This window comes from Arthrobacter sp. E70, from assembly GCF_058266945.1.
The window spans coordinates 114,483-170,483 of sequence record NZ_JBYQFR010000010.1; the positions used below are offsets into that span (position 1 = coordinate 114,483).

Here is a 56,001-nt window from a genome sequence, read left to right on the forward strand (position 1 = left end):
CACCTTCATGGTGGTCACCAACGCGCAGGTCGGTGCAGGCCACGCCTCCGTTGCAAACCTGTTCGCGGCCGAAGGCGGGATGTTCCCCAAGGGCGCCCTGGTGATGGTCCTCGTCCTCAACGCCGTGATCTTCGCCTACAACGGCATCGAGCTCGTCGGCATCACCGCCGGCGAGATGCAGAACCCGGAACGCGAAGTGCCCAAGGCGATCCGCGCCGTCGTCCTGCGCATCGTGGTGTTCTACGTCGGTTCCGTGACCCTGCTCGCCATGCTGCTGCCGTCCGACCAGTACAAGGCCGGCACCTCGCCGTTCGTCACCGTCTTTGGCCAGATGGGCCTGAGCTGGGTGGGCGACGTGATGAACATGATCGTCATCACCGCGGCACTGTCCTCCTGCAACTCCGGCCTGTACTCGATCGGCCGCGTCTTCCGCACCATGGCCAACAACGGCCATGCCCCGCAGTGGCTCACCAAGATGTCCAAGCGGCACGTCCCGTATGCGGCCATCCTGGCGATCGCAGCCTTCTACCTGGTGGGCATCCTGCTGAACATCTGGCTGGGCGGCTCGCACGCCTTCGACCTGGCCCTGAACACCGCCTCCATCGGCGTGATCTTCTGCTGGGGCTCCATCTTCGCCAGCCAGATCATGCTGCGGAAGAAGGTTGGCAACGCCTCCACCCTGCCCATGCCCGGCTCGCCGTGGACCAGCTGGGCGGGCTTGGTGGGCCTGCTGGCCATCACCGTGCTCATCGGCTTCGACACCATGACCAGCAAGGACGGGGAAGTGTTCTACCTGGGCCTCTGGACCCTGGGTACCGTCCCGTTCTTCGCCGTGCTCCTGTGGCTGGGCTGGCAGAAGGTCAAGAACAACGAGCCCAAGAGCGCGCTGTACACCTGATTGACGCGCTCTCCGGAGCAAACATACGACGGCGGGACGCCCCTTGGGGAGGGCGGGCCCGCCGTCGGCGTTTCCTGCGTGCGTTCCTGCCCGCGTGCCCGCGACGGCGCGCCGGGGAGTGCGGCGTGTCCCCGTCTGGGGCGTTGTTCCGCTCAAGTAACCGGGCGGGAGCACTCACGTGTTTGCTTGGCGACGGGCCGTCCGCGGGGCAGACTATGGCTGTGGGCGAACCATGGGTGCTGCACGTGGACCTTGACCAGTTCATCGCAGCCGTCGAAGTGCTCCGCCGGCCCGAGCTCGCGGGCAAGGCGGTGATCGTCGGCGGCCGCGGCGACCCCACCGAGCGGGCGGTCGTGTCGACGGCGTCCTATGAAGCCAGGGCCTACGGCGTCGGCTCCGGCATGCCGCTGCGCATCGCGGCGCGGAAGGTTCCCGACGCCGTCATCCTCCCCGTGGACCACGAGGCCTACCTCGAAGCTTCCGAAAAAGTCATGGCGGTGCTGCGCTCCCAGCCCGGCGCCACGGTCCAGGTGCTCGGCTGGGACGAGGCGTTCGTTGGCGTGCAGACAGCGGACCCTGAGGTCTACGCCCGGCAGCTGCAGCAGGCGGTCCTTGGCGAAACCCGGCTGCACTGCAGCGTCGGCATCGGAGACACCCTGCTCCGGGCCAAAGTAGCGACGACGTTCGGCAAGCCGGCCGGCGTCTTTCGGCTCACCGCCGACAACTGGCTGGATGTCATGGGGAGCCGGCCGACGGTCGAACTCTGGGGCGTGGGAACCAGGGTGTCGGCCCGCCTCGCCAAGCTCGGCATCACGACCGTTGCAGGGCTTGCGGCGTGCAACCCCGATGACCTGGTTCCGGAGTTCGGCCCGAAGATGGGGCCCTGGTATGCGCAGCTCGGGCGCGGCGACGGGTCGCGGACCGTCGACGACACGCCCTGGGTGGCCCGGGGGCACAGCCGCGAAACCACCTTCCAGCGCGACCTGACCGACCCGCTGCAGATCGAGGACGCGGTGCGGGAGCTGGCCGCGCACGTCATGGAGGACGTCGCGGCGGAAGGGAGGCCGGTGATCGGCCTGACGCTCAAGGTCCGCTACGCCCCGTTCCTCACCAGGACCTACGCCCGGAAGATCCCGGAAACGTCGGACCCCGCCGAAGTACTGGCCCGCGCCCTGGACCTGGTGGCGAAAATCGAGCCCGCCCGCCCTGTCCGGCTCCTTGGGCTGCGGGCGGAAATGACGATGCCCAAGGACTCCCGGCAGGGGCACACCCCCACCCGGAGCGGATGGTGACACGCACTGCCCGGACATTGGGTCCCGGACAGCGGAACGGCGGCGGATCCCGCAGGAGTCCGCCGCCGTTCAGGCTGCTGCAGTACGCCGTTCGCTGCGGCTGCAACAGCCAAGGACCTAGTCGCGCTTGAACTCGTCCTTGACGCTTTCGCCTACCTTCTTGGCGTCGGCCTTGACCTGGTCCGCCTGGCCCTCCGCCTTCAGGCGGTCATTGTCCGTGGCGTTGCCCGTGGCTTCCTTGGCCTTGCCGCCCAGGTCTTCTGCAGCGTTACTGATCTTGTCTCCGAGGCCCATGGTGTGGCCTCCTTTCGTTTCCGTTGATCAACAGTGCTTTTTCACCCTAACACGAAGCATGCTTACTATTTCAAGCCCTGCTGTCACCGTACATTTGGCCCGGTGCACATCTTCCGCGGGGCATGTACTATTTACAGAACGAACGGTCGGTAAGTGGATCCAGTCTGCGATGCCGGGCGCCGATGACAGTGCTTTTTTCGCGTGAAGGGTGTTTCCATGGCTGCAGTTGCAGGTCCGCAGGCTTTCCTTGTTGGCGGGGTCCGAACGCCGGTGGGCAGGTACGGGGGTGCGTTGTCCTCCGTTCGGCCGGACGATCTGGCTGCCCTCGTGCTCAGGGAGGCTGTGGAACGCGCAGGCCTCGACCCGGAGAGCATCGACGAGGTGATCCTGGGCAACGCGAACGGTGCCGGCGAGGAGAACCGGAACGTTGCCCGGATGGCCACCCTGCTGGCCGGGCTGCCGCTCCACATCCCCGGAATCACCGTCAACAGGCTGTGCGCCTCAGGCCTAAGCGCGATCATCCAGGCCAGCCACATGATCAAGGCAGGGGCCGCGGACATCGTCATCGCCGGCGGCGTCGAATCGATGAGCCGCGCACCCTGGGTGCAGGAGAAGCCCACCAGCGCTTTCGCCAAGCCCGGCCAGATCTTCGATACCTCCATCGGCTGGCGCTTCACAAACCCGCACTTCCAGCACGGCGGCTTGTCCCGTGACGGCAAAATGACCTACTCCATGCCGGAAACGGCGGAGGAAGTGGCGCGGGTTGACGGCATCTCCCGCGAGGACGCTGACGCCTTCGCCGTCCGTTCCCACCAGCTGGCCCTGGACGCCATCGAGGCGGGCCGGTTCAAGGACGAGATCGTCCCCGTCACCGTCAAGACCCGCAAGTCCGAGACCGTGGTGGACACGGACGAAGGCCCGCGCCCCGGCACCACCCTCGACGTCCTGGCCGGCCTGAAGCCGGTGGCGCACGGCGGCTCCGTCGTCACCGCCGGGAACTCCTCGTCCCTCAACGACGGCGCCTCGGCCATCATCATCGCCTCCGAGGCCGCCATTGAGCGGCTCGGCCTCACGCCCCGCGCCCGGATCATCGACGGCGCCTCCGCCGGCTGCGAGCCCGAGATCATGGGCATCGGCCCGGTCCCGGCCACGCAGAAGGTGCTCAAGCGCAGCGGCCTGAGCGTCGGCGACCTGTCCGCCGTCGAACTTAACGAAGCCTTTGCCACCCAGTCCCTGGCGTGCATCCGCCGCCTCGGCCTGGAGCCGGAGATCGTGAACCGCGACGGCGGGGCCATCGCTCTGGGCCACCCGCTCGGTTCCAGCGGATCACGGATCGCCATCACGCTGCTGGGACGCATGGAACGCGAAGACGCGAAGATCGGCCTCGCCACCATGTGCGTTGGCGTCGGCCAGGGCACGGCGATGCTGCTGGAGAAGATCTGATGGCGGCCCCGGTGGATTTGGCGGCGGAGAAGTTCACCGCCCTCCTGGTCGAGGAGCGGGATGACCGCGTGGTGGTGCTGCTCAACCGTCCAGAGGTGAAGAACGCCATCGACCAACAGATGGTGGATGAACTGCACACCGTCTGCGCCGCGCTGGAACAGAATCCCAAAATCCTGGTCATTGCCGGCGTTGACGGGGTGTTCGCCTCGGGTGCCGACATCGCCCAGCTCCGGGAACGGCGCCGGGACGATGCCCTGCAGGGCATCAACTCCACCATCTTCGTCCGCATCGCCAAGCTGCCCATGCCGGTCATCGCCGCCCTGGACGGCTACTGCCTGGGCGGCGGGGCGGAACTTGCCTACGCCGCCGACTTCCGGATCGGCACCCCCAACGTGCGGATCGGCAACCCGGAAACAGGGCTGGGAATCGTCGCGGCCGCCGGTGCCAGCTGGCGGCTCAAGGAGCTCGTGGGCGAACCGGTGGCCAAACAGATCCTCCTTGCCGGGCAGGTGCTCGGCGCCGACGAGGCCCGAGCCATCAACCTCATCACCGAGATCCACGACCCCGCGGACCTGCTGGAGGCAGCCCACAGCCTGGCGAACCGGATTGGGCGCCAGGACCCTCTCGCAGTCCGGATCACCAAATCCGTATTCCATGCACCAGCGGAAGCGCATCCGCTCATCGACCAGCTGGCCCAGGGCATCCTCTTCGAATCCCAGGCCAAATTCGACCGGATGCAGGCCTTCCTCGACCGCAACGCGGCGAAGAAGGCCGCCTCCGCCAACCCCGCCGACGGAAAGTAGACCATGAGCGAGTCATCAGTAAACCCCAACCTGCCGGCCTTCATGGGGGTCCTGGGCGGCGGCCGCATGGGTGCCGGGATTGCCCACGCCTTCCTGATCAAGGGCGCCAACGTCCTGGTGGTGGAGCGCGACGACGTCTCCGCCGAGGCCGCGCGGGAACGGGTGGAGTCGGCCGCGCTCAAGAGCATCGAGCGCGGCGCTGTGGACGCCAACTTCGAGGAACTCGCCTCCCGCTTGACCGTGAGCACCGACTACGACGACTTCACCGGCCGCCAATTGGTGGTGGAAGCGGTCCCGGAAGACTGGGACCTCAAGGTGACGGCGCTGCGGGGTATTGAAGAACGGCTGGCGGACGACGCGTTCATCGCCTCCAACACGTCTTCCCTGTCCGTCAACGGCCTGGCGCGCGAATTGAAACGGCCGGAAAACTTCCTCGGCCTGCACTTCTTCAACCCCGTGCCGGCATCGACCCTCATCGAGGTGGTGCTGGGCGAGCGCACGTCTCCCGGACTCGCCGCCGCGGCAAAATCCTGGGTGGAGGCACTCGGCAAGACCGCCGTCGTCGTCAACGATGCCCCGGGGTTCGCGTCCTCACGCCTGGGCGTGGCCATCGCCCTGGAAGCCATGCGGATGGTGGAGGAGGGCGTGGCGTCAGCGGAAGACATCGACAACGCCATGGTGCTGGGCTACAAACACCCCACCGGGCCGCTCAAAACCACCGACATCGTGGGCCTCGACGTGCGCCTGGGCATCGCGGAGTACCTGCACTCCACCCTGGGTGAGCGCTTTGCCCCGCCGCAGATCCTCAAGGACAAGGTGGCCCGGGGGGAACTTGGCCGCAAGACCGGGAAGGGCTTTTTCGACTGGCCCAGCTAGGAATTCCGCTTGTCGAAACCGGGCCTAGTCGAAGAAGCCCACGATGTAGCCGATGAAATACAGCAGGCACAACAGGACAACGACGCCGATAATGGCGATCCACAGGAACTGCGTCCCCTTCCGGGTGCCGTGTTCGTCGTGCCCCTGCGGACCTGCCGTCGATGCTTCGCCCGGCGGGGTCTCGCCCGGTGGAACGCCGCCGCCAGGTTCCAGGCCAGTGATTTTGTCGTCCTGCGGATCCGGGTTGGTGCCTGACACGATAACTCCCTCGGTTGCCGTCCTGGTGCTCTCCCAGCGTAACCGGCCCTGGTGGGCGGGCCGCCTAGGCTGGGTGCTGTGACTTTCCTTGAACCCCTTACCCTGACCGGCCGCCACGTAATCCTGGAGCCGCTCGCCGAGGAGCACCATGACGGCCTGGTGGAGGCGGCAACCGACGGCGAGCTCTGGAAACTCTGGTACACGTCGGTTTCGGCCCCCGAAGACATGGCTGCCGAAATCCGGCGCCGGCTGGCCCTGCAGGAGCAGGGGTCCATGCTGCCGTTCACCACGCGCCTGATCGATGCGGGGAGCGGCGGCCCCGGGCGCATCATCGGCATGACAACCTACATGAACATCGACGCGGCCACGCCCCGGGTGGAGATCGGCTCCACCTGGAACGCGGCCTCTGTGCAGGGGACAGGCACCAATCCCGACTCGAAGCTCCTGCTGCTCCGCCACGCCTTCGAAACCATCGGCTGTCCGGCCGTGGAGTTCCGCACCCACTGGCTCAACCACCAGTCGCGGGAGGCCATCGCCCGGCTGGGCGCCAAACAGGACGGGGTGCTCCGCAACCACTCGAGAACCAGCGACGGGAACCTGCGCGACACGGTGGTGTTCTCCATCCTGGAGCACGAGTGGCCGGCAGTCCGCGCCGGACTGGAATACCGGCTGGACCGGCGCGGCTAGGACGGACTATCGCCGGGCAAGGGCCGGCAGCGGCACCACGGCTTCCACTGCTGCGGCGTACTGCCGGTGCCCGGTGCTGTTCGGGTGGAAGTTCCGCGGGTCCGGCGTCAGGCTGCCATCAGGAGCCGGCACCGGAACAGGGCTGAAGTAGACCCATGGATCCAGGGAGTTTGCTGCATGTCCGGTGAACCGCGCCGTGACGTCCACGAACTTGACGTTGGCCCGGAACCTGTTGGTGGCGTCCGCGGCGGCCTCCGCCAGGGCCTGGTTGAGGGCGGTGGTGCCGTGGTTGACCAGCTGCTGGTTTTCGACCGGAATCACGGGGTAGCCGGCGGCGGGGTCGAAGAGCAGCGGGTACCCCTGCACGGCGATGGCTGCCCGGGGCGCCACCTCATGGATGGCGACGTATGCCTGGGTAAGTGCGGGTTTGAGGGCGTAAAGTGCCTCGGTGCTGGTCCGCACGGCGTCCTGGCAGGCCTGGTAGGTGCCGGTGCTGCACGCGAACAGCGTCGTACTGACGCCCACGTCATTGGCGCCCGCCGTGAGGGTGACCAGTTCCGTGCGCCCGGACAGCTCCTCGGAAACCGTCAGGGCATGCACCTGGTCCATGACGCTCGGGACGTTCCCCGGCTGGGCCGCAGAATCCAGCAGCGCTCCGTGGCAGGCCTGGTTCCGGGTCAATTCCACCAGCGGATCAGCGGCCAGCACATCCACATATCCGCCGTCCGTTTGGATGCAGGGGAAGGTCCAGGCCCAGCTGCCGGTGCCGGTGCCGGCTGTGTACGAATCGCCCAGCGCCACAACGTCAACGTGCGGTGACGGCGGGGCAGCTGCGGCAGGAACGGCGCCGATGCCTACGGTGATTGCCAGGGCTGCCGCGGCGGCTCCGGAAGCCGGCTGCCGCCGTCGTGCCAATGATGTCTTCATGAGTTCCCCTCAGTGCTCACTGTCCCGGGCCCGGGCACGTGGCAGCCACGGTACTCCCGTCCATCGCGGCTGTCACGGGTTCCCGCCGTGTGGTTAGCTGGGCGGATGAGGAATCGGCGCGGGCCCCTGGACTGGGAGGGCGCTGTCAATGCATGGCACGTTGCGGGCGGCGTCTACCGGATGGGGCGGCGCGAATGGCTGACGGAGGCAGGGTGGAAGCAGGCGTTCGACGACGGCGTCCGCACCGTCATCGATCTACGCAACGCTGCCGAGGCGCGGCGCCGGGACAAAGACCCGAAGATTACGGCCGCTGCGTGGGCCGGCATCAACGTGGTGTCTGCGCCCACCGAGGAGCCCGGCGACCCGCGGTTCACCGCCGTCACGGGTCCCTACCTGAACGATCCTGCCCATTACTCCGAGAACGCGCGGCTTTTCCCGGACAAACTGGTGGGCGTGTTCCGGGCGCTGGCCTTGGCCGCTCCTAAAGGGCGTGTGGTGCTGCACTGTGCCGCGGGCCGGGACCGCAGCGGGCTCGTCGCCGCCATGGTCCAGGACCTCGCGGGACACTCCGACGATGCCATCGCGGAGGGCTACCGGCAGGGCGCCCGCGGGATCAACGAACGGTACCGCACCCACGGGCCGCCGCATGACCGTGAGCGGTACCTGCCGGAGCCGGACCTTGCACCGCTGCTGGAGGAGCGCGGGCTGGCCGTCGTGGCGTTTGTCAGGGAATTGGATACGCGCAGGTTCCTACTGGCGCACGGGCTCGGGGAGTCGGAGCTGGAGGCCGTCCTGGCACTCTGTGCTGCCGACAAAGATACAATGGGGCTCATGTGACCTGTGTGACATGAGGTGCTGAAGTTCCTCAGTCACGTCGATCGGCAGAGAGACGAACATGAGCGGAACCACAGCACCACGGAACAGGATTCTTGCAGCAGGGGCGATGGCAGGTGTCTTTTTTACCCTGGGTGCCGGCGTTGGACCCACAGCGTTCGCCGAAACCACCGAGGCACGCCCCGCTCCCGCAGGCACTCCTTCTTCGCCTTCCCTCCCCGGCGGTGGACCGTCCAATGAGGGCCCGTCCGGTGATGGCCCGTCCGCCGTTGGCCTGTCCAGTGATGGCCTTTCCGAGGCGGTCCTCCGCGACCTGGGCATGAGCCTGGCCGAATTCAATGCCAGTGGCGAGCTTGGCCGGCAGGCGATGCAGGCCCTGGACTCCCTGCGGGGCACGGCGGGATACGTCGGCCTCAGCCTTGGAAATGGAAAGATCCAGGTCCAAGGCACGGGCCCTGCCCTCCAGGCCCGGGTGGAAGAACTGAACAAGTCCGGCGGGGCGGAGTTCGTGTTGGTGGCCCCGTCGGCTCCAGCGGATCCGGTTCCGGCACCGCAAGCACCGTCCGCCGCGCCGCAGCAGCCCCAGAGTTCTGCAACCGGTGCGGCGCCTCCCGCCCGCGAGATCGCAGTCAGCGCTGAGCAGCTCTTCCAGGCCTACCTCCGCGATGTCGGAACAACGGGCTTGCAGGCCGTGGTTTCAGACGCCGGAAAGTTCGTGATCCGCACGGGCGGAGTTGCCGCTGCCCAATCGGCACCTGACGGTCAGGCAACGGCAACGGCAACGGCACCCGCGACGGCAACGGCGACGGCACCCGCAACGGCAGGGGCCGGGGCCAGTCCCGGAAAAATAACACCGGCAGAGTTCGTCTCCAGATACGCCAACGTCGTGCTCGACGGCGCTGCCCCCCTCAAACCGGAAGCTGAGGTTCCGGGCGGTGTCGGCTACAGGTCCGATACCGGCTTCACGTGTTCCACCGGCTTCTCCGCCTTTGATCCCGCGGGGCTGCCTGCAGTCCTGACAGCCGGACACTGCTCAGAAGACGGGACAGCCACCACAGTCGACCTGCTTCTTGGGGGAGTCACGGCCGGCCGCCTGGGCAGTTTCCAGTTCAGCCAGTTTGGCGGTCCCGGAAACACCCCGGTGCTGCATCCAAACAGCCCCACCCCGGGCAATGTGGGAACGGACATTGCAGTCGTCGGAGACATCAGGCAGGACCTGGACCCACTGCCGGCCACCAGTACGTACCAAAGCCCGTCGGAGCCGGGCCCGGACGTCAAGATCATCGGAAGCGCTTCGCCGGTGGTGGGCATGCCGGTCTGCCGCTCAGGGTGGAGGACGGGATGGTCCTGCGGCCACATCAGCGCCGTGGGGATCTTCCTGGTGGGCGGCCCCACGTACGTCGATGACCCCAAGGATCCCCGCCACAATGACATCCGCGCGTTCAACGGATTCCTGTCCTACGACGTGCAGTCCGCCGGCGGCGACTCGGGCGGTCCGTGGATCAGCGGAAACTACGCGGTTGGCACCCATTCCGCGGGGGAGTCGGGCGGTGCCCAGAACATTGCCGTGGCGGCCACCCTCCAGGACTCCCTCAAGGTCCTGCCCGGCTACCAGCTGGAGCTCTTCCTGAACAAGCCCGCGCTGGCGGGCCCAGCCGACAATACGTTCAAGGCTGGCACCGGTATCACCGGCCGTGTCCCGGCCGCCCCCGCTTCCGCCGTGGCCGCCGGATCGCAGGTCCGCATCACCTACGCCGGCCGGCAGCCTTTTGACGTACCCGTGGATGCCGGCGGCAACTGGTCTTTCACGGCGCCGGAAGCACCGGGCCCGTTCACTTTCGAGGCCGAGACGGTTAACGGTCTGAGCCGTTCCGGTGCGGTGCCAATGAGCGTCAACATTTCCCCCTCGTTCCTTCCCGCTCCGACCATCACCGTGCCGGCAGAGCCGCTGCCAGCCTTGGAAACGGTCGATGGCACCGGGACGCCCGGAGCCACGGTGACCCTGTCCGGTGACGTCGCAGGCTCGGCATTGGTCGGCGCAGACGGACGCTGGTCGATCAGGCTGGCCACCCCCGCCCCTTACGGGAAGGTGAATGTATCCGCAATACAGTCCTACCCCGGACTTCCGGACAGCCCTGCAGCACCGGCGAGCTTTGCCGTCATGCCGCCGCCCCCGGCGGTGTCAAGCATTTCCGAGGGGCAGCACCTAATCCAGGACGCCCTGCCGGCAACGGTCTCGGGGACCGGAGTGGACGGCGCAGACGTGACGGTAGCCATCGACGGGAAGCCTGTCGATGGCGCGGTAGTTGCCGGGACTGCGGGAGCACGCTCTGCCGGGAACGCCCTGTCGCCGCTGGTGCTGGTGGCCGGCGGTGACTGGTCCGCGCCGTTTCCCGCAGGACTTGCCGTCGGCAGCCACACCATGCTGGTGACGCAAGCGGTGGACGGTGTTTCTTCCGCTCCGGCCCGCGTCATGTTTTCCGTTGATGCCCCGGCTGCCGCTGCACCCGCCGCCCTTGCCGGCACGGGCGGAGGGATCGGCCGTTCCGCCGCCGGCCTGGCATACACTGGCTCCTCCGCGCTGGTCCCGGCCGCGATTGCCGCAGTGGCCGCCATCATCGCCGGGGCCGTGCTGACGGTGGTGGTCCGGCGCCGGAAGCGTTCCGCCCGGTAGCCGCTACTTATGGCGCCGCATCAGCAGGTTGGTGATGCGCAAGGTGCAAAGCCGCTGGCCGGCGTCGTTGGTGATCAGTACCTCATGCGTGGTGAGCGTGCCGCCCAGGTGGATCGGCGTGGCCGTGATGGTCACCTGGCCCTCGCGCGCGGAACGGTGGTGCGTGGCGGAGACGTCCACGCCCACCGCCGTCTTGCCCATGGTGCTGGCGTGGATGACAGCGGCCCAGGACCCCACGGCCTCGCCCACGGCCAAGGAGGCGCCGCCATGCAGCAGCCCGAAGGACTGCCGGTTACCCTCCACGGGCATGGTGGCCACCACGCGTTCCACCGATTCCTCCAGGATCTTCACGCCCATCTTCTCGTCAAGCTCGCCGAGCGTGATCTTCCACAATTCGTGCTGGGTGGGGGAGTGGTCGGGGGTGGGGGCGCTCATGTGCTCTCCTTCGGATGGCGGTTTATGCACCGGCTTCTAGTGTGCACCGGGGCACATTCCTGTATGGTAAATATATTACCGAACGGACGGTCAGTAATGATCTGCCCGTTTCCTGCCCCCTTGTTGGAAGGACCCGTCAACGATGACCACCACCGCCACAGCTCCCCAGGCCACGGTCGACACCGTGGAGACAGTGCCCAGCTTCGTCAGGGATGCCTGGTGGACGCCCGACGCCGGCTCGTCGGCTTCCGCCGTCCCTGTCCGCGACGCGAGCACGGGGGAGATCCTGGCCAAGGTCAGCACGGAGGGCCTGGACCTTGGCGCAGTGGTTGAGTATGGCCGCACCACCGGCCAGTCCGAACTGGGCAAGCTGACCTTCCACCAGCGTGCCCTCAAGCTCAAAGAGCTGGCCCAGTACCTGAACGCCCGCAGGGAGCACTTCTACGGCTTCTCCTACCAGACCGGCGCCACGAAGATCGATTCGATGGTGGACATCGACGGCGGCATCGGCGTGCTGTTTACGTTCGGCTCCAAGGGCCGGCGCGAGCTGCCCAACGCGCAGGTGGTGGTGGACGGGCCCATGGAGGTGCTGTCCAAGGACGGTTCCTTCGCCGGCGAGCACATCTACACCCGCATTCCGGGTGTCGCCGTGCAGATCAACGCGTTCAACTTCCCGGTCTGGGGCATGCTGGAAAAATTTGCGCCCGCCTTCATCGCCGGCGTCCCCACCATCGTCAAGCCCGCCACCCCCACCGGCTACGTTGCTGCCGCCGTGGTCAAGGCGATCGTCGAATCGAACATCCTGCCCAAGGGATCGCTCCAGCTGGTTTCCGGGTCCGTCCGGGGGCTGCTGGACGTGCTGGACTACCGTGACCTGGTGGCGTTCACCGGCTCCGCGTCCACCGCCAAGTCGCTGAAGTCCCACCCCAACGTGGTGGAGGGCGGCGTTCGGTTCACCTCCGAAACGGACTCCCTCAACGCCGCCATCCTGGGTCCCGACGCCGTGGAGGGCACCCCCGAATTCGATGCCTTCGTCAAATCGGTGGTCACTGAGATGACCGTCAAGGCCGGCCAGAAGTGCACCGCCATCCGCCGCGCCATCGTGCCGCAGGAACTGGTCTCCGCCGTGTCCGCCGCCATCGGCAAGCGCATCACCGAACGCGTCGTCCTGGGAGACCCCCGCGGCGAGGGCGTCACCATGGGCGCTCTGGCGTCCGTGGAGCAGCTGGAGGACGTCCGCGCCGCCGTGCAGTCCATGCTCGACGCCGGCGGTGAGCTTGCGTACGGAACGCTCGATTCGCCGTCGGTCACCTCTGCCGACGGAACCACCGGCGTGGTGGACGGCGGTGCGTTCATGGCACCGGTGGTCCTGAACTGGCAGAACCCCGAAGCCGACGCCATCCACTCGCTTGAGGCGTTTGGACCGGTTTCGTCCGTGGTTGGCTACAAAGACCTGGCCGATGCCGTCCGCCTCGCCGCCCGCGGGGGCGGCTCCCTGGTGGCCTCCGTCTGCACCAACGATCCTGACGTGGCGCGGGAACTGGTGACCGGAATCGCCGCGCACCACGGCCGCGTCCTGATGCTGAACCGTGAGGACGCCCGCACGTCAACGGGCCACGGCTCGCCGGTTCCCCACCTGGTCCACGGCGGACCCGGCCGCGCCGGCGGCGGCGAGGAACTGGGCGGCATCCGGTCCGTACTGCACCACATGCAGCGGACCGCCATCCAGGGCTCGCCCAACATGCTGACCGCCGTGACCGGCGTCTGGCATACGGGGTCCGACCGCAACTTCACGCTGGAAACCGAAGGAACGCACCCGTTCCGGAAGTCGCTGGAGACGCTGCGGATCGGCGACGCCGTCCGCTCCGACCTGCGGCAGGTCACCCTGGAAGACATCACGGCCTTCGCCAACTCCACCGGGGATACGTTCTACGCGCACACCAACCAGGAAGCGGCGGAAGCCAATCCGTTCTTCCCGGGCATCGTGGCGCACGGCTACCTGCTGCTCAGCTGGGGTGCCGGCCTGTTCGTGGAGCCGGCCCCGGGTCCCGTGCTGGCCAACTACGGCCTGGAGAACCTGCGCTTCATCACCCCAGTGGCAGCCGGCGACTCCATCCGGGTGACGCTGACCGCCAAGAAGATCACCCCGCGTGAAACCGACGAGTACGGCGAGGTGGCCTGGGACGCCGTCCTCACCAACCAGAACGACGAGATCGTGGCCACCTACGACGTCCTCACCCTGGTCGAGAAGTAACAAACCTCCAGTTGCTCTATCACTTTTGGTCCCTAAACCCCGGTTTTAGGGACCAAAAGTGATAGAGCATCGGGGGAAGAGGGCGGGTTCCTTTTGGGTTTCGCGGGCGTAAGATTCTGCTCACAAGGAGGTGCGCCATGCATCTGACAATGAATTCGGCCACAACCATCCTGCCAGTCGATGACGCGGCCCGCGCCCGCCGTTTTTACACCGAGAAGCTCGGGTTGCCGCACCGCGGAGTGACGGACGACGGCAACGAACTGCTCGGTATCGACGGCGGCCCGTTGCTGGAGTTGATGCCGGTATCCGACGGGAAGCACTCGGAGCACACAGCCCTGAGTTTCGAGGTCACGGACATCGAGGCGACCGTCCGGGACATGGAAGCCCGGGGCGTCAGGTTCCAGGATTACGACCTGCCCACCCTGAAGACGGAAAACCACATCTGCACCACGGACTCGGAGAAGTGCGCCTGGTTCATGGACACCGAGCACAACATCCTGTGCGTCCATGAAAACCTCGGCGGCAGGCTCGAGTACCAGCTCTAACTGCGTCAGACAGCAGGGGCGCCCCGGTCGGATCGGGACGCCCCTGCTGTCTGCACTGAACGGCTGCGCTCAGCTTTCGGCGCCGCCGTGCAGGCTGTCGTCGCTGCTGTCATCCTCCGGGCCGGTGCCGCGGCCGGACTCGCTGCGGTCGGAGAGGTCCATGTTGCCGCGGGCCTCGTCCATGGTGGGCCCTCCCGAGGGAACGCTGTAGGTTTCAGGCCGGATACCGTGTGACTGTTCCTCGATCAGGGCCTGCTCCTCGCTGAAGCGGATCACGTTTGCTTCGTCGCCGGCATCGCCGGGAATGTCCTCGCGGATCTTGGACGGATCCGGCACGATGAAGCCTGCGTCGGGTTCTTCCTTGTGGCTCATGTTCTTACCTTCCTATCGGGTGATGGTTGGACTATCGGTTGGTTCCGGCGGGCCGGTCGCTGAGGTCCACCTTGATATCCAGGCTCTGGTCACCGCGCTTGACCTTCAACCCCACGGTATCGCCGGGGTTGCGTTTGCGCAGTTCCGCCAGGAGTTGTTCGGGCGTGGTGAGTTTCGCCCCCTCGATGGACTCCAGGACGTCGCCCGGGCGGATTCCCGCACGCCCTGCCGGTCCGTCCGCGTCGGCGGCGAGCACCACCACGCCGGCCCCTTCGGGGATGCCGAGCTGATCGGCGATCTGCGCCGTCAACTCGCCCGGGGTCAGCCCCAGGTAGGCGTGCTTGGCGCTGCCGGTCGCCAGCAGTTCCTCGGCGACGTCCACGGCGGTGGCCGCGGGAATCGCGAAGCCCAGGGAGACCGCGCCGGACGACGGCGGGATGTAGGCCTCGCTGATGCCGATCACCTCGCCGCGCATATTGATGACAGCGCCGCCGGAGTTGCCGGGGCTGATGGGCGCATCAGTCTGGATGAGGTCCACCAGGGACAGGCTGTTGGAGGCTGAGCCGGGGATGGAGCGGTGCAGGCCGGAGATGATGCCGGCGGTGGCGGTGTTCTCGAAGCCCAGCGGCGAACCGAGGACCAGCGCGCCCTCACCCACCTTGGGCAGGTCGGCCTGGTAGGTGGGCTTGGGCAGCCCGGTCCGCTTGGCCTGGACCAGGGCCAGGTCCGTGACGGCGTCGCTGGCCTTGACTGTTCCTTCCACCCGCTGGCCGTCCGCGAATCCGACTTCCACTGTGGTGGCGCCGCGGATGACGTGTTCGTTGGTGAGGATCAGCCCGTCCGCGGAGTACACCACGCCGCTGCCCAGTCCGCCCTCGGTGAAGATGGTGACCACGGAGGGCGAGAGGTTTTCGACGAGCTGCGGCAGGTTCCCTGCCGCAGTGCCCGCATCGGCGCCGGTTGCCGGGGCCGCCCCGGAGGCGGACGCGGGGGCGGAGGGGGCCGGTGCGGAGCCGGCCGAAGCCGACGGCTGGCCCGTGGAGGATCCGGTGGGAGCCGGGGGAGCGGGCGAGCCGGTGCAGGCGGAAAGCACGACGGCGGCAGCACACAGCGCTGCTCCGGCTGCGGTCCGGTGCCGGGTACGGCGGGCCGGACTGGTGGCCAGTGCCATCTGGAACCTCCCTGCGGACGGTGGCTTTCTACCACCGTAGCCGGGGAGCGGGAAAAATACCAAGCACCCTTATTATTTGGTGCCGGGAAGGCCGCGGGATGCCTATGCGTCCGCGTGGAGGCCGTCGAACGCCATGGTGATGACGTCATCGGCCAGCCGTTGTGGCGACAACGCACCGCCGGGTTTGTACCACTCCACGATCGAGTTGATCATGCCGAACAGCAGCCGCGAGACGGTGCGGGGGTCGATGTCCGCGCGGAGCGACCCCTCGTCCCGGGCGGCCGAAATCAGGCCGGCCACCTTGTGATCGAAGGCGCGCCGGCGTTCCAGGGCGTCCCGTTCGATCTCGGTGTTGCCGCGCAGGCGCAGCAGCAGGGTCACGAAGGGCAGCCGGTCCACCAGGACCGCCACCGTTTGCCGGAGCACAAACTCCAGCCGTGCGTCCGCTGCGCCGGAGGTTGCCTCCGGCTGCTCCAAGATGGCTTCGAGGCCGCCCAGGGCGTGGTCCAGGGCGAGCTTGAGGAGGTCGCCCTTGGACGGGACGTGGTGGTAGATGGCGGACTTGGAAATGCCGAGGTTCTCAGCCAGGATGCCCATCGACGTGGCGTCATAGCCGTGCCGGTTGAAGACGTCCACGGCGATGCGCAGCACGGACTGCTGGTCGTAGCCGGGACGGCCCCGCTTGGCTGTGCCATTAACAGCAGTGCCGTTAAGGGCTGTGCCGTTGGAGCTGGAGGTTTCGGTGGTGCTGGCAGTTCTGCTGGCGCTGGGCATAATCGCTAGTTTCTCACGAACGGTCGGTAAGTCCGGGGACGGCGCAGCACCACCGAAACACTCAGGCCTTCGGGCGGAGGTCGTAGATGCGGCGCAGCTTGCCGTTGGACCGCTCCAGCGAGCCGGGCTCCACCACGTCCACGGTGCACGAAGAACCCACGTGGATCTTGATCTGCTCCTTCAAGGTGCGTCCCGCCGTCGCGCTCTGCTCCATGGTGACGGCGTCCCGGCGCTCGATCCGGACGGTCAGCTGGTCCATCCGCTGGCCCTCGGGCCGGGTGAGTTCGAGCTGGAAGTGCGGGCTCAGTTCGGGGATGCGCAGGGCGATCTCCTCGATCTGGGACGGGAACAGGTTCACGCCGCGCAGGATGATCATGTCGTCGCTGCGGCCGGTGATGCGGCCCATCCGGCGGTGTGCGGGGCGGGCGGTTCCGGGCAGGAGGCGCGTCAGGTCCTTGGTGCGGTAGCGGATGATCGGCAGGGCTTCCTTGGTGAGCGAGGTGAAGACCAGCTCGCCGTGTTCACCGTCGCGCAGGACGTTTTCCTTGCCCGGGGCAGGGTTGAAGGGGTCGATGATCTCCGGGCGGAAGTGGTCCTCCCAGATGTGGCTGCCGTCCTGGGTTTCCACGGCTTCGCCGGCCACGCCGGGGCCCATGACCTCGGACAGGCCGTAGATGTCGCAGGCCTTGATGTCCATCATGACCTCGAGCTCGTGCCGCATCTCCTGGGTCCACGGCTCCGCGCCCAGCACCGCGAACTTCAGCGAGGTGGAGGCGGGGTCGATGCCCATGTGCGCCATGGCGTCGGCGATGGTCAGCAGGTAGGTGGGGGTGGCCAGGATGGCGTCCGGCTGGAAGTCCTGGATCAGCTGGATCTGGCGTTCGGTCTGGCCGCCGGACATGGGAATGACGGTGCAGCCCAGGGCTTCGGCGCCGGCGTGCGCGCCCAGGCCGCCGGTGAAGAGGCCGTAGCCGTAGGCGTTGTGGACCTTCATGCCCGGGCGGATGCCCGAGGCGCGGAAACTGCGGGCCACCAGCTTGGCCCAGTCCGCCAGGTCCTGCTTGGTGTACCCGACCACGGTGGGCCGGCCCGTGGTGCCGGAGCTGGCATGGATGCGGGCCACTTCGCTCTGCGGCACGGCGAACATGCCGAACGGGTATTCGGCGCGCAGGTCGTCCTTGGTGGTGAAGGGGAAGTTGCCCAGGTCCTCCAGCTCGCGCAGGTCGCTGGGGTGGATGCCGGCGTCGTCGAACTTGCGCTTGTAGAGCGGCACGCGTTCGTAGGCGTAGGCTACGGTGTCCTGCAGCCGCTTGAGCTGGAGGGCTTCGAGTTCGTCGCGGGAGATGGTTTCCTCGCGGTCCAGGACGGCGTCGGTGCCGGTTGCTGTGGTGTCCGCTGGGGCGGGAGCGGGGGTTTCGGGGGCATGCAGGGTCATGGTGTTCCTACTTCTTGGGGATGGTGCGGCTGCGTCCGCGGAACTCGGCAATGAGTTCGCCCGGGGCACCGGCGGCGGGCTGCTGGGTGGGGTCGGCGGCGAAGATCTGGATGTCGTACAGGCCGCTGCGGCCCACCGTTGAGCGCCGGTTGGCGATGGCGGTGACCACCTGGCCGCGGTAGGCGGGCTTGAGGAAATTGATGTCGACGCCGGCCGCCACGGTGATGTTGTTTTCCTCGCCGGGTGCCGGGGTGGCCGGGTTGCACGCCAGGGCAAAGGCGGAGTCCGCGAAGGCGAAGATCATTCCGCCGTGGGCCATACCGAAGCCGTTGAGCATTTCCTGCCGGAGGGTCATTCGGATGGTGGCGTGGCCGTCGCTGAGGGCGAGGACCTCGATTCCCATCCATTCGGAGGCATAGTCGTTTTCCAGGATGGGGTGGGTGGCCCCGGAGATTGTTGCTTCAGCCATGCGTCATTGCCTCCAGCTTTATTTACCGAATGTTCATTAGGTAATCCCATGAGGGGGTCCGGTGTCAAGGGGAGCCGTGCCTTCCTGCCCGCTTACTGCGGCGGCTCCACGGACCGCGGGCGGGGGACACGCCGTCATCCGCGGCGCCCCGCATGGTGGAGTGAAAAGCAACTGGGCTGGAACCCACGACGGGGAGGGAAGTGCAAGGATGGAACCGCAACCGGCACCAGCAACAAGCAAAGGGCGGACCATGGCCAAGGGCATCTACGTCAGCGCAACTACTCCCGGATCGGGCAAGTCCCTGGTGGCATTGGGACTGGCGGACACCCTGCACCGGCACGCGGACAGGATCGGCTTCTTCAAGCCGGTGGTCACCGGCCGCACAGCCTTCGACGACCCCATGGTGGCCCTGATGAAGTCGCGGTTCGGGCTGGAGGACGCGCTCTGCCGCGGCGGCCTGACCTTCGAGGAAGTCCGCACCCTGCTGGCAGAAGGTAACCGGGCCGAAATCGACGCGCGCTGCGTGGAAATCTACGCGGAGATCGCCCGGCACTGCGACGTGGTGATCGTGGAGGGGACGGACCTCACGGGCCAGGACGCCGCCGTCGAATTCGACCTCAACGCACGCCTGGCGAACAACCTCGCCACGCCGGTGGTGGCGGTGGTGGGCGCCAAGGGACGGACGGTCGCCGAGGCCGCTGCCGCCGTCGAGGTTGCCCGCAAGGAGCTGGCCGCGGAACGCTGCGCCCTGCTGGCCATCATGGTGAACCGCGCAGACCCGGAGGACCTGGACGGGATCGCTGCAGCGCTCAAGCCCGGCGCCTCGAACCGGCCCGTGTACATCTTCCCCGAACTGGAGGACATCGCCCGGCCTACCACGGGAGAAGTGGCCGCGGCGCTCGGTGTCCGGCAGATCGCCGGCCGGGCGGACATGGAGCGCGACGTCAAGGACGTCAAGGTGGCCGCCATGAACGTGGGCAACTTCCTCAACGTGCTGGACGAGGGCGCCCTGGTGATCGTTCCGGGCGACCGGGCGGACGTGATGGTCGCCTGCCTGGCGTCCTCGTTCTCGCCGGAATTTCCCGTTCCCTCGGCCCTGGTGCTCACCGGCGGCCTGGCGCCGGATGCCAACATCTACCCGCTGCTGGCCCAGGCCCCGTTCCCGGTGTTCGCCGCCAACGACGACACCTACACCACCGCGAAGCGCGTCTCGGAGGTCCGCAGCGAGATCTGGTCCGGGCACCGGCGCAAGGTGGCGTCCGCCCTGGGGCTGTGGTCGCGCCGGGTGGACGAGGCCGAGCTGGTGGAGCGGCTCCACCTGCCGCGGCCGGAGCGGATGACGCCGCTGCGCTTCCTGCACGACCTCATCGAGCGGGCGAGGGCGCAGCGCCGGCACGTGGTGCTGCCCGAGGGGACGGACGTTCGGATCCTGCGCGCGGCCGAAATCCTGCACCGCCGCGACGTCTGCGACCTCACGGTCCTCGGCCCCGAATCGGATGTCCGCGAGCTCGCGGCGGCCAGCGGCATCGACCTCACGGGCATCACCATCGTGGACCCGGCGACGTCGGCCCTGCGGCAGAAGTTCGCAGAGAAGTACGCCGAGCTTCGGGCGCACAAAGGCGTGGACCTGGCCAAGGCGCTGGAGATCATGCAGGATGTGAGCTACTTCGGCACCATGATGGTGCAGCTGGGTGTGGTGGACGGAATGGTGTCCGGCGCCGCGCACACCACGGCCCACACCATCCGGCCGGCCCTCGAGTTCGTGAAGACCCGCCCCGGAGTGAAGATCGTATCCTCGGTGTTCCTGATGCTGATGCCGGACCGGGTGCTGGTCTACGGGGACTGCGCCGTGAACCCGGACCCGAACGTGGAGCAGCTGGCGGACATAGCGCTGGCCTCGGCCGAGACCGCCGCACAGTTCGGAGTGGAGCCGCGGGTAGCCATGCTCTCCTACTCCACGGGCGGTTCAGGCGCGGGGGAAGCGGTGGACGAGGTGCGGCAGGCCACCGAACTGGTGCGCGAGCGCCGACCGGACCTCGCCGTGGAAGGCCCCATCCAGTACGACGCCGCCGTGGACGCCTCCATCGCTGCGTCGAAGATGCCCGGGTCATCGGTGGCCGGGCAGGCAACGGTGTTCATCTTCCCGGACCTGAACACCGGCAACAACACCTATAAGGCGGTCCAGCAGAGCTCCGGCGCGGTCGCCGTCGGGCCCGTCCTGCAGGGGCTGCGGAAGCCGGTGAACGACCTCTCGCGCGGCTGCACGGTGGAGGACATCGTGAACACGGTGGCCATCACGGCCATCCAGGCGCAGGTTCCAGCAGAGGTACCGGTCCCTTAGGTGACCCATGGAAAAAGTACGACGCCGGCACTTGGGAAAGTGCCGGCGTCGTACTTTTGCTTCGGCTAAGGGGAGGGCCTAAACGGCGGCCTTGACCTTCAGGGGTTCGATCCTGCCGATGACGAACAGGTAGTTCGCAGCGCCGATGAGGGAGATGGCGCCGATCACCGCCAGCGGTGCCACGAAGGAGCCGGTCTGGTCGACGAGCACGCCGATCAGGATGGGGGTGAAGATGCCGGCCAGGTTTGACGCGAAGTTCTGCAGGCCGCCGATGGAGCCAACGTGGCGGGAGCTGGGGGCGACGTCGGCCGGCAGCGACCAGATGCCTGTGGCCGCCACGGTCAGGCTTGAGTAGGCAACCGAGAGCAGGGCCAGGGCCATCCAGGCTTCCGGAACGAGCGCGGCGAACATGATCACCGAACCGCCCGCCAGGCCGCCGGCAATGGCGGTCTTGCGGACCTTGCTGACCGGTGCGCCGGCGCGGACGGCGCGGTCTGCCAGGTAGCCGCCGAGCCAGCCGAACAGGACGGCGCAGATGCCGGGGATGGCACCGAAGAAGCCCAGCTTGAGGAGGTCGAAACCGCGTTCCTTCACCAGGTAGCTGGGGAAGAACGTGATGAAGAAGTAGATGGCGCTGTTCAGGCAGAAGAAGCCGAACATCATGCTGAGGATGGTGCGGTACTTGAACAGGGCCCGCCACGGAAGCTTCGCTGCGCCTTCATCATCGCTTGCCGCGCCGCGGGCGCCGCCCTCCTGGATGTAGCTGACCTCTGCCTCGTTGGCGCCCGCGTGCTCTTCCGGGCTGCGGTAGTACTTCCACCACACGGCCGCCCAGATGATTCCGAGGACGCCGATGATGATGAAGACGGCGTGCCAGGACGTGAACGCGACGATGAGGGTGACGATGGGCAGGGCGATCACGGCGCCGACGCGGGACCCGGAGTCCCAGATGCTGGTGGCGAAGGCGCGCTCGCGGACGGGGAACCAGGTTGCCACCACCTTCGCCGCGGTGCTGGGTGCGGGGCTCTCGCCGACGCCCAGGAGGAAGCGGGCGGCGAAGAGGGTCCAGAAGTTCGAAGCCGCAGCGGTGACCATCGTGAAAACGGACCACCACACGGCGGCCAGTGAGAAGGACCGGCGCGGGCCGACCTTGTCCACGTACCAGCCGGCGGCGAGCTGGAAGAAGTCATAGGCCCAGAAGAAGGCCGCGAAGATCAGGCCCTGCTGCGTGGCGCTGAGTTCAAAGTCCTTGCCCATGAACGGCAGGGCGACGCTCAGGCTTGAGCGGTCGAGGTAGTTGATGCTGAGGCCTAGAAAGGCAAGCCAGATGATGACCCAGCGCTTGCGGGTCATCAGTCGCGGCGCTGCGGTGGAGGTGGCGGCACTGGGGTTGTTGCCGAGCGCAGTCATGCGGTCTCCTTCGACGTAAACATGGCTTTGGGTGCCTGGGGCACCGGAGGGGAGGGGGAGGAACGCCGAAGATCGCGGCGCCAAATCATATAGGAATCTGGTTAATCATATAGATTTTGTGATCTGGATCAAGCCCTGCCCCAAGAATGTTCCGCCGAGGGCCCGCGAAGCGGTGGTGGCTTATGATTCCCCACAGCAAGTTCCTTTCATTTTTCGAACCCAGAGGTCCACGCGTGCCCCCACGTCCATCGTCCGACACATCCCGAGGCAAAGCCGCGTCCGCAGACGTTTATGCCTCCATGCGCGCTGCCATCCTGGAAGGCGAGATTGCCCCGGGAACCCGCATCAACATCGACGGCGTGGCCCGCAGCCTCGGCGTGTCCCAGACGCCGGTGCGGGAGGTGCTCCAGCGGCTCGAAGGCGACAACCTCGTGGTCTACAACCCCGGCCGCGGCTACAGCACCACGCCGCTGCTCGGCCTGCCCGAGTTGCGCTCACTGTTCGAGTTCCGGCTCCTGGTGGAGCCCTGGGCGGCCCGCGCCGCCGCCGTCGACAGGCTGGCCAACCCCGCGGCCGCCCTGGAGAAGGAGTTGGCCGGGTTCAGGGACACCATGAAGTCCGCCGGCGACCTGCGGCAGGACCTGGTGGCGCACGATACGCGCTTCCACGACACCATCCTCGCGGCCTCCGGAAACCCGGTGGTCCGCCATGCGTTCGCCCAGACGCACTGCCACCTGCACACCTTCCGGCTGTATCCGGCGGACGTGGACGGAGCAATCACCGTGGCCGAGCATTCGGCGGTGCGGGACGCCATTGCGGCGTGCGATCCGGAGCGCGCGGAGGCCGCCATGACTACCCACATCCACAACTCCTTCGACAGGTTCGCCCAGGCGTTCCAGGGCGAGCTGGAGCCCCTGGGTGACAGTGGGCCGCCACGCAAGCGCATCATCACCTAGGGGGCAAACGCACCTTCTCGGCCCCGGCCGCGGCAACCGAACCGGTTTGCTGCGGCCGGGGCTTTTTGGCAAGCGGACCGGTGCCGGCGCTCGTGGAGGACGCGGAGGATTGACGTGCATCACAGTTCCTATATGATTATTGCAATTCATATAGGAATCCTGACTGACACCCTTCCACGAAAGAAGAACCCCATGCCATCCATCACCTCCATCAAGACCCAGGACGTACGCTTTCCCACGTCCCTGGAGCTCGACGGATCGGACGCGGTCAATGTTGACCCCGACTACTCCGCCGCCTACGTGGTGATCCGCACCGATGCTGGCGACGAGGGCCACGGTTTCGTCTTCAGCTGCGGCCGCGGCAACGAAATCCTGACCGCCGCGATCGATGCCTATGCGCGCCTGCTGGTGGGACGCGACATCGACGAACTGATCTCCGACCTCGGCGCTGCCTCCCGCCTCCTCATCCACGATTCCCAGCTCCGCTGGCTCGGACCCGAAAAGGGGGTCACCCAGATGGCCTGCGGTGCCCTGGTCAGCGCCCTGTGGGACGTCCGGGCCCGCCGGGAAAACAAGCCCCTCTGGCTGCTCCTCAGCGAAATGACGCCCGAGGAACTGGTCAGCGTGGTGGACTTCACCCACATCCGCGACGCCCTCAGCCCCGAGGAGGCACTGGAGATCCTCCGCGCCGGCCAGGAAGGCAAGGAGCAGCGCATCGCCGAGCTCAAGGCCGGCGGCTTCCCCGCCTACACCACCTCCCCGGGCTGGCTCGGCTACAGCGACGAGAAGCTCGTGCGGCTCAGCAAGGAAGCTGCCGCGGACGGGTTCTCCATGATCAAGCTCAAGGTGGGCGGGAGCATCGAGGATGACCGCCGCCGCATGGCCCTTGCCCGTGAAGCGGTGGGCAGCCTGCCCATCGCGATTGATGCCAACCAGCGCTGGGAAGTGTCCGAGGCCGTGGAGTGGGTCAACCAGCTGGCGGAGTTCAACCCCTACTGGATCGAAGAGCCCACCAGCACCGACGACGTCCTGGGCCACGCCGAAATCCGCAAGGGCGTCAGCCCGGTCCGCGTGGCCACCGGTGAAGCCGTGCAGAGCCGGATCATCTTCAAGCAGCTGCTGCAGGCCGGTTCCATCGACGTGCTGCAGCTTGACTCCACCCGGGTGGCCGGCGTCAACGAAAACATCGCCATCCTGCTCCTGGCCGCCAAATTCGGGGTGCCCGTCTGCCCGCACGCCGGAGGCGTCGGCCTGTGCGAACTGGTCCAGCACTTCTCCTTCTTCGACTACGCCGTGGTGGGCCGCAGCCAGGACAACAGGATGATCGAATTCGTGGACCACCTGCACGAGCACTTCGCCGAACCCGTCCGCATCGTCGATGGCCGCTACGCCGCACCGGAACTGCCCGGCACCGGGGCCGAGATGCTCAGTGCCTCCCGCAGCCACTGGGAGTTCCCGGGCGGCGCGGGCTGGCAGGAAGTGGGCAACCGCGCGGCAGTCACGGGCGGATCCCTCAGCACGGCCGGAGCCGGCCGATGAGCGCAGCGCCGGAAACCGCCGTTGCCGGCCCCAGCACCGTCGAAGAACTCGATGCCGCCGTCAAAGCCGCGCAGGTTGCCTTCGAGCAGGCCCGCCTCGCCGACCCCGGCACCCGGGCCGGCTGGCTTGAGGCTGTAGCCGCCGGGCTGGAACACGACGCGGCCGGACTCGTGGAGACCGCCGTCAAGGAGACCCACCTTGCGGCAGCCAGGCTGGAAGGGGAGCTGAAGCGCACGGTCTTCCAGCTGCGGCTCTTCGCGGAGGAGATCCGCCTCGGCGAGCACTTCGACGCCACCATCGACCACGCCGACCCTGAATGGGGAATGGGGCCCCGTCCCGACCTCCGCAGGTACAACGTGCCGCTGGGCGTGGTGGGCGTCTTCGGTGCCTCCAACTTCCCCTTCGCCTTCAGCGTGATGGGCGGCGACACTGCCTCGGCGCTCGCCGCGGGCTGCGCCGTGGTGCACAAGGCCCACGACGCACACCGCGAACTCGCCGCCCGGACGGCACGCGCCGTCCTGGACGCGCTGGAAGGTGCCGGCGCGCCGTCGGGCCTGTTCTCCCTGGTGACCGGCCGGCAGGCGGGCGAGGCCCTGGTGGACCACCCCTTGGTCAAGGCCGTGGGCTTCACCGGCTCCACGGCGGGGGGCCGCGCGCTGCTGGACCGCATCGCCGCACGTCCGGAACCCATCCCGTTCTTCGGCGAGTTGGGCGGCATCAACGCCGTGTTCGTGACGCCGAAGGCGTGGGCGGCCCGGCGCGCGGAGATCGTCAGCGGCTATGCGGGTTCCTTCACGCTGGGCATGGGCCAGTTCTGCACCAAGCCCGGGCTGCTGTTCATCCCCGCCGGCCACGCTGACGGGATCCGCAGTGAACTGACGGAGGCGCTGGGCGGGTTTACGCCGGCCCGGCTGCTCAGCCCCCGCCTGCACGCCGGCTACGCGGATGCCGTCGCCAGCCTGCGCGGCAGCGCCGGCGTCGATGTCCTGATGGAGGGGGACTTCGCCGAGGAGCCCGCTCCCACCGTCCTGTGCACCACCGCCGCGGCAGTGCGCAGCAACCCGGACCTGCTGCGGCAGGAAATGTTCGGCCCGGCAAGCCTGGTGGTGGAGTACGCGGACGAAGCCGAACTGCCGGCCCTGGCAGAACTGCTGGAGGGGCAGCTGACCACCACGCTGCAGGCTGAAGCGGACGACGACGTCACCGCCCTGGCTGCCCGGCTGGCGGACATTAGCGGCCGGGTCCTGTGGAACGGCTGGCCCACGGGCGTCACGGTCAGCTATGCCCAGCACCACGGCGGGCCGTACCCCGCCACGACCTCGAACACCACCTCGGTGGGAACGGCAGCCATCCGCCGGTTCCTGCGGCCGGTGGCGTTCCAGCAGTTCCCGGCGTCGCGGCTGCCCGAACCCCTGCGGGACAGCAACCCTTGGGGCGTACCGCAACGGGTGGACGGCGTGTGGCAGCATCCGGCCCGCGCCGCGAAGGAGGGACTGCAGTGAGCCTGTCCGAAGCCGTAGGTTCCGTCCTTCCCGCGGACGCCGACCAGGCGCTGCTCATCGGCCGCGTCTGGGACCCGGAGACCGGCGGCCCGCGCCCCGTGGCCTTCAGCGGAAACACGGTCTTCGACCTGCATCGCCTCGCCGGGACCGTCGCGGACCTGCTGGAACTGCCGGAGCCCGCTGCCACCGTCCGCTCGGCCCTGGCCAATCCCAGCCTGGCCGACCCCCGATGGGCGACGGCCGACGTCGTCAGCGCTTCCCTGGCAGGGGACGCCACCAGGGCCCGGCTGCTGGCCCCTGTTGACCTGCAGGTGATCAAGGCCTGCGGGGTGACCTTTGTGGACAGCATGGTGGAACGGGTCATCGAGGAACGCTGCGCGGGCGACGCCGCACGGGCCGCGGAGGTGCGCGACCTGGTGGGCCGCGCCCTGGGCGGCAGCCTGGCGGACCTGCGCCCGGGTTCGGCCGAGGCCGCGGAAGCCAAGCGGGTCCTGGTTGCCGAGGGCCTGTGGTCGCAGTACCTCGAGGTGGGGATCGGCCCGGACCCGGAGGTCTTCACCAAGGCGCCCGTGCTGTCCTCGGTGGGTCTCGGCGCGGACATCGGCATCCCGGCTTTCTCCTCCTGGAACAACCCTGAGCCGGAGCTGGTGCTCATCGCCACGTCCCGTGGCCAGGTGGTGGGGGCGACGCTGGGCAACGACGTCAACCTCCGCGACGTGGAGGGCCGCAGCGCCCTGCTGCTGGGCAAGGCCAAGGACAACAACGCCTCCAGCGCGCTCGGCCCGTTGATCCGGCTCTTCGAGGGATCCTTCACCCTGGAGACCCTGCGCGATGAGGAGATCCTGCTGCGGGTGGAAGGCCGGGACGGGTACGTGCTGGAAGGCCGCAACAGCGTGGCCCGGATCAGCCGGCCCTTCGAGGAACTGGTGGCGGCGACGCACGGCCGCCATCACCAGTACCCGGACGGGTTCGCGCTGTACACGGGCACGCTGTTCGCCCCCACGCAGGACCGGGACGTCCCGGGGCAGGGCTTCACGCACAAGCACGGCGACGTCGTGACCATCCGCAGCCGCCACCTGGGCGCACTGGTCAACCGGGTGGGTCCGTGCGAGGAACTGCCCGCGTGGTCCTTCGGCCTGCGCGAACTGTTCAGCTACCTGGCGAAGCAGCGGCAGGAAGCGCGGGCGTAGGCTCACGCGGACAGGTTACTACTTGTGTAGTGGTATTTCCACTACACAAGTAGTAACCTGTTTGCATGACAGATCCAGCTGTCACTGCCACGGCCCACGGCGCTGGACGTTGGAACAGCGCCAGGCATTCGGGCAGGTTTCCCGACCTGCCCGTTCGCCGCTGCCGCCCGTTCCTGAAATACTCGGGCCGGCAGCAGGCGGATTCTGCCTGAATTCTCCGAACTGGAGGCCACCCAAAATGACTGACTTCTTCACAATGGAGCCCGGCGAAACCGCGGTTCCTCTGCCGCCCGGCCCGGTCCTGTCCTCAGGGTCGGCGGGGATCCGGCGCGTTCACCGCTTCCTTCTCTGGGCATACGACGAAGCGCCCAAGCTGGTGCGTTCCACCGCTCCGGGGGACACTGGCCGCGCCGCCTATGTGGGGGAGGTTCTCGGGAACTTCGACAGAGTGCTTCTGATCCACCAGGACGGCCAGGACCTGTTCATGTACCCCCGGCTGACGGCGCGGGCACCGGCCAGCACGCCGCATGTGGAGCAGATGATTGACCAGCACAGGCAAATCCGGGACCGTATCGAGGGCATCGCGCCCGTCCGCAAGCGCTGGATGCAGACCGCTGACGCCCAAAGCGGGGAAGAGCTTGCCAGAGGCTACGAGGAGGTGCAGGCCGTTCTTAGCGGGCACCTGCGCCGCGAAGTCACCGAGGTGATGCCCGCCGTCGACCGGCTCCTGACCGAAGCGGAACTGAAGGCCATGGTGCAGCAGTCGGTCAGGCAGCACGACAAGAAGTTCCTGGTCACCTACCTCGGAATGGTCCTGGCCACCAACCCTCCCGACGACCGGAGGGCGATCTTCTTCGAGGAGATCCCCGCAGTGGTCCGTCTCGGGTACCGCCTCATCGGCCGGAGGATGTTCCGCAGGCAATACGCGAAACTCTTCCCGGGACGCCCCGTCCCCGAAACGCTCTAGCCGGGACGGTCTGGCCGAAACACTCGGGCAAAGGGCGACGGCGGCACCCGCGTGGGCGCCGCCGTCGCCCTTTTTGGCTGCCTGGCTTAGCTGTTGTCCGGCTTGGCCAGGCTTTCCTTGTCTTCCTCTTTGGCGGGCTCATCGGAGAGGCCCTGCGGCGTGAGGTCCAGGTCCTGCGGGTTCTCCGGCGCCTCCGGGGCTTCGCCGGTTTCGGCTGCCTTGAGGTTCCCGGTGTCGTCCAGGGCAGGGTTGGCCCCTTCCACTCCGGTGGGATCCTGCTTGCCGGAGCCTGAGTCCGGCTGCGCATTAAGCGGGGCGGTGCTGCTGGATCCCGTGTTGGTGGGGTCGTTCTCGTCGACGGAATTGGGCTCGTTCGTCATGGAAATGTCCTCTCGGCCTGGTCCAGCGTGTCCCGCCGACCATACGCACAGCGGGCCTCCATCCGCAAGGACCCGGACGGCAACACCCTGCTGCTGACAGACCGCTGAGGGCCGCCGCCTATAGGCTGGGTGGAACTGCAGAAGCCAGCCCCGGGAGGCCCGTCATGCTCGTGCTCGTCATCAACTCCGGCTCGTCCTCGCTCAAGTACCAGGTCCGCGACGTGGCGCAGGGAACCGTCCTGACCGAGGGGCTGATCGAGAAGATCGGCATGGGCAACGGCGGCGGCGGGGACGGCGAGATCGAGGGCCCGCGGGACCACGCGGAGGCGCTGGAGCTGGTGGATGCCGCCATCCACCGGGAACTGGGCGACCAGGAGCTCGCAGCTGTCGGCCACCGCGTGGTGCACGGCGGGGAGCGGTTCGCCGAGCCCGTGCTGATCGACAACGAGATCACCCGCGCCATCGAGCGGCTTAATCCGCTGGCGCCGCTGCACAACCCCGCCAATGTCCTGGGCATCCGCGCCATCACGAAGAAGTGGCCGCAGATGCCGCAGGTGGCCGTGTTCGATACCGCCTTCCACCGCACGCTGCCCGAGCACGCCTGGCGCTACGCCGTCCCCGATGAGCTCTACACCAACCACGGGATCCGCCGCTACGGCTTCCACGGCACCTCGCACGAATACGTGGGGCGCCGCGCCGCCGCCCTGCTGGATATCCCCGTGGCGGAGTTCGACGGCGTCATCGCCCACCTGGGCAACGGCGCCTCGGTCACCGCCATCAAGGGCGGCCACTCGGTGGACACGTCCATGGGCTTCACCCCGCTGGAAGGCCTGGTGATGGGCACGCGGTCCGGTGACCTGGATCCCTCCATCCTGGTGTTCCTGGGCCGGGCGGGCTGGACGCCCGAGGACATCGACTCCATGCTGAACCGCGAATCGGGGCTTAAAGGCCTTGCCGGGAACAACGACATGCGCTCCGTGGTGGAGGCCTCCGAGGGCGGCGACGCCAAGGCCTCTGTGGCACTCGCGGTGGCGTCCTACCGGCTTGCGAAGTACATCGGGGGGTACCACGTGGCCGTCGGCGGGGCGAAGGCGCTGGTCTTCACCGCGGGCATCGGCGAGAACTCGCACCAGTTCCGGGCGCTGGTAGCCCAGCGGCTGGGCGCGCTGGGCATAGAGCTCGACGCCGGCCTCAACACCGGGCGGTCCAAGGAACCCCGGGTGATTTCCACGGCGTCGTCCGCGATCCCCGTCCTGGTGGTCCCCACGGACGAGGAACGCGCCATCGCTGAAGCGACGGCCGCCGTCGTCCGCGGTTGATCCTGCCTTTCCCTACGCCCGGCCCTTGAGGATCAGGTTCCAGTAGATCTTGGGAAAAAGATCCCGGTCCACCACCCAGGACAGCTTGCTCTCGTTCCAGGTGGGAACCCGCGGGATGGTGGGCATGGGCCGGTAGCGGTCGTCGAACTCGGCGAACACCACCGTGTCCCGGGAGACTGTGAACGGGCAGACCGAGTACCCGTTGTACTTGGCTTTCAGCGGCCTGCCCTTCCTGGTGGCCACCAGGTTCTTCGCCAGCACCTTGGTCTGTTTGCGCAGCGAGCCACCGGACTTGGAATTCGTGGTGCCGGCGGCGTCGCCCAGGGACCAGACATTGGGGTAGCGGAGGTGCCGGAGCGTCTGCCGGTCAACCTCCACGAACCCGCCGGCATCCGCGGGATTCGGCAGGGTGGTAGCCTTCAGCCACTCCGGGGCCGACTGCGGCGGGACGGCGTTGAGCACGTCATAGGTCAGGTCTTCGGTGGTGTTGGCTGCGTTGTCGCGGATGGTGGCCTTGCGTGCGGCCGGACTCACCGCCACCAGTTCGCTGTTGGTGCGCAGCTCGATCCCGTACTCGGCAGTCTTGCGGTCCAGCTCCCTGTCCACCTCCGGGACGCCGAACACGGTGGGATACGGCTGGACCATCACCACGCGGATCTTGTCCAGGACCCCCTGTTCCCGCCAGTAGTCACAGGCCAGGTACATGGGCTTCTGGCTTGCCCCGCCGCACTTGATGGGCCCGGCGGGCATCGTGAACACCGCGGTTCCGGACTTCAGGCTGCTCAGCAGCGTCCACGCCTTGGGGGCGAGGTCGAACTCGTAGTGCGACGCCCCGTTGGGTGAGTGGACGGCTTCGGCAAGTCCCGGTACGGCTGCCCAGTCGAACTGCAGCCCCGGGCACACCACCAACTGCCCGTAGCCTACGGTGGTGCCTGAGGCGAGGGTGACGGTGTTGGCCTCCGGGTCGACGCCCGCAGCGGCGTCGCGGATCCAGGTGACGCCTTTGGGGGTGACTGATTCCTGGGTCCGGATGGCTTCCGCGGCCTGGGCGCGGCCGCCGGCGATGTGCGAAAACAGCGGCTGGTAAAGGTGGTGGTCCTTGGGCTCGATCACTGCCACGTCCTTGACGCCGTAACGGTGGAGCCGTGCGGCCAGGGAGATGCCGGCGTTGCCGCCGCCGATGATGAGGACCTCGTGCCGGGCAGCCATGGCGCTACTTCTTCTCGGTCAGGGCCGACGCCTTGTGCGCTGCGCGGGCGCCGGTCTTCTCCGACTCCACCACGTACTGCGGTTCATCCTCGCTGGCGCGGTGGGTGTTGCCGTCCAGTTCGAAGTCGCTGGTCTTCTTTTCCACGATCCTCCCGTGCGTCTTGCCCTGGGAGGTGTTCCACTCCACGCGCGTTCCCTTGCTCAATGACATCTGGACTCCTTAGCTGGGCGATGCGTGGGTGTGTGCTGTTCTGCGTCCCGGTTACCGCCAGGGCGCCCCGGAGCCAATAGTAAGCATGATGACCTTGCTTTGGCAGCTACGGGACCGAACGCGAGGCAAGCCTGCGGCAGTGGGATGGCGGGCGTTGACACCGGCTGCATCCAGGGCCATGCTGTCCCTGCCGGCCATGCCCGGCCGGCATCAGGTGCCCTTCAAAGGAGAACGCTGTGCCTGTTGTAGAAGAAAGTGTCGTCATTCCCCGGCCACCGCAGGAGGTCTTCGATTTCCTGTCGAACTTCGACAATGTCGCTGTCTACGATTCCTCGGTCACGTCGTCGGAGCAGGTGGGTGACGGCCCCACGGGGGTGGGCACCCGCGGCCGGGGAACCAGCAAAGTCATGGGGCGGCACTTCGACTGGACTGTCGAGGTCACCGAGTTTGATCCGCCCCGGCGCATGGTGTCGCGGTCGGTCGAAGGGAAGCTGGACTTCGCAGTGACGTTCGGGCTGGAACCTGCCGATGGCGGGACGCGCGTCACGCAACGGATCGACGCCGCCTCCGGCCTCGGCGGCATCTTTGGCAAGCTGGCCGACCCGCTGGTGGAGAGGGCGCAGGGCCGGACGGTCCGGGCCAACCTCGAAACCCTGGCGGAATGGATGGCCGAGCACCCGCAGCCCTGACCACGCGGCGGCGGTCAGCGTTCGACGGCGGCAGGACGCCGCCGTCGAACATCAAGCCGGACCGGGTACCGGTGCAGTGCGGCGGTGACCTTGTTGCATGCAGCCCAGTACGCCACCCCGGCTGCCAGTGACGCGCCCACCGCCAGGGGCAGCCCGACGTCGGCCAGCGGGGGATAGACCAGCCAGTGCACCAGGTAGATGTGCATGGACGCGCTGGCCAGCAGGACGGTCAGGCGGCTCGCTGCCCGCGGCACGGGGAGGGTTGGGAGCCAGGTGAGCAGCAGGATGCCGGCGATCACGGTGAGGTCCCGGTTGGGGTTCTCGAAGAAGCCCGGGACAGTGAGGAGTGCCAGGGCCGTGACCAGGCAGCGCTGCGGAAGGTTCCTGGCGCGTGCCACCGCCCAGCCCAGGGCGAAAAGCCAGAAAGCGGGAACGGTGTGCGGGACGTCCGGATCCACCAGTTCGAAGCGCGTGAGCAGTCCGGCACCGAACAGGGCCACGGGGTAGAGGAACGGGAACCGGCGCTCGCTGCGATGCAGCCAGGGGATGGCGAGCAGGGCGGTCATGGCCAGGAGCATGTAGACGATGACTTCGATGAACCAGAAATGCCACTGCGTTGTCACCTTCTCGGGACCGAGGATGGCATTGAGCAGCACGATGTTCACGGGACTGTAGCGGTCCGTGACCAGGAACGCGAACGCGATGAACACCATGCTGGGCACCACGATCCGGGCCACGCTGGTGAGTTGGCGGCGCAGGCGGGCGGCACCTTCTCCCGCCAGCTGGAAGCGGGCGAAGTTGAAGCCGGCGGCCGCGATCAGCACGTGCGCCATGCCCTGCCATTCGAACAGGCCAATATGGGTGCTGACGATGAAAACGATGCCCACCGCCCGCAGGACGATGCTGGTATCCACCGGTGCGAGGAGCCGTTGCCGCAGGGGAATCTTCGGGCGCGGACCTGGCTGCGCCTTCGGCTCCAGGTCCTGGACGGCCGTAACGTGCCAGTCCGGCGGGAGGTGCCCCAGCAGCTGCTCGAGCCTGACCGAGGCCGCCACGAAGGAGAGGGAGTCCCCGCCGAGCGAGACGAACGTGTCCGTGCCGGAGATGCCGGTCCGTTCCAGGGTGTCCTCGAAGATCCGGTGTACGCTGTCCGGCGCGGAGGCCGAGGGTTCGTTCAGGGCAGGGGTGTCCCGGGCCGCCGGGAGCGCCGCGACGGCAGGGTAGTCGATTTTGCCCGTCGCCAGGCGTGGCAGTTCGTCCACCGCGTGGAGGTCGACGGCGGCACGGGGCAGTCCCAGCCCCTGCGCCAGGACCTTGGCCAGCAACTGGGTGTCGTGCCGGCCTTCGATGGCGACGACGATGCTGCGGTCGCTGCCGGTACTGGCCGCCGTGACCCCCATGTCCGCCAGGAGGCGCTCCACCTGGCCAAGATCGACCCGGAGTCCCACGATCTTGACGAACCGGCTGCGCCGTCCCAAAAGTTCGTAGAGTCCGGCGTCGTTCACCCGCGCGAGGTCGCCGGTGCGCAGTTCCGTTACGGTGCGGCCCAGCGCGAGGTCGCGTGGGTCCTCGGCGTAGCCCAGCATCACGTTGGGTCCGGTGTACACCAGTTCGCCCTGCGCCGGTCCGCTGCAGTCCAGCCCGTCCACGGGATCGATCCGGAAGGACCCGCCGGGAACGGGCACGCCGATGGCGCCGGCATGGTCCGCGGCGAGATGCGGCGGCAGGTAGGCCATCCGCGCCGTGGCCTCCGTCTGCCCGTACATGACAAAAAGGTCCCAGCCCTGCCGGCGTCCCAGGTCTGCATAGTGCCGCACACGGTCGGGATCGAGCCGGCCGCCGGCTTGCGTGACGTAGCGCAGGGACGGCAGCTCCATGTCGGCGAACCCGACGCGTTCCAGCAGTTCGAAGGTGTAGGGCACTGCCGCGAACGAGGTTGCTTCCTGGTGCCGGAACAGCTCCCAAAAACAGGGGTCCACCACGGACAGGCCGGTCAGGACCAGGCTGGCGCCCCGCAGCAGGTGGCTGTTGATCACCGACAGCCCGTAGCAATAGGACATGGGCAGGGTGGTGGCGGCGCGGTCGTTGGTGGTAATGCCAAGGTAGCGGGCAATCGACTCGGCGTTGGCCTGCACGTTCGCGTGGGACAGCCGCACCAGCTTGGGGGAGCCCGTGGAGCCGGAGGTGCTTAGGAGCAGGGCAAGGTCCGGGTGCAGCTCGTGCCGGGTCCCGGGCCGGCGTTCATCCAGTCGGAGCTCCCCGTCTGCGGCCTGCAGCACCACGTCGGGATCGTAGGCGGCGACGAGGGAGGCAAGGGCGGCGGGCTTGTCCTCCGGAAGCAGGATCAGCGGGTGCCCGCCTGCCAGCGCGGCGAGGTAGGCCACCAGCGATTCGACGTCGTTCGACGCCGCCAGGGCGAGCAGCCGGCGTTCGGTACCCAGCCTGCCGGCGAGGTCTTCGACACGCGCGGCAAGCTCGCGGTAGGTCAGGGTAAGCCCGTCGGCGTGGATGGCAGGGCTGTCTCCAAAGCCGGCAAGGCCGGCGGCGAAAGATGCCCGCGCGTGGTCAAGCTGCGTGGTCATCCGTCGATGATATTAGTTAAGGCTTACCTAATAAAAATGCACCGATATAGGAAAGTCGCTGGAGAAATGAGGGGCAACCTACTTGAGGCCAGCCCCCGGCAGCAGCTCGGTGGCGCCCAGGGAGTCGGCGATGAACGCATAGTCCCAGGCCCGTTCCCGCCACTGCACATAGCGCCCGGATGCGCCGCCGTGCCCGCCGTCCATTTCGATCTTCATCACGATGGGCTCGGATCCGGTGGTCTTGTTGCGCAGCTCCTGCACCCACTTGGCGGGTTCCACGTACAGGACGCGGGTGTCATTGAAGGATGTGACCGCCGCGATTTTCGGGTAGGCCACCTCCCGCACGTTCTCGTAGGGGGAGTAGGACTTCATGTACGCGTACGCTGCCGGATCGGTAATGGGGTTGCCCCATTCCTCCCACTCCAGGGCGGACAGCGGCAGGTCGGGATCGAGGATGCTGGTGAGGGGGTCCACGAATGGCACCTGCGCCACGATCGCTGCGTACTTTTCAGGAGCCATGTTGGCCACCGCACCCATCAGCAGTCCGCCCGCGGAGCCGCCGAGGGCGGCGATGCGGGCCGGATCCGCCCACCCGGAGTGTGCCAGCCAGTCCGTGGCGTCAATGAAATCGGTGAAGGTGTTCTTCTTGGTGAGTTTCTTGCCGTCCTCGTACCAGTGCCGGCCCAGCTCGCCGCCGCCCCGGATGTGCGCGATCACGAACACCACGCCCCGGTCCAGCAGCGACAGCCGCGCAATGCCAAACCCGGGATCCATGCTCATCTCGTAGGAGCCGTACCCGTAGACCAGCCCGGCCGCCGTCGAATCCTGCTTTACGGTCTTGTGCCGCAGGACCGAGAGCGGGATGCGGGTGCCGTCCCCGGCCGTGGCCCACTCGCGGGTGGCCACGTAGTCGCTGCCGTCGTAGCCGCCAAGGACGGGGCTTTCCTTGCGCAGCAGCAGTTCCCCGGCGGGCTGTTCGGCGGTGGGCAGCACGAAATCATAGATGCGCGACGGCGTGAAGTAGGACGTGTAGCCCAGGCGGATAACGGGCGCGTCGTAGTCCGAGCCGCCCACGCCCGCCGTGTACAGCTCCTCGTCGAAGGCCGGTTCCACGGGTGCCTGCTGCGCCGGCGTCCCCAGCCCCGCCAGGCCCATCACCTGGACACGTTCGATGGTGTCCTTGCGGATGGACACGATGAGGTGCGTGGCGGTGACGCCGGCGCCGTTGACCCGGACGTCGTCGGAATGCTCGACGACGGTCTGCCAGGACTGCCCGGCCAGGGGCTTTTCCAGCTCGGCGGGGTCCGCCAGGGAGACCATGGAGTTGATGGCGCCGCGGTTGTGCGTGAGGAGGATTTTCTCTGTCTTCTGCCCGTCCGGGCCTTCGAGCAGGAAGGGCTCTGCTTCGTAGAGGACCCGCTCGTTGCGGGAGATCACCGTGGTCAGTGTCTGGGTGGGGTCGTCGAAGCGCAGCAGCCGGGTTTCGCTGTACTCCGAGCACCCGATGCCCAGCACCAGGTGGCGCCGGTCCGCGGAGAGCTCGAAGCCGAGCCACATGGCGGCGTCGTCCTCCTGGTAGATCACCACGTCCTCGGCCACGGGCGTGCCGAGCACGTGCGCCTTCACCTGGTACGGGCGCCAGGAGTCGTCCACCACTGTGTAGAAGATCCGGGTGCCGTCGGGTGAGAACGCAACGCCGTAGAAGATGTTCTCGATGACATCCGGCAGCAGTTCGCCGATGCGCAGGTCCTTGATCCGGAGGGTGAAGCGTTCGTCGCCGGAGTTGTCCACGGCGTAGGCGTAGAGGCTGCCGTCGATGGTTACCGCAGTGCCGCCCACTGAGAAGAACGGTTTGCCCTCGGCCTCCACGTTGCCGTCCAGCAGGACTTCCTCGCCCGGGATTTCGACGCCGGCCTCCACCGCGGGCGGCGTCCAGTCGGCCACCTTGTCGCCGGTGTCCCGGGCCTTGACCCGGCAGTGGATGCCGTATTCCTTGCCTTCTGCGGAACGGCTGAAGTACCACCAGCCGTCCTTGCGGTGCGGGACGGAAAGATCGGTTTCCTGCGTGCGGCCCTTGATCTCCTGGAAGATCGCCTCGCGCAGCGGTTCCTGGTGCGCGGTGACCGCTTCCTGGTACGCATTCTCGGCCCGCAGGTGCGCGATGACCTCGTCGGACTCCTTGTCCCGGAGCCACTCGTAGTTGTCCACGTACGTTTCCCCGTGGTGGGTGCGTTCGGTGGGGATCTTCCTGGCCACCGGGGGTGCCGGGATGGCGGTGTTGGCGGCGTCCTGCAGGGGAGTGGAGGTCATGGATTCAATATATAGACCCGCCCCCACCGCCAGGCAGGCCGTTCGCTGACGGGGGAGAGAAGACGCGGAGGGGGCCAAAGACTCTGGGCCGTGCAGGTTGGTACCGGCAGGCTGGAAGGACAGTTGCAGGCGGGGGCAGGAAGGAGATGCCATGTCACCCGAGTCAGGTCCAGCACCCAGATCCACGGCATGGCGTGCTGTTGCCCGTTGCGTGGGAACCAGCTGCGCGTTGCTGGTCCGCCGGCGGGTCATCCTGCCGAAGGGGCAAGTGGGCAGGATGCTGCGCTTTGCCGACGGAAGCACCGCGCGTGTCTACCGGGAGACCGCCGTCCGCCGGCAACCGCCCCGCGAGCCGTGCGTCCTTGTTGTTTCGTTCAGGCTCCGGCTGGTGCGGGGCAGGGCGCACCGGCTCTTCGAGGCCGAAAGCATCCTGAACACTCCGTTGTTCGTCGGCTTCCCGGGGTTCGTCTCCAAGCTCTGGTGCGCCCATGACACGTTCGGCGCCTACCGCGGCCTTTACGAGTGGGATGGTCCGGAGCAGGCGGAGGATTACGCCGCGGCCCTGTGGCGGGTCCTGGAACTGGTCAGCGTGCCCGGTTCCATCAGCTACAAGGTGCTGCCCGGGCTGCACCGGGATGAAGCGCTGGCGGACCCGGCGCGGATGCCCACCACAGCGGAACCGGACCACTCCTGGTGGCGGCTGCTCAGCCCGGCGTAACGGCGGGTCATGGTGGCAGCGGAAGGTTCGACGGCGGACACGGACGTCCTGGTGGTTGGTGCCGGACCCGCGGGACTCACCACAGCCCTGCAGGCCCATGCACACGGGGCGTCGGTGCGCGTGGTGGACCGGCGGACGGAGCGGTTCCGCCCTTCCCGGGCCATGATGCTGCACGCCCGGGCACTTGAAGGCCTGCGCCCGCTGGGTGTCACGGGTGAACTGCTGGCCAGGGCCGACACGGGGCCGGAGGCGCGCATCCACCTGGGCCGGCGCGTCGTCGAAGCCCGGATGGGCCATGCAGACCTGCCGGACACAGCCTTCCCGCACCTGACCCTGGTGCGGCAGGCCGACGTCGAGGATGTGCTGTGGCGGGAGCTCCAGGCCCGCGGCGTGCCGGTGGACTGGGGTATGGAGTTCCGTGGCTTGGCACCCGAGGACGGGGTAGGCCTCGTCTCCGCCGGCCTGCACAGGGACGGGCGCGGACCCGAGCTGCACCGCAGCCGGTTCCTGGCCGGCTGCGACGGGCAGTCCAGCACGGTCCGCTCCGTCCTGGGTGTCCCGTGGCGTGGTGGGCCTTATCCCGTGGAAGCCGTGCTGGCGGACCTGGAGCTCGACGGCGCCCTGGATCCCGGCGTGCTGCACGCCGCCGTGGGACGTTCCGGGGTGGCGTTCCTGTTCGCACTCGGCGAGGGTGCCGCGTGGCGCCTGCTGGCCCCCCGCCCGGCCGAGCCGTTGCGGGACGCCCGCTTCGGGCAGCCCGGCCCGGCCATACCGCCCACGGAAGTGGCACGGCTGGTCCGGGAATCGGGCCTGGGAGCCACCGTACGGGACGTGCGCTGGTCGGCGAGGATCCCCCTCCAGCACCGCCTGGCCGGCACGTTCGGCGCCGGCCGGATCTTCCTGGCCGGGGACGCCGCGCACGCCCACTCTCCGGCCGGGGGACAGGGCATGAATAACGGAATCCTCGACGCGCTCAACCTCGGCTGGAAGCTTGGTTTCGCCTCGGCCGGCGGTGGCCCCCTTCCCGAACTGCTTGCCAGCTACGGGCAGGAGCGGCGGCTCGCGGCACGGCGGGTGCTTGCCCTGACGCACCTCATCTTCTTCTTCGAAGCCTCGCCGCACCCCGCCGCCCGCCTGGTCCGGGGCCTGCTGCCAGCTGCTGCCCCGCTGCTGCCGGTGCTGCTCCGCCGGCGGCGCCTCACCTCACTCGGGATCAGGCTGCTGGCCCAGCCCTTCGTCCGGTACCGGCACAGCGCGCTGTCACTGGACGGGACGCCTCGGGATGGCAGATGGCCGCGGCCCGGCGACCGCCTGCCGGACGCGCCGGCCAGTGTAGAGGGCCGCCCGGTCCGCCTGCACGAGCTGACCGCGGTGCCCGGGGTCCACCTCTTCCTGGAGCGCGACGCCGGCCCGGACGCCCTGGGTGCTGACCTCACCAAGGCGCTGGCCGCGCCTGCCGGGCCGGGACGAGGCCCGCTGGTCCACGTCCACCGGCTCGCCAGCCATCCCGGCGGGGGCATCGTCGCGGTCCGTCCGGACGGATACGTGGGTTTCCGCTGCGGCGAGATGGACCCGGGCCGGCTGCGCGCCTGGCTGCGGCTGGCAGGTGCGGTCCGGCACTGACCGGCCTCCCGCCGTCGTGAATGCCCTGGCACGTTGGCCCCTGTCAGCGCCCCTAAGGACCAGAAGTGCCAGGGCAACCGGAGGGTAGTTGCGGAGGGGCCGCAGGCGTATCCTGTTCACTTCAAGGCACATCGCCCAGCATGAGAGGGGAAGTTGCATGACCATCCCGCCAGTGCACGAACCTGAGCCGTTCCCGCCCGAACCCGGCCCGGAGCCAACCTCACCGGATCCCACCCAGCCGGGCCCGCCGTCGCCCCATCCGTTCCCTGCGCCGCAGCCGCCTGGGCCGTTGCCCATTCCGGACCCCGGTCCCGCGCCGCTCCGTCCGGACCCCACCAGGGACTGAAGTCCGGGACAGGAAAAACCCTTTGGAAGGGGCCTTTCGCACCTGCAGCCGCAGTGCGGAAGGCCCCTTTTCCGTACGCCCCCGAGGCGCAAAAATCTTCGGAAATCCCTTCCGTAACCCCTTGAAGACCTGCTTCTCCGGTGCTAAAAAATCTATATCAGCCAATACAGATCAGGCTGAGTGGAAAACGATGTTGGACCAACTCTTACGAGGAGGGAAGCCATGTTGATGCGAACCGATCCGTTCCGCGAGCTGGACAGGCTGGCCCAGCAGGTCCTCGGCACGTCTGCACGCCCGGCGGCGATGCCGATGGATGCGTGGCGTGAAGGAAACGACTTTGTGGTCGCCTTCGACCTGCCCGGCGTCGCTGTGGACTCGGTGGACCTGGATGTTGAACGGAACGTGCTGACGGTGCGGGCAGAGCGCCCGGATCCCGCCGGCAAGGACACCGAACTGATCGCCTCCGAGCGGCCCCGCGGCGTCTTCAGCCGCCAGCTGATCCTCGGCGACACGCTGGACACGGAGCACGTGAAGGCCAGCTACGACGCCGGCGTCCTGACGCTGCGGATCCCCGTCGCCGAAAAGGCGAAGCCGCGCAAGATCGAGATTGAAACGAAGGGGGCAAAGCAGGAGATCGCCGCCTAGTTCCAGGAAAGAATCGGGAAGCGGGTAGATCTGTTGACTGCCTTTTTGGGGCGAATCGCCACTCTGTGCACGCCACAGCGCCAGACAGCGCACCGGCAGCTAAGGCCTTAGCTTCCCGACCCGGTGGCCCCCGGCTTCGGCCGGGGGCCATCTTGCGTGCCGGCACAACGTGGCCAGGCGCCTAGGAACCAAGCTCCAGCATCAGGGCCGGCAATTCGTCGGACAGTTCACGGGCCAGGAAGCCGAGCGGCCCCAGCCGGCTGGCCAGGCGGTCCGCCGCCGCGGCATGCAGGTGCGTTCCCCAGCAGGCCGCCTGTGCGCTGCTGGTGCCGCGCGCCCTGATGCCGGAGACGGCCCCGGCCAGGACATCCCCGCTGCCCGAGGTCCCCAGTCCGCCGTAACCGGTGGTGATCTTCCAGAGTTCGGGTTCCTCGGGCGCGTCCCCGGGCGGGCGGGCGATCAGGCCCTGGCAGCTGACCACGGCGTCGTATCGGCGGGCAATCGCGGCCACGTCCGCTTCCAGGTCGTCGGGGTCCCGGCCCAGGAGGATGCCTGCCTCCGTCGGGTTCGGGGTGAGGATCAGGCGGCCGCGCCACGGGTCCAGCTGGTCCTCCAGGCTGGCCAGCGCGCCGAGCGCGTAGGCATCGAGTACGACGGCGGGACCATCCGGGCGGGCACCGGCGGTGTCCTTCCGTTTAGCGTCCTCCCGCTTGAGCAGCGCCTCCAGAAGCTCGGCGGCAAGGTCCTCATCATCCAGCCCGGGGCCCACCAGGAGGGCATCAGCCCTGTCCAGGTAGGACTCGATCCGCTCCAGCTCGGCCGTGACTGAGCCTGCAGGCGTCTCCGGCAGGCCGATCGCCCCGCATTCGGGCAGCGCCACGCCCACCTGGACGGCAACCGACTCGGCCACGGCCAGGGTCAGCTTCCCGGCGCCCGCGCGCAGTGCGGCCACGCCGGCCAGCAGGGCAGCACCGGGTGTGGCGCGGGCACCGCCGACCACCAGCACCGATCCGCGGGAGTACTTGTCCTCACCGGGCGCGGGCAGCGGCCAGTCACGCAGGAGCGACGGCGTCACCAGTGTGGCCGCAGCCGTCTCATTTCGGCTGGACACGGGTGTCTCCGGCATGTTCGGTCACGGTAACGCCGAACTCGGTCAGGTGGTCGGCCACGTTGAAGCTCTCCAGCGTCCAGGGGCCGGCGCCGGACGGGCGGACGAACCGGGTCACCGAGGCGTTGAGGATGGCCTCCCTGGCCGCAAGGTCCAGCAGCTCCTGCTCGCTGAGGCCTTCCAGGACGTACCGGAAGAGCATGATCACGGCATCATGGCACACCAGCATGACCCGCTGGCCCATGCCCAGGCTGTTCAGCTCCGCCAGTACCGACCGCAGCCGCAGGGCGACGTCGGCCCAGGACTCCCCGCCTGGCGGCCGGTAGTAGAACTTGCCCAGCCAGTCCCGCCGCTCGGATTCCCCCGGGTAGCGGTTCTCCACGCCCAGCCGGGTGAGCCGGTCCAGGATGCCGAGTTCACGGTCCCGGAGCCGTTCGTCGGTCCGCACCTTCAGCGGCCAACCGGCAGTGTCCACCGCGATTTCGGCCGTCTGGCGGGCCCGGGCGTACGGGGAGGATACGACGGCGTCCGGCCGAAACTCCTCCGCGATGCGGGCCAGCGACTTGCCCAGTGCCGTGGCCTGTTCCTTGCCCGTGCCGGACAGGTCGACGTCGGCGTCCCGGGCAGGAACCTCGATGACCTCGACCCCGGCCGCGCGCGCCTCGGTGGCCGCCACGTTGCCTTCGCTCTCACCGTGCCGGATCAGGAGCAGCTCCACCGCCCCGGCCGCTTGGACGGCCTCGGTCAGGCCGTCCTCCGTGGAGGACAAGCTGTTCGTCGAATCGCCCGTCAAAAAACCACCCCGTCCGATTGCCGTGCCGAATGCAGGAACACTACCAGCGGCGTACCCAGGAGGCGGGGGAAATAACAGCAGCGGCTACCGCTCGGGCGTCAGCACCTTGGAAAAAACAGTGCCGCCGTTGGCGTTCCGGAGGCTGACGGTGAAGCTGTTGTCCCCTCCCAGCTGGACGTGCCCGAAGAACTGGTTTTCACCGTCGCGGGGGGATTCCCCGGCGAAACGCCCGGCCTTGGAGAACACCACCTCCGGACCGAACGTGCCGTCCATGGCGTTGGGGCCGAAGGAGCCTGCGTTGATGGGCCCGGCGACGAATTCCCAGAACGGGTCGAAGTCGGTGAAGGCGGCCCGCTCGGGGGAGTAGTGGTGGGCGGCGCAGTAGTGGACGTCGGCGGTGAGCCACACCGTGTTTTTCACGCCGTTGCGTTTGAAGGCGCTCAGTACGCCGGCGATTTCCAGTTCGCGGCCCAGCGGGGCACCCGCGTCGCGGTTGGACAGGCTTTCCTGGTTGACCGGGCCGTCCGGCACCACGATGCCCAGCGGGAGGTCGGCGGCGATGACTTTCCAGGTCGCCTTGGACTTCGTCACCTCGCGGATCAGCCAGTCCACCTGCTCTTGGCCCAGGATGTTGGTGGCGTAGGGTTCCTTGCCGTCCGTGTTGGGGGACTTGAACGTGCGCATGTCCAGGCAGAAGACGTCCAGCTGCGGGCCGCGGGAGATCTTCCGGTAGATGCGGGCGGGCTGGTACTGGCCGGCGTCGTCAAACGTTCCCGGGCGCCAGATCGCCGAGCTGTCCGCAATCGGCATGTTTTCCTGCCACGCCTGCCGGCCGCGGGCAGCGAGGGTGTTCACGTCCCGCACGGTGTAGCGGGAGTCGTCAATGATTTGGCCGGGGTACCAGTTGTTGTGGGTTTCGTGGTCGTCCCACTGGGCGATCACCGGCACGTCCGCGAACATGGCGCGCATGTTGGCATCCATGGAGTTGTACCGGTGCCGGCCGCGGAACTCGGTGAGCGTTTCGGCCACCTTGGACACCTCTTCCGTGACCACGTTCCGCCACACCTGGCCGTCCTTCTCCACCACGGATTCGGGGATGGGGCCGTCGGCGTAGACGGTGTCGCCGGAGTGGATGAAGAAGTCCGGGCGGGTCTGGTGCATGGCCCGGTAGCCGCGCATTCCTCCAATCTCCTCGTTGATGCCCCAGCCTTGGCCCGCGGTATCGCCGGTCCACACAAAGCTTTGCGCGGACGACGCCGGGACGTCACCGCCGTTGCTTGTGTCACCGGTGCGGCCCTTGCCGTTGACCGATCCTGCGTCCGGCGCCGTGCGGAAGCTGCCGCGGACCGTTTCGCCGGCAGCACCGGCTTCGTCCTCGAAGCTGATCTCCAGCGCGAAACGGGTATTGGACGGCAGGTTGCCGGCGTGGATCTTGGCGGTGAAGTCGGAGGCCTGGGTTGCCCGGGGCCCGCGAAGCACCCGCTCGAAGGCGCCGCGCCCGCGCAGGACCTCCCCGCCGTCGTCCACTGCCCGCAGCACTGCCGTCATCCGGCCGGCGCCCGAGGCGCGGGACCACAGGACCGCGGACCCGGAGGTGACGTCGCCGGTGGCGATGCCGCTGGGCAGCATGAGCCGGTTGCGGACCAGTGCGACGCCGGTGGACGGGCGTGACGGCGTGCCGGCGTTCGCTGCGGAAGGGGCGGAGGCGAGGGCCGCGGCGAGGATGGAGCCTTTGACGACGGTGCGGCGGGAAACGGAGGAGTTGTTGGTCATGCCCACAGGTTTTCGCCGGCGGACGCACGGACCCTGTCCCGCGGGTGAACTGGGAGTGAGCCGATGCTGAACAGGGGGTGCCCTGCGGCGCGCACCCGTCTACGGGACTGCGAAGTCCGCGATCCTGCCCTCCCGGAGGGCCGCCCCCACCGCGGCGATGCCGCCGTAATCGGGGAACACCACCGACTGCCCCGCCGCCATGCCGGTTCCGGCCGTGGGCAGCGTCATGGTGCCGATCGCGTTAACGTCCAGGTTCCGCAGGCTGTAGGCCAGGATGGCTGCCTGGACCGGGTCGAAGCCCTTGTCCACGGTGAGGCAGCAGGACGCGAAGTCCACCAGCGACCGGACGGAATTCACGTCGGTCAGGGCGCCGCTGCTGGTGAACCGGGCCAGGACGGCGCGGACCATGATGCGCTGGTTCACCACCCGTTGGTAGTCGCCGTCGGTGAAGGCATGGCGCTCGCGGCTGAACTCCAGGGCTGCCTGCCCGTCGAGGTGGTTGACCCCCTGGGTGAAGGCGTGTTCGGTTTCGATCGTGGACTGGAAAGCGAAGGGGACATTGACGTCGATGCCGCCCAGGCCGTCCACCATGGCCTTGAACCCGCCGAAGTCCAGCATCAGGGTGTGGTCGATGGTGATGCCCAGCAGCTGCTGCACCGTGGCGGTCGTGAGGTCGATGCCGCCGTACTCAAGCGCCGCGTTGATCTTGGAGCCGCCGACGCCGGGCACGTCCACCCAGAGGTCCCTCATGATCGAAATGATGTAGAGGGCGTGCCGGTCGGCGGGAACGTGGACCACCATCAACGCATCCGAGCGCTGGTCCGAGGACTCGCCGGTGGCCGCTGTGTGGGCCGCGGCATCGCGTGCGGGAGTGCCGCGAATGTCGCTGCCAATGAGCAGGATGTTCATCGGTGCGGCCGGTAGCTCGGGAATCGGGGCGGGCGGTGGCGGCGGGGGAGGGGCCGGCGGCGTTGTCTCGGACGGCGTGGGCGTGGGCGTCGGTGTTTCGCTGGGTGACGGAGTGGAGGTCTGGGTGGCGGCGGGCTGCGCCTGCTGTCCCGCACGGTTCAGGCTGAAGACCGCGATCCCGGCGGCCGCGACGAGTGCCAGCACCAGCAGGGCGGCGATCCAGCGGCGCCGGCCCAGGGCAACAATCCATGCGGGCCGGTGGGACTGTGGACGCGGGGGACCGGCGTTGCCGGGACCGCCTGGCCCGGATGGATCAGGACCGCCTGGGATGCTCATGACGCCTCCACCTCATTGTGAACAGGTGCGATCAGTGTCCGTCCGGCAACCCTTTGCTGGCTACATACGTATCCAAACTGTCACCTGCCAGCGCCTGGCTGATGTCCCTGATGGCCGCGTAATTCGGCAGGACGATCGATTGGCCGTCCACGGAGGTGCCCACGCCCAGGGTGGGAAGGGTGAACATCTCCATGTCCCCGGCCCGCACGTTGCGCAGTTCCACGGCCAGGCCGGCCAGCGCGGCCGCGTTCAGGCCGCTGTCCACGCTGATGTACGGCGCCATGGAGCTGACCACGTTGTGCACCTTCACCGGGTTGAGGAGGGTCTCGGCGCTCAGGTTCTTCGCGAACAGCGCCTTCACAAACGCCTGCTGGTTCCGCACCCGCTGGTAATCGCCGTCCTTGAAGGCGTAGCGCTCGCGGACGAACTCAAGCGCGTGCCGGCCGTCGAGTACCTTGGGCCCCTGCTTGAAGTTGAAGCCGTCGTGCGCGGAAACGAAGGGCTGCTTGATGTTCACCTCCACCCCGCCGAGGGCGTCGGTGAGGCCAACGAAGCCTTCAAAGTCGATCATGGCCACGTGGTCGATGCGCTGGTTGAAGAGCGATTCCACCGTCTGCACCATCAGGGGAACGCCCCCGTAGGCGAGCGCGGCGTTGATTTTGGCCCGGCCGTTCCCGGGGATGTCCACCCACAGGTCGCGCATGAGGGAGATGGCGAAGATGTTGGAGCGGTCTGCCGGAATGTGGACCAGCATCAGGGTGTCGGCGCGCTGGTTGGAGCTGTTGCCGGATACTGCCTCATCCGCTGTTGCACCGCGGCTGTCGCTGCCCATCACCAGGATGTTCAGGCCGCCGGCTGCTGTCCCGGCGGTTCCGCCTTCTGCCGGTCCGGCCGCCGGCACGTTTTCCGGAGCACCGGGAGCTCCGCCCGGTGCCTGGCCTGCTGGTTCGCCTGCCGGCGCCTGTGAACCTGGCTGCGGGCGGCTGGACTCGGGCGGGAAGGGGTTTTCGATGATCTTGGCCTGGGAATCGAAGGTCTGCCCCAGGTTATAGAGGTATGCCCCGGCCGCGACGGTTACCAGGACCACTATGCCGGCGAGCACCAGCAGGGCGGTCCGCAAGGGGTGCCGGCGGCGCGCTGCCGGTTCTGCGGCGCGGCTGGCGTCGGTGCGGGAAGGGTTCAGCTGGATGCCCATTTCGGAAAATTAGCATCGGCTTCCATTGCCCCACATCGGGGGAATCCACAGAAAACCCGCAGTCTGTGCCGCAGCTGTTCGTGGCACCAGGCAGGCGCCGACGCCGGTCCCCGACAACCGGCCGGACCCTACCTTTAGGCCGGGCCCTACCTTTAGGCCGGACCCTACCTTTAGGGCTGGGCGGCCGGGTCGGGGCTGGCAGCGGCGTTGAGGCGGGCGTGGCGGAGGATGGAGACGATCGCCGGCGCGAGCTGGTCCTCCATCTGCCGGTAGACCTCCGGTGCCCGGCGGTAGGGGTCCACGATGTCGTTATCGGCCGGGTCCGCGGGAAGGGCCAGGTGCCGCACCCCGGCGGCGCGGGCCGGCAAGCCCCGCCAGAACGCCGTATTGGCAGCCAGCCAGCCGCCGTCGTCGGACGCGTTGTCCGCGGCGGTACCGGACGCATCCGTGTCCCGCTGGTCCAGGACGTCGAGCATGCGGGCAAACTCCCGGATGGTGAAGGTCCGCTTAAGCAGGGAAGCATCCAGCTGCAGCACCTCGCCGCGGTGGCCCGAGGTCATGGTGAGCACGAGGTCCACGCCCCGCAGGATCCTGGGGGTGAGCTGGCGGGCGGCGAAGCCCTCGGGGTCACCGCCAAACGTCCGTACGATGTCTGCCGAAATGGGCTGCATCGGCTCACCCACGAGCGCGCGGGTGCCGGCGCTGGACACCTCGAAGCCGCCCGGCACCACCTGGTTAAGTCCTGCCTGCAGCAGCCGTTCGGCCACGGGGGACCGGCAGATGTTGCCGGTGCAGACTGTCAGGATTCTTACTGGTGCGGATGTGTCCACGGGGATTGTCTCTTTCCAGCCGGTGCCCCGGGCCGTCCGGCCCGTGCTTTTCAACTTAACACGCATCCCTCCCACCTTCGCGGTGGAAGGTGGGAGAGACTGCGTGGTGGACAGGTCAGAGCCCTGCGAGCAGCTGCTTCATCTCGGTGATTTCCGCCTGCTGGGCCTCGACGATCGCATGGCCGAGCTGGAGCGCGTCAGGGAACTTCCCGGCGCTGATTTCCTGCTGGGCCATGTCGATGGCGCCTTCATGGTGGCCGATCATCTGCTCCAGGAACAGTCGCGCCGCCTCTGTGCCGGTGGCGGCCTTGAGCTTGTCGATTCCGGCGTCGTCCACCATGCCGGACATGCCGTGGCCGGAGTGGTCGCTCATTGCAGTCGGCACGTTCCAGCCCTCGAGCCAGCCGGTCATCTGCCCGATCTCCGGGGCCTGGGCGTCCTTGATCTTCGTGGCCAGGGCGGTGATCTCGGCGGGCATGTCCGGCTTGGCCAGGATGATGCCGCTCATCTCCACCGCCTGGGCGTGGTGCGGGATCATCATCTGGGCAAACATGATGTCGGCCTGGTTGTGGTCCGCGCTGGCACTGGGCGCCATGCTGGGCATCGTGCTGGACATGGGCCCCGAGCTGCCGTGGTCCATGGGCATGGGGCTTGCAGTGGAACCGGCGGCGCACCCGGCCAGGCCGAGCGAGGCGGCCAGGGCAGCGGCAATGGACATGGTCTTGATGGTGTTCATGGTGGTCCTTCAGGGATAGAAGAGGGGACTGGGCCTGTGGGGGCGCAGCCCGCTTTATGTCCGGCTGATGGACAGCTCACAGGGTGTGGGGCTGGGCGGCGAGTATGAGTAGGAGGCCGCGCGGCTGCCGCGGCCGGGCTGGGCCGGAACCGCGGCAGGGGCTGCCTGCGGAGGATAGAGGGTGACCGAGCCGTTCGGCGCAGACGGGATGCAGGGGGCTCCCGATTCCTGCAGGCCGGGGCAGGTGCCGCCGCACGCGGAGGGCGCAGGGTCCGGGGTGTCCACGCGGGGCGCGGCCTGCCCATGGCCAGGGTGGCCCGCGGCAGGAGGTGCGACGGCGGTGTCCCCGGCCATGTGCCCCGGCGAAGTCGTGGCATGATCCACCACGGCCGCAACCGGCCCGGCGGAAGCGGCCGCATGCGAGGAGTGGCCGGATGTCAGGACGTGCATCCCCAGGATTCCGGCGATGAGCGCCAAGATGCCCGCAAGCAGCCAGGCAGCGCGGAGCAGGGACGCCAGGTTGCGTGGTGGTGTGCTCATGGCGGTCCCTCCTTCCGTGGCAGTGCCGGGCGGCGGCGGTCTTGTTTTAACGTACCTCGGACGGGTTCAGCTTCAGGCGCCGCAGGAGTTGGGCGTTCAAAGCCACCACGATGGTGGACGCGGACATCAGGACCGCCCCGGCGGCGGGCGAGAGAACCACACCGGCGAAGGCCAGGACACCCGCGGCCAGCGGCACGGACAGGATGTTGTAGCCGGTGGCCCACACCAGGTTCTGCCACATCTTCCGGTAGCTTGCCCGGGACAGGTCCACCATGGACAGCACGGCGCGCGGATCGTTGCCGGCCAGCACCACGCCGGCGGATTCCATGGCCACATCCGTCCCGGCGCCGATGGCGATGCCCACCTCGGCGCGGGCCAGCGCGGGGGAATCGTTGACGCCGTCGCCCACCATGGCCACCTTCAGGCCCCGGCCCTGCAGCTCTGCCACCTTCTTGTCCTTGTCCGCGGGCAGCACCTCGGCGAACACCTCGTCGATGCCCAGGTCGGCGGCCACGGCCTGCGCCACCTGGTGCGCGTCGCCGGTCACCATGGCCACCTTCACTCTGCGGCTCTGCAGCGCCGCAACCGCCTGCCGGGACTCCGGCCGCACCGAATCCTCCAGGCTGACGGCACCCAGGACGCGGCCGCCGTCGAGCACGTGCAGCACGGCTGCCCCGCGGTCCATCCATGCGCGGGTGGAGGCGGCCACTTCCGCAGGTTCGACGGCGCCGAGCTCGCGAAGGAGAGCCGGCCCGCCCACGTGCAGCGCGCGTCCGTCCACGCTGGCCTGGACTCCACGCCCGGTCAGCGAGGTGAAGCCGGCGGCTGCGGGCACGGCCAGGTTTCGGCCGCGGGCGGCCCGGACGATGGCCCGTGCCACGGGGTGCTCGCTGTCCGATTCGACGGCGGCGGCCAGTGCCAGCAGCGTGTCCGGGTTCCCGCCCTCGGCCACGGCAACGTCCATGAGCTCGGGCTCGCCGGTGGTCAGCGTGCCGGTCTTGTCGAACAGGACGACGTCGATGGTGCGCATCCGCTCCAGGGCCATCCGGTTCTTGATCAGTACGCCGGCGCGGGCGGCCTGCTCGGTGGAGATGGCGATGACCAGCGGAATGGCCAGGCCCAGGGCATGCGGGCACGCGATCACCAGCACCGTGACTGTGCGGGTGACGGCCTCCGGGATACTGCCCATCAGTGTCCAGGCGATGAACGTCAGGACACCGGCACCGGCGGCGAAGTAGAACAGGAACGCCGCGGCACGGTCCGCCAGGGCCTGGGCGCGGGAGGAGGACTCCTGCGCTTCGGCCACCAGCCGCTGGATACCGGCCAGGGCGGTGTCGTCGCCCACGGCCGTGACCCGCACCCGGACGCTGCTGTCCGTCGCCACGGTTCCGGCCACGACAGGGTCGCCAGGGCCGCGTGGAACGGTTTTGGACTCACCGGTGATCATGGATTCATCGAACTCCGCCTGCCCCTGCGCCACGGTGCCGTCCGCCGGCATCCTGGCGCCCGAGCGGACCAGGACCAGGTCGCCTGCGCTGAGTTCTGCAACGGGCACGGTTTCGGTTCCGCTGTCCGTGATGCGTTCGGCCTCGTCGGGCAGCAGCGCGGCCAGCGCATCCAGTGCACCCTGCGCCGAGCCGAGGGCACGCATTTCGATCCAGTGGCCCAGCAGCATGATGGCCACCAGGAGCGCGAGTTCCCACCAGAAGTCCAGGTCGAAACCGCCAATCCCCAGGCTGGTGGCCCAGGACGCGGCAAAGGCCACCGTGATGGCCATGCCGATCAGCAGCATCATTCCCGGCCTGCGGTCCTTGAGTTCCTGCAGGCCGCCCTTCAGGAACGGCTGGCCGCCGTGGAGGAAAATTACGGTGCCCAGGACGGGCGGTATCCAAGCTGCACCCGGGAAGTCCGGTGCCATGTAGCCGAGGATGTGCCCCACCATGGGGCTGAAGTAGACCACCGGGACGGAGAGGGCCAGCGTCAGCCAGAACCTGTTCTTGAACATGGCGGCGCTGTGCCCGGCATGCTGGCCATGGGTATGGACGGTGTGGTCGTCGTCTGCATGGTGGGCATGCTGCGAAGGCCCGCCGTGCTGGGCGTGTGCGTGCTGCGCATGTAATGGGGCGGACGCCGGCGGTTCGGTCAGTGTTTGGCTGTCGGTGTGTTCGTGGTCAGGCATGCCGTGCTGGTGCATGCCGTGCTGGTCCTGCATGGTTCCTCCTTGGAGGGGCAGTGGCTGCCCTGTAATCCGGGCGGATGTCGATTGGACGCGCACTCCGGCGCGGGACGCGGGTCAGGCCAGGGCGTAGCCCGCGGCGGTGACGGCTTCGCGGACTGCGGCATCAGGAGCTGAACCCTCCACCGTGAGGCGTGAAAGGCCGCCCGGCACCAGTCCCACGGACGCTGACGTGACGCCGGCCAGGGCGGAGACTGCAGCTTCCACGGTCCGGACGCAATGCCCGCAGGTCATGCCCTCGACGGCGAAGTAGCGCTGGGCGGAGGTTTCGGCGTCGGAGGGTGTGGCGGCAGACGCAGGCGCCTGGCCGGTGCCGGAGTGGTGGCCGGTGCCGGAGTGGTGGCCGGTGCTGGAGTGGTCGGCGGCAGCGGCAGGGCCGCAGCAGCTGCAGCCGGAGGACGCGAGGGGAAGCTGGGGCCGGTTTCCGATGTTCATGTCAGTTCCATTCCTTGTGGAGGATTAATGGGTGCTGGGGTTGAACGGCTGTGAAGGCGGTGCGGGGCACCAGCCGGGACATACCACTTCACTGACAACACCGCCAATATACCCCCCAGGGGTATCCTGGTCAAGGACTCCAAGCAACGTAGCCATCCTGCCGCTTGGGGCTTCCGGCCCTATCTTCCCCGTCCGAACGAGGCCATACTGGAAAGAGCGAGCACAGCGCCGGCCCGCTGGGGGCCGGTCGATGCACGGGAGGTGGACCTGTGGCCGAGCTGAGCGATCTGTACACCTATTCAAGTGCCCTGGGTGGCGACGAATCCGATGCCGGGACGTTCCGGATCGAGTTGGACGCGCGGAAAGTCCACTGGTCGGACGGAATGTTCCGCCTCCACGGCTACCAGCGCGGCGAGGTTGTCCCCACCGTTGAGCTTGTGTTCGCGCACAAGCACCCGGAGGACCGGTCCAAGTGCGAAGAGATCGTGGCGCAGGTGGCGCAGACCGGCGGTTTCTTCTGCATGTACCACCGGATCGTGGACGCCAGGGGGCGCACCCGGCGGGTCCTCACCTCCGGCGAGGCCGTCCTGGATACAGCAGGACAGGTGTCCGTCCTGGAGGGCGTGACGGTGGACCTCACCCGGACCCTGCAGCGCGAAACCGAACAAACCGCCCGGGACGCGGTGGCCGGTGCAACGTCCACCAGGACCGTCATCGACCAGGCCCGGGGCATCCTCATGGGCCAGCTGAAACTGGGCTCGGACGACGCCTTCCAGCTGCTGGTGAGCACGAGCAGCCACCGCAACGTCAAACTGGTGGTGGTGGCGGCGGAACTGGTGCAGCTGGCCAACTCCGCCGAGGCGCGCAGGTATCTGGACCGGGCCGTGCGGGCCATCCAGCTGCACGGGCAAGCGGCGGGCGTGGGAGGCCACCGAGCGGGCTAGTGGTGCGCTACCCAACAGGCCAGGATGGTGGTGGCCAGCTGGTAGGCAAGGGCGTTGCGCGTGATGTCTTCGGGTCCCACGGTTGCCGGCAGGCCCGACGCGTCCACCTGCAGCACAAAGCTGTCTTTCTGGAAAACCGCTGACCCGGCTGCTGTCTCGAAGGCAGGAAAGCCCAGGTTGGCCAGTCCTTCAATGGGTTGTGCATCGGAGGCGAGGGCCTTCCTGGCGTCGAAGTATGTCCGGGCGGTGGCGTGGTCCTGCGCCTCCTGCACGGAGATCTCCAGTGCCCCCTCAACCAGGTGATAAGTGCAGGTGAAGGTATTGTCCGCCCAGTTGCTGACCGTGTGCGGCTTTTGGTGCAGGTCCAGGATGGCGGTGAGCCGGTCCATCGGCTGGTCGCCGCACACCATCCTGGCGGCTTCACTGGGGCCGCCGGTACTTGCTTTAGGAGATGGGTCCCCGGCGTCGTGGTGGTGGGCGAAGGTCCCCTCTCCCGTCCTGGCGGCAGTTGCAGCAGTCTGCGCCGGAGCGGACGGGACGGGGGAACCAGCGGCGGCTGCGCAGCCGGAAAGCAGCAGGGACAGTGCCAGGGACGCCAGCAGGGCAACGGGGTGCTTCATGGCTCATCCGTCCTGGCCGTCCCGCGGGCGGGGCGGCCGGTTTGTCAGGTTTAGGTCAGGCTTTGAGTTTGGCGAAAATCACGTAGTTGTCGTCGAAAAGGCCCGTGGCAGGGTCGTAGCCGTCGCAGGTGATGAGCCGCAATTCGGACCCGGCCGTATTGCCGTAAACCTCCACGGTGGGGAAATTGTCCTTGCCGTATAGGGCGCCCCGTTCCACCACGAAGACGGGCGTACTTCCGTCGGCACGGGCAACGGTGACCTCGGTGCCGGGGGCCAGCTTGCGGAGGTCGGCGAAGATTCCCTTGTGGCCGCCGAGGGCGTTGACGTGTCCCAGCACCACGGCCGGGCCTCGCTCGCCGGGAGTCGGTGAACCGTTGTACCAGCCTGCCGGGGCCCCGTCGCCCGTGTCCTCCGGGACCTCAAGCGAGCCATTGGCGCGCAGACCCAGGCTCAGCAGTTCCGTTCGCAGGCCAATCGCCGGGATGTCCAGCCTCGCCGGTTCGGACCGGGACAGGACGGGAGGTTCGACGGCGGCCGGGGCAGCGGGTGCCGGCTGGATGGCAGGAGCGGGAGCAGTGGAAGTTGGCGGGGCGGGGGAAGGCTGGGAGTCGGAAGGTGCGGTGGAAGCCGTCGGTTCAGGGGAACCCGCAGGCGACCGGTCGGCGTCGGAGGTTCCTGCTGCGGAGCCGCAGCCGGTGAGGGCGAGCAGGAGCAGAAGGCCGGCGGCCGCGGGGGCGCCAAGGCCCCCGCGGCCGCCGGAATTCAGGGAGATCACAGTGCCGGTCCTGCCAGGGGTGCCTAGGCCGCGGAACCGGAGCCGCGGCGGCGGACGATGTAGGCCCCGCCTGCAGCTGCTGCCAGAACCAGGCCGCCGCCCACAGCGAGGGTACCGGCGTCGGTGCCGCCGGTCTGCTGCGCGACGCCCGTATCTGCCCCGCCGGCAGGCATCTTCATCTGGCCTGCCTTGAGCGTTCCGCACAGGGCAGGGGAGGTGGCGGCGAGTGGGAGGCTCGGAACGAGATCGGACTTGGCGGCCTGTCCCGCTGCGCTAAGGGTGGCAGGATCCAGCCCATGGACGACGACCACAGCGGTGCCGGCCTCGAGGGCGGCCTTGGTCTCGGCGTTAAGTTCAAAGGTGCGGTCAACGGTGTAGCTGGCTCCCTGGCCGGCCAGCTTGAGGTCCAGGCCGGCAGCGGGACTGGTGTCGCCGCTGGTGGAGAGGGTGGTCACGATCCCGCCATAACTGGGCGCGCCCTCGGTGGTGGAAACCACTCCGTCACCGTCCTTGTCCGCCGACGGTGCGGGACAGGCGCCCTGGGCTCCGCCGTGGATGTGCTGGACGTGCGGGTAGGGGGCGTTGTTGAAGGTGGAAGCCAAGCCGGAGACCTTCAGGACGGCGTGCGCCTGGTTGCCGGTGACATCTACGGTGACAGTGCCCGAGGCCGAGCTGCCGTTGATCTGGGAAAGGGTGGACTGGTATGTGTGGTCGGCTGCGGAGGCGGGACCGCCTGAGAGGGCCAGGGCGCCCAAGGCGAGGGTGGGAACTGCGAGGAAACGAAGTGTCTTGTTCATCGGAAAGCATTCTCCTCATGCAAGTGACGTTGTTGTCCCGGATGAGGGACATTAATGATTCGGTGCCACCAATGCAGCCGGATGGGTATTTTTGTGAACTGCCCCACAAAATTTGTAAAGACCCCCGGGGAAACGTGTTTGGGATGGGGCGGCGCCGCCCGTAAAATAGACGAAGGTGCGCCGGGAAGTCTGGTCGGCATGGCTTTGCTGAACCCGGATTTAAGGACACCTTCATGAACTCCACGCCGCCACCTCCCGGCCGGAACAAGTTTCTGGGCTCCACGGTTTTCTCGCGCGGCAGCTACGCCGAGGCACTGCGGATCGGGGAGATCCTCCGCAAGGAAACCGTGGGCGGCGCCCTCCTGGTTATCGCTGCGGTCGCCGCCCTCATCTGGGCCAACTCCCCGGCGTCGGACAGCTACTTTGCCCTCCGTGACTTCAAAGCGGGCTATGAGCCCTGGCACCTGGAACTGAGCCTCGGGGCCTGGGCAGCCGACGGGCTGCTGGCGATCTTCTTCTTCCTGGTGGGCCTGGAACTGAAACGCGAGTTCGTGGCCGGCGACCTGCGGCAGATCAGCAAGTCGATCGTGCCGGTGGCGGCCGCGGTGGGAGGCGTGGCAGTCCCGGCGGTGATCTACGCCGTCGTCAATGTCGCCAGCCCGGAGACGCTCCGTGGCTGGGCCATTCCCACCGCAACGGACATCGCCTTCGCTGTGGCGGTCCTGGCAATCATCGGATCCCACCTGCCCAGCGCGCTGCGGATCTTCCTGCTGACGCTGGCTGTGGTGGATGACCTCATTGCCATCACCATCATCGCGTTCTTCTACTCCACCGACATCCAGGTCACCCCGCTGCTCCTGGCGCTGATCCCGCTCGCCATCTATGCCTTCCTGGCGCAGAAGTACCGCCGCTTCTTCGGCCGGCACGTCGCGGCCGCGTGGCTGATCCTGCTGCCGCTGGGCGCCGTGACCTGGGCTCTGGTCCATGCGTCCGGCATCCACGCCACCGTGGCCGGTGTACTTTTGGGCTTCGCCGTTCCCGTGATCCGGTCGCAGGCATCCGGCGGACCGGAAGCCGGTCCCGGCCTGGCCGAGATCTTCGAGCACCGGTTCCGGCCCATTTCCGCGGGCGTGGCGGTGCCCATCTTCGCGTTCTTCTCCGCCGGGGTGGCCGTGGGCGGGTGGGAAGGCCTGGGCTCGGCCCTGGCGGACCCCGTGGCGCTGGGCATCATCCTGGGCCTGGTCCTGGGCAAGCCGATCGGCATCATGGGCACCACGTGGGTCCTGACCAAAGCCACCAGGGCCAGCCTGGACAGCTCCTTCAAGTGGATCGACGTGTTCGGTGTCGCGCTGCTGGCGGGCATCGGGTTCACGGTGTCGCTGCTGGTGGCAGAGCTCAGCTTCGGCCACGGCAGCCTGCACGACGACCATGCCAAGGTGGGGATCCTGGCCGCATCACTGATCGCCGCGGTGCTGGCGACAGCGGTATTGCGGACCCGGAACCGGCAGTACCGGCTGGCCGAAGAGCTGGAAAAGGTCGACGCCGACCAGGACGGCATCCCGGACGTCTACCAGGGCCGCGCCTAAGCTTCCCCCT

General features: G+C 68.0%; 51 protein-coding genes (1 of these 51 cut by a window edge). 23 read left to right on the plus strand and 28 right to left on the minus strand.

Features of this window, described 5'->3' with window-relative positions; genetic code table 11:
- A protein-coding gene (locus AC3IMC_RS14225; RefSeq protein ID WP_490919181.1) for an amino acid permease crosses the window boundary here: on the plus strand, positions 1-898 show its 3' portion. Its footprint begins 563 nt before the window's first position; the window shows 898 of its 1,461 coding nt (coding positions 564-1,461); the start codon falls outside the window, past its left edge; it ends in the stop codon at positions 896-898.
- A 215-nt stretch (positions 899-1,113) separates the two neighbouring features.
- Positions 1,114-2,190, plus strand: coding sequence for a DNA polymerase IV (locus AC3IMC_RS14230; protein WP_490919182.1), 1,077 nt, complete (start codon positions 1,114-1,116; stop codon positions 2,188-2,190).
- 117 nt (positions 2,191-2,307) lie between these two features.
- On the opposite strand, the gene AC3IMC_RS14235 is transcribed toward AC3IMC_RS14230, so the two are convergent.
- The gene (locus AC3IMC_RS14235; protein WP_221386135.1) at positions 2,308-2,484 is read right to left on the minus strand and encodes a CsbD family protein; all 177 of its coding nucleotides are present in this window, start codon (positions 2,482-2,484) and stop codon (positions 2,308-2,310) included.
- 216 nt (positions 2,485-2,700) lie between these two features.
- On the opposite strand from AC3IMC_RS14235, the gene AC3IMC_RS14240 reads away from it, so the two are divergent.
- The 3 genes from AC3IMC_RS14240 to AC3IMC_RS14250 are packed head-to-tail and all read left to right on the plus strand — an operon-like array spanning position 2,701 to position 5,606.
- On the plus strand, positions 2,701-3,927 hold the full coding sequence (locus AC3IMC_RS14240; RefSeq protein ID WP_490919183.1) for a thiolase family protein: 1,227 nt from the start codon (positions 2,701-2,703) through the stop codon (positions 3,925-3,927).
- Positions 3,927-4,730: an enoyl-CoA hydratase/isomerase family protein gene (locus AC3IMC_RS14245; RefSeq protein WP_490919184.1), complete on the plus strand. Its 804-nt coding sequence runs from the start codon at positions 3,927-3,929 to the stop codon at positions 4,728-4,730. The genes AC3IMC_RS14240 and AC3IMC_RS14245 overlap by 1 nt, the downstream gene beginning before the upstream one ends.
- A gap of 3 nt (positions 4,731-4,733) precedes the next feature.
- The gene (locus tag AC3IMC_RS14250) at positions 4,734-5,606 is read left to right on the plus strand and encodes a 3-hydroxyacyl-CoA dehydrogenase family protein (RefSeq protein ID WP_490919185.1); all 873 of its coding nucleotides are present in this window, start codon (positions 4,734-4,736) and stop codon (positions 5,604-5,606) included.
- 24 nt (positions 5,607-5,630) lie between these two features.
- Here AC3IMC_RS14250 and AC3IMC_RS14255 read toward each other — a convergent pair whose 3' ends face one another.
- Positions 5,631-5,864 carry a DUF6480 family protein gene (locus AC3IMC_RS14255; protein WP_490919186.1) on the minus strand — a complete coding sequence of 78 codons (234 nt, stop codon included), beginning with the start codon at positions 5,862-5,864 and terminating at the stop codon, positions 5,631-5,633.
- A 78-nt stretch (positions 5,865-5,942) separates the two neighbouring features.
- On the opposite strand from AC3IMC_RS14255, the gene AC3IMC_RS14260 reads away from it, so the two are divergent.
- Positions 5,943-6,551: a GNAT family N-acetyltransferase gene (locus tag AC3IMC_RS14260; RefSeq protein ID WP_490919187.1), complete on the plus strand. Its 609-nt coding sequence runs from the start codon at positions 5,943-5,945 to the stop codon at positions 6,549-6,551.
- Between the two features lie 6 nt (positions 6,552-6,557).
- On the opposite strand, the gene AC3IMC_RS14265 is transcribed toward AC3IMC_RS14260, so the two are convergent.
- Entirely contained in the window at positions 6,558-7,478 is a 921-nt protein-coding gene (locus tag AC3IMC_RS14265; protein WP_490919188.1) for an SGNH/GDSL hydrolase family protein, read from the minus strand.
- A gap of 105 nt (positions 7,479-7,583) precedes the next feature.
- Between AC3IMC_RS14265 and AC3IMC_RS14270 the strand changes: the two genes are divergently transcribed.
- Positions 7,584-8,315, plus strand: a complete 732-nt coding sequence (locus AC3IMC_RS14270) for a tyrosine-protein phosphatase (protein ID WP_490919189.1) — start codon at positions 7,584-7,586, stop codon at positions 8,313-8,315.
- Positions 8,316-8,373: 58 nt separating this feature from the next.
- Entirely contained in the window at positions 8,374-10,986 is a 2,613-nt protein-coding gene (locus AC3IMC_RS14275; protein WP_490919190.1) for a S1 family peptidase, read from the plus strand.
- Between the two features lie 3 nt (positions 10,987-10,989).
- Here AC3IMC_RS14275 and AC3IMC_RS14280 read toward each other — a convergent pair whose 3' ends face one another.
- On the minus strand, positions 10,990-11,421 hold the full coding sequence (locus AC3IMC_RS14280) for a PaaI family thioesterase (protein WP_221386144.1): 432 nt from the start codon (positions 11,419-11,421) through the stop codon (positions 10,990-10,992).
- 142 nt (positions 11,422-11,563) lie between these two features.
- Here AC3IMC_RS14280 and paaZ point away from each other — a divergent pair, with 142 nt between their 5' ends.
- Together paaZ and AC3IMC_RS14290 are read left to right on the plus strand one after the other, a co-directional pair.
- On the plus strand, positions 11,564-13,675 hold the full coding sequence (gene paaZ, locus AC3IMC_RS14285) for a phenylacetic acid degradation bifunctional protein PaaZ (protein WP_490919191.1): 2,112 nt from the start codon (positions 11,564-11,566) through the stop codon (positions 13,673-13,675).
- 137 nt (positions 13,676-13,812) lie between these two features.
- Positions 13,813-14,220, plus strand: a complete 408-nt coding sequence (locus AC3IMC_RS14290; protein ID WP_490919192.1) for a VOC family protein — start codon at positions 13,813-13,815, stop codon at positions 14,218-14,220.
- 69 nt (positions 14,221-14,289) lie between these two features.
- Here the strand turns inward: AC3IMC_RS14290 and AC3IMC_RS14295 are convergent, their stop codons facing one another.
- From AC3IMC_RS14295 to AC3IMC_RS14315, 5 genes are all read right to left on the minus strand, one after another.
- Entirely contained in the window at positions 14,290-14,592 is a 303-nt protein-coding gene (locus AC3IMC_RS14295) for a hypothetical protein (RefSeq protein ID WP_490919193.1), read from the minus strand.
- Between the two features lie 31 nt (positions 14,593-14,623).
- Positions 14,624-15,763 (minus strand): S1C family serine protease, encoded by a 1,140-nt coding sequence (locus AC3IMC_RS14300; protein WP_490919194.1) that lies wholly within the window; start codon positions 15,761-15,763, stop codon positions 14,624-14,626.
- Between the two features lie 102 nt (positions 15,764-15,865).
- Positions 15,866-16,537, minus strand: coding sequence for a TetR/AcrR family transcriptional regulator (locus tag AC3IMC_RS14305; protein WP_490919195.1), 672 nt, complete (start codon positions 16,535-16,537; stop codon positions 15,866-15,868).
- Between the two features lie 61 nt (positions 16,538-16,598).
- A complete protein-coding gene (gene paaK, locus AC3IMC_RS14310) occupies positions 16,599-17,972 on the minus strand; it encodes a phenylacetate--CoA ligase PaaK (protein WP_490919196.1) in 1,374 nt (457 codons plus the stop codon).
- A 7-nt stretch (positions 17,973-17,979) separates the two neighbouring features.
- Positions 17,980-18,441 carry a hotdog fold thioesterase gene (locus tag AC3IMC_RS14315; RefSeq protein WP_490919197.1) on the minus strand — a complete coding sequence of 154 codons (462 nt, stop codon included), beginning with the start codon at positions 18,439-18,441 and terminating at the stop codon, positions 17,980-17,982.
- 250 nt (positions 18,442-18,691) lie between these two features.
- Here AC3IMC_RS14315 and pta point away from each other — a divergent pair, with 250 nt between their 5' ends.
- Positions 18,692-20,782: a phosphate acetyltransferase gene (gene pta / locus AC3IMC_RS14320; RefSeq protein ID WP_490919198.1), complete on the plus strand. Its 2,091-nt coding sequence runs from the start codon at positions 18,692-18,694 to the stop codon at positions 20,780-20,782.
- Positions 20,783-20,860: 78 nt separating this feature from the next.
- On the opposite strand, the gene AC3IMC_RS14325 is transcribed toward pta, so the two are convergent.
- On the minus strand, positions 20,861-22,192 hold the full coding sequence (locus AC3IMC_RS14325; protein ID WP_490919199.1) for an MFS transporter: 1,332 nt from the start codon (positions 22,190-22,192) through the stop codon (positions 20,861-20,863).
- Positions 22,193-22,425: 233 nt separating this feature from the next.
- Between AC3IMC_RS14325 and AC3IMC_RS14330 the strand changes: the two genes are divergently transcribed.
- From AC3IMC_RS14330 to AC3IMC_RS14350, 5 genes are all read left to right on the plus strand, one after another.
- Positions 22,426-23,148: a GntR family transcriptional regulator gene (locus AC3IMC_RS14330; RefSeq protein ID WP_490919200.1), complete on the plus strand. Its 723-nt coding sequence runs from the start codon at positions 22,426-22,428 to the stop codon at positions 23,146-23,148.
- 192 nt (positions 23,149-23,340) lie between these two features.
- The gene (locus AC3IMC_RS14335; RefSeq protein ID WP_490919240.1) at positions 23,341-24,687 is read left to right on the plus strand and encodes an L-fuconate dehydratase; all 1,347 of its coding nucleotides are present in this window, start codon (positions 23,341-23,343) and stop codon (positions 24,685-24,687) included.
- The gene (locus tag AC3IMC_RS14340) at positions 24,684-26,189 is read left to right on the plus strand and encodes an aldehyde dehydrogenase (NADP(+)) (protein ID WP_490919201.1); all 1,506 of its coding nucleotides are present in this window, start codon (positions 24,684-24,686) and stop codon (positions 26,187-26,189) included. The genes AC3IMC_RS14335 and AC3IMC_RS14340 overlap by 4 nt, the downstream gene beginning before the upstream one ends.
- A 2-nt stretch (positions 26,190-26,191) precedes the next feature.
- The gene (locus AC3IMC_RS14345; protein ID WP_490919241.1) at positions 26,192-27,379 is read left to right on the plus strand and encodes a fumarylacetoacetate hydrolase family protein; all 1,188 of its coding nucleotides are present in this window, start codon (positions 26,192-26,194) and stop codon (positions 27,377-27,379) included.
- A gap of 238 nt (positions 27,380-27,617) precedes the next feature.
- A complete protein-coding gene (locus tag AC3IMC_RS14350) occupies positions 27,618-28,346 on the plus strand; it encodes a hemerythrin domain-containing protein (protein ID WP_490919202.1) in 729 nt (242 codons plus the stop codon).
- Positions 28,347-28,432: 86 nt separating this feature from the next.
- On the opposite strand, the gene AC3IMC_RS14355 is transcribed toward AC3IMC_RS14350, so the two are convergent.
- A complete protein-coding gene (locus AC3IMC_RS14355; RefSeq protein ID WP_490919203.1) occupies positions 28,433-28,726 on the minus strand; it encodes a hypothetical protein in 294 nt (97 codons plus the stop codon).
- Between the two features lie 164 nt (positions 28,727-28,890).
- Between AC3IMC_RS14355 and AC3IMC_RS14360 the strand changes: the two genes are divergently transcribed.
- The gene (locus tag AC3IMC_RS14360; RefSeq protein WP_490919204.1) at positions 28,891-30,045 is read left to right on the plus strand and encodes an acetate kinase; all 1,155 of its coding nucleotides are present in this window, start codon (positions 28,891-28,893) and stop codon (positions 30,043-30,045) included.
- A gap of 12 nt (positions 30,046-30,057) precedes the next feature.
- Here the strand turns inward: AC3IMC_RS14360 and AC3IMC_RS14365 are convergent, their stop codons facing one another.
- Both AC3IMC_RS14365 and AC3IMC_RS14370 read right to left on the minus strand, forming a co-directional pair.
- The gene (locus tag AC3IMC_RS14365) at positions 30,058-31,254 is read right to left on the minus strand and encodes an NAD(P)/FAD-dependent oxidoreductase (RefSeq protein WP_490919205.1); all 1,197 of its coding nucleotides are present in this window, start codon (positions 31,252-31,254) and stop codon (positions 30,058-30,060) included.
- 4 nt (positions 31,255-31,258) lie between these two features.
- Positions 31,259-31,465, minus strand: a complete 207-nt coding sequence (locus AC3IMC_RS14370; protein ID WP_490919206.1) for a hypervirulence associated TUDOR domain-containing protein — start codon at positions 31,463-31,465, stop codon at positions 31,259-31,261.
- Between the two features lie 236 nt (positions 31,466-31,701).
- Between AC3IMC_RS14370 and AC3IMC_RS14375 the strand changes: the two genes are divergently transcribed.
- On the plus strand, positions 31,702-32,154 hold the full coding sequence (locus AC3IMC_RS14375) for an SRPBCC family protein (protein ID WP_490919207.1): 453 nt from the start codon (positions 31,702-31,704) through the stop codon (positions 32,152-32,154).
- A gap of 14 nt (positions 32,155-32,168) precedes the next feature.
- Here the strand turns inward: AC3IMC_RS14375 and AC3IMC_RS14380 are convergent, their stop codons facing one another.
- Both AC3IMC_RS14380 and AC3IMC_RS14385 read right to left on the minus strand, forming a co-directional pair.
- Positions 32,169-34,736, minus strand: a complete 2,568-nt coding sequence (locus AC3IMC_RS14380) for an AMP-binding protein (RefSeq protein WP_490919208.1) — start codon at positions 34,734-34,736, stop codon at positions 32,169-32,171.
- A gap of 78 nt (positions 34,737-34,814) precedes the next feature.
- A complete protein-coding gene (locus tag AC3IMC_RS14385; protein WP_490919209.1) occupies positions 34,815-37,046 on the minus strand; it encodes a S9 family peptidase in 2,232 nt (743 codons plus the stop codon).
- Positions 37,047-37,197: 151 nt separating this feature from the next.
- Between AC3IMC_RS14385 and AC3IMC_RS14390 the strand changes: the two genes are divergently transcribed.
- From AC3IMC_RS14390 to AC3IMC_RS14400, 3 genes are all read left to right on the plus strand, one after another.
- Complete coding sequence (locus tag AC3IMC_RS14390; RefSeq protein WP_490919210.1) at positions 37,198-37,764, plus strand: hypothetical protein; 567 nt, start codon at positions 37,198-37,200, stop codon at positions 37,762-37,764.
- 9 nt (positions 37,765-37,773) lie between these two features.
- The gene (locus AC3IMC_RS14395) at positions 37,774-39,387 is read left to right on the plus strand and encodes an FAD-dependent monooxygenase (RefSeq protein ID WP_490919211.1); all 1,614 of its coding nucleotides are present in this window, start codon (positions 37,774-37,776) and stop codon (positions 39,385-39,387) included.
- A gap of 568 nt (positions 39,388-39,955) precedes the next feature.
- The gene (locus tag AC3IMC_RS14400; protein ID WP_490919212.1) at positions 39,956-40,378 is read left to right on the plus strand and encodes an Hsp20/alpha crystallin family protein; all 423 of its coding nucleotides are present in this window, start codon (positions 39,956-39,958) and stop codon (positions 40,376-40,378) included.
- A gap of 181 nt (positions 40,379-40,559) precedes the next feature.
- Here the strand turns inward: AC3IMC_RS14400 and AC3IMC_RS14405 are convergent, their stop codons facing one another.
- From AC3IMC_RS14405 to AC3IMC_RS14450, 10 genes are all read right to left on the minus strand, one after another.
- Positions 40,560-41,504, minus strand: a complete 945-nt coding sequence (locus AC3IMC_RS14405; RefSeq protein WP_490919213.1) for an NAD(P)H-hydrate dehydratase — start codon at positions 41,502-41,504, stop codon at positions 40,560-40,562.
- Positions 41,473-42,255 (minus strand): histidine phosphatase family protein, encoded by a 783-nt coding sequence (locus tag AC3IMC_RS14410; RefSeq protein ID WP_490919214.1) that lies wholly within the window; start codon positions 42,253-42,255, stop codon positions 41,473-41,475. Before AC3IMC_RS14410 ends, AC3IMC_RS14405 begins: the two co-directional genes overlap by 32 nt.
- Positions 42,256-42,363: 108 nt before the next feature.
- Positions 42,364-44,052 (minus strand): alkaline phosphatase D family protein, encoded by a 1,689-nt coding sequence (locus AC3IMC_RS14415; protein ID WP_490919215.1) that lies wholly within the window; start codon positions 44,050-44,052, stop codon positions 42,364-42,366.
- Between the two features lie 99 nt (positions 44,053-44,151).
- On the minus strand, positions 44,152-45,297 hold the full coding sequence (locus AC3IMC_RS14420) for an LCP family protein (RefSeq protein WP_490919216.1): 1,146 nt from the start codon (positions 45,295-45,297) through the stop codon (positions 44,152-44,154).
- Between the two features lie 31 nt (positions 45,298-45,328).
- On the minus strand, positions 45,329-46,492 hold the full coding sequence (locus AC3IMC_RS14425; protein ID WP_490919217.1) for an LCP family protein: 1,164 nt from the start codon (positions 46,490-46,492) through the stop codon (positions 45,329-45,331).
- Positions 46,493-46,662: 170 nt separating this feature from the next.
- Positions 46,663-47,322, minus strand: coding sequence for an arsenate reductase/protein-tyrosine-phosphatase family protein (locus tag AC3IMC_RS14430; protein WP_490919218.1), 660 nt, complete (start codon positions 47,320-47,322; stop codon positions 46,663-46,665).
- A 115-nt stretch (positions 47,323-47,437) separates the two neighbouring features.
- A complete protein-coding gene (locus tag AC3IMC_RS14435; protein ID WP_490919219.1) occupies positions 47,438-48,058 on the minus strand; it encodes a DUF305 domain-containing protein in 621 nt (206 codons plus the stop codon).
- Between the two features lie 54 nt (positions 48,059-48,112).
- Positions 48,113-48,598 carry a hypothetical protein gene (locus tag AC3IMC_RS14440; RefSeq protein ID WP_490919220.1) on the minus strand — a complete coding sequence of 162 codons (486 nt, stop codon included), beginning with the start codon at positions 48,596-48,598 and terminating at the stop codon, positions 48,113-48,115.
- A 46-nt stretch (positions 48,599-48,644) separates the two neighbouring features.
- Positions 48,645-50,810, minus strand: coding sequence for a copper-translocating P-type ATPase (locus AC3IMC_RS14445; RefSeq protein ID WP_490919221.1), 2,166 nt, complete (start codon positions 50,808-50,810; stop codon positions 48,645-48,647).
- Positions 50,811-50,891: 81 nt separating this feature from the next.
- Entirely contained in the window at positions 50,892-51,269 is a 378-nt protein-coding gene (locus AC3IMC_RS14450; RefSeq protein ID WP_490919222.1) for a heavy-metal-associated domain-containing protein, read from the minus strand.
- A gap of 269 nt (positions 51,270-51,538) precedes the next feature.
- On the opposite strand from AC3IMC_RS14450, the gene AC3IMC_RS14455 reads away from it, so the two are divergent.
- On the plus strand, positions 51,539-52,213 hold the full coding sequence (locus AC3IMC_RS14455; protein WP_490919223.1) for a PAS and ANTAR domain-containing protein: 675 nt from the start codon (positions 51,539-51,541) through the stop codon (positions 52,211-52,213).
- Here AC3IMC_RS14455 and AC3IMC_RS14460 read toward each other — a convergent pair.
- Genes AC3IMC_RS14460 through AC3IMC_RS14470 form a run of 3 tightly spaced genes read right to left on the minus strand, consistent with a single transcriptional unit; the run spans position 52,210 to position 54,405 of the window.
- On the minus strand, positions 52,210-52,833 hold the full coding sequence (locus tag AC3IMC_RS14460; RefSeq protein WP_490919224.1) for a hypothetical protein: 624 nt from the start codon (positions 52,831-52,833) through the stop codon (positions 52,210-52,212). The genes AC3IMC_RS14455 and AC3IMC_RS14460 overlap by 4 nt on opposite strands.
- 55 nt (positions 52,834-52,888) lie before the next feature.
- On the minus strand, positions 52,889-53,608 hold the full coding sequence (locus tag AC3IMC_RS14465) for a sortase domain-containing protein (protein WP_490919225.1): 720 nt from the start codon (positions 53,606-53,608) through the stop codon (positions 52,889-52,891).
- Positions 53,609-53,631: 23 nt separating this feature from the next.
- The gene (locus tag AC3IMC_RS14470; RefSeq protein WP_490919227.1) at positions 53,632-54,405 is read right to left on the minus strand and encodes a hypothetical protein; all 774 of its coding nucleotides are present in this window, start codon (positions 54,403-54,405) and stop codon (positions 53,632-53,634) included.
- 233 nt (positions 54,406-54,638) lie between these two features.
- Between AC3IMC_RS14470 and nhaA the strand changes: the two genes are divergently transcribed.
- Complete coding sequence (nhaA, locus tag AC3IMC_RS14475; RefSeq protein WP_490919228.1) at positions 54,639-55,991, plus strand: Na+/H+ antiporter NhaA; 1,353 nt, start codon at positions 54,639-54,641, stop codon at positions 55,989-55,991.
- Positions 55,992-56,001 lie beyond the last annotated feature (10 nt).

Coding starts and splice junctions, on each gene's coding strand:
- AC3IMC_RS14245 (WP_490919184.1), top strand. CDS start 3,927: ATGGCGGCCCCGGTGGATTTGGCGGCGGAGAAGTTCACCGCCCTCCTG.
- AC3IMC_RS14305 (WP_490919195.1), bottom strand. CDS start 16,537: ATGCCCAGCGCCAGCAGAACTGCCAGCACCACCGAAACCTCCAGCTCC.
- paaZ (WP_490919191.1), top strand. CDS start 11,564: ATGACCACCACCGCCACAGCTCCCCAGGCCACGGTCGACACCGTGGAG.
- AC3IMC_RS14435 (WP_490919219.1), bottom strand. CDS start 48,058: ATGAACACCATCAAGACCATGTCCATTGCCGCTGCCCTGGCCGCCTCG.
- AC3IMC_RS14370 (WP_490919206.1), bottom strand. CDS start 31,465: ATGTCATTGAGCAAGGGAACGCGCGTGGAGTGGAACACCTCCCAGGGC.
- AC3IMC_RS14290 (WP_490919192.1), top strand. CDS start 13,813: ATGCATCTGACAATGAATTCGGCCACAACCATCCTGCCAGTCGATGAC.
- AC3IMC_RS14445 (WP_490919221.1), bottom strand. CDS start 50,810: ATGCAGGACCAGCACGGCATGCACCAGCACGGCATGCCTGACCACGAA.
- AC3IMC_RS14315 (WP_490919197.1), bottom strand. CDS start 18,441: ATGGCTGAAGCAACAATCTCCGGGGCCACCCACCCCATCCTGGAAAAC.
- AC3IMC_RS14335 (WP_490919240.1), top strand. CDS start 23,341: ATGCCATCCATCACCTCCATCAAGACCCAGGACGTACGCTTTCCCACG.
- AC3IMC_RS14275 (WP_490919190.1), top strand. CDS start 8,374: ATGAGCGGAACCACAGCACCACGGAACAGGATTCTTGCAGCAGGGGCG.
- AC3IMC_RS14300 (WP_490919194.1), bottom strand. CDS start 15,763: ATGGCACTGGCCACCAGTCCGGCCCGCCGTACCCGGCACCGGACCGCA.
- AC3IMC_RS14350 (WP_490919202.1), top strand. CDS start 27,618: ATGACTGACTTCTTCACAATGGAGCCCGGCGAAACCGCGGTTCCTCTG.
- AC3IMC_RS14230 (WP_490919182.1), top strand. CDS start 1,114: ATGGCTGTGGGCGAACCATGGGTGCTGCACGTGGACCTTGACCAGTTC.
- AC3IMC_RS14270 (WP_490919189.1), top strand. CDS start 7,584: ATGAGGAATCGGCGCGGGCCCCTGGACTGGGAGGGCGCTGTCAATGCA.
- AC3IMC_RS14405 (WP_490919213.1), bottom strand. CDS start 41,504: ATGCCGGAGACACCCGTGTCCAGCCGAAATGAGACGGCTGCGGCCACA.
- AC3IMC_RS14425 (WP_490919217.1), bottom strand. CDS start 46,492: ATGGGCATCCAGCTGAACCCTTCCCGCACCGACGCCAGCCGCGCCGCA.
- AC3IMC_RS14440 (WP_490919220.1), bottom strand. CDS start 48,598: ATGAGCACACCACCACGCAACCTGGCGTCCCTGCTCCGCGCTGCCTGG.
- paaK (WP_490919196.1), bottom strand. CDS start 17,972: ATGACCCTGCATGCCCCCGAAACCCCCGCTCCCGCCCCAGCGGACACC.
- pta (WP_490919198.1), top strand. CDS start 18,692: ATGGCCAAGGGCATCTACGTCAGCGCAACTACTCCCGGATCGGGCAAG.
- AC3IMC_RS14420 (WP_490919216.1), bottom strand. CDS start 45,297: ATGAGCATCCCAGGCGGTCCTGATCCATCCGGGCCAGGCGGTCCCGGC.
- nhaA (WP_490919228.1), top strand. CDS start 54,639: ATGAACTCCACGCCGCCACCTCCCGGCCGGAACAAGTTTCTGGGCTCC.
- AC3IMC_RS14355 (WP_490919203.1), bottom strand. CDS start 28,726: ATGACGAACGAGCCCAATTCCGTCGACGAGAACGACCCCACCAACACG.
- AC3IMC_RS14340 (WP_490919201.1), top strand. CDS start 24,684: ATGAGCGCAGCGCCGGAAACCGCCGTTGCCGGCCCCAGCACCGTCGAA.
- AC3IMC_RS14390 (WP_490919210.1), top strand. CDS start 37,198: ATGTCACCCGAGTCAGGTCCAGCACCCAGATCCACGGCATGGCGTGCT.
- AC3IMC_RS14250 (WP_490919185.1), top strand. CDS start 4,734: ATGAGCGAGTCATCAGTAAACCCCAACCTGCCGGCCTTCATGGGGGTC.
- AC3IMC_RS14325 (WP_490919199.1), bottom strand. CDS start 22,192: ATGACTGCGCTCGGCAACAACCCCAGTGCCGCCACCTCCACCGCAGCG.
- AC3IMC_RS14460 (WP_490919224.1), bottom strand. CDS start 52,833: ATGAAGCACCCCGTTGCCCTGCTGGCGTCCCTGGCACTGTCCCTGCTG.
- AC3IMC_RS14450 (WP_490919222.1), bottom strand. CDS start 51,269: ATGAACATCGGAAACCGGCCCCAGCTTCCCCTCGCGTCCTCCGGCTGC.
- AC3IMC_RS14415 (WP_490919215.1), bottom strand. CDS start 44,052: ATGACCAACAACTCCTCCGTTTCCCGCCGCACCGTCGTCAAAGGCTCC.
- AC3IMC_RS14385 (WP_490919209.1), bottom strand. CDS start 37,046: ATGACCTCCACTCCCCTGCAGGACGCCGCCAACACCGCCATCCCGGCA.
- AC3IMC_RS14400 (WP_490919212.1), top strand. CDS start 39,956: ATGTTGATGCGAACCGATCCGTTCCGCGAGCTGGACAGGCTGGCCCAG.
- AC3IMC_RS14360 (WP_490919204.1), top strand. CDS start 28,891: ATGCTCGTGCTCGTCATCAACTCCGGCTCGTCCTCGCTCAAGTACCAG.
- AC3IMC_RS14235 (WP_221386135.1), bottom strand. CDS start 2,484: ATGGGCCTCGGAGACAAGATCAGTAACGCTGCAGAAGACCTGGGCGGC.
- AC3IMC_RS14380 (WP_490919208.1), bottom strand. CDS start 34,736: ATGACCACGCAGCTTGACCACGCGCGGGCATCTTTCGCCGCCGGCCTT.
- AC3IMC_RS14395 (WP_490919211.1), top strand. CDS start 37,774: ATGGTGGCAGCGGAAGGTTCGACGGCGGACACGGACGTCCTGGTGGTT.
- AC3IMC_RS14295 (WP_490919193.1), bottom strand. CDS start 14,592: ATGAGCCACAAGGAAGAACCCGACGCAGGCTTCATCGTGCCGGATCCG.
- AC3IMC_RS14240 (WP_490919183.1), top strand. CDS start 2,701: ATGGCTGCAGTTGCAGGTCCGCAGGCTTTCCTTGTTGGCGGGGTCCGA.
- AC3IMC_RS14265 (WP_490919188.1), bottom strand. CDS start 7,478: ATGAAGACATCATTGGCACGACGGCGGCAGCCGGCTTCCGGAGCCGCC.
- AC3IMC_RS14365 (WP_490919205.1), bottom strand. CDS start 31,254: ATGGCTGCCCGGCACGAGGTCCTCATCATCGGCGGCGGCAACGCCGGC.
- AC3IMC_RS14280 (WP_221386144.1), bottom strand. CDS start 11,421: ATGAGCGCCCCCACCCCCGACCACTCCCCCACCCAGCACGAATTGTGG.
- AC3IMC_RS14470 (WP_490919227.1), bottom strand. CDS start 54,405: ATGAACAAGACACTTCGTTTCCTCGCAGTTCCCACCCTCGCCTTGGGC.